The organism is Desulfofundulus australicus DSM 11792 (genome assembly GCF_900129285.1).
GTDB classification, from domain to species: Bacteria; Bacillota; Desulfotomaculia; order Desulfotomaculales; family Desulfovirgulaceae; genus Desulfofundulus; species Desulfofundulus australicus.
In genome coordinates this window covers 57,672-113,361 of the sequence record NZ_FQUW01000011.1, presented here as the reverse complement: position 1 = coordinate 113,361, position 55,690 = coordinate 57,672, and the positions used below count along the sequence as shown (strand labels likewise).

The window sequence follows — 55,690 nt, the reverse complement described above, 5'->3', positions numbered from 1 at the left end:
TGAGAGTGGTTGGGGAAAGGGAAAATCTTTGCCCAGGCGGGCGTATTCTTCCGGCGGTACAGGCGTGTAAAATATCTGCTGCATGGCGGTCACTTCCAGCAAATATTCTACCTGTTCCACAGCCGGAAGAAAAGGGGTCAGTCACTGGTTGTCATATTCTGGTGAATAGACGGACTGACTGACCTGAAATACCAGCACAATTTGCGAAGCAGTTGCAGATTATTCTGGTATCGGAAATAGTTGCAGATTGTTCAATCTGCGAAAATGGGCAGGGGTTGGGCTAAATCAAAGTGAGAATTGACACCTTCATTCCGGCGGGGGAAGCCAGGTAGTTCAAGAACTCCCGGGCAGCTTCCTTTTGCGGAGCGTTTTTCAACACTGCCGCCGGATAGACAATGGGCTTGTGCAGGTTATCGGGCACCGTCAGGTCCACCCGCACATTCTTGCCCATCAGAGCATCGGATCGGTAAACAAAGCCGGCGTCGGCATTGCCCGTTTCCACGTAGGTGAGCACCTGGCGCACGTCGTTGGCCATGACCAGTTTGGGCTGCAGCTTATCCCACAGCTTCAGGTTGGTCAGGCTTTCCCGGGTGTACTGCCCGGCCGGCACGGTGTCCGGCATCCCCAGGGCGATTCTTTTTACCCCGGATCCGGCCAGGTCGTTGAAATCCTTCAAGGGGGCAGCGTTCTTGGGTACCACCACAACCAGTTCATTGCTCAAGAGATTGGTCCGGCTGTCCGGTTCGAGCAGTCCTTTTTCTTCCAGCTGATCCATCTGGCTGACTCCGGCGGAAATGAAGAGGTCTACCGGTGCTCCCTGCTCGATCTGCTTTTGGAGCGAGCCGGATGCCCCCAGGTTGTAGGTAATCTTTACCCCCGGGTGTTCTTTCTCATAGTTCTCCTTGATTTTCCCCAAAGCGTCCTTTAAGCTGATGGCTGCCGAAACGGTAATTTCCTTTTGCAAGCCGGTATTCTGGCCGGCCTGCTCAACCTGCTTGCCACAGCCGCCGGCAACCACCCCCACCATGAATATGAACAGCACTCCCAGCAACCACTTTTTCATCGTTAACCGCTCCTTTCCAGATGGTTGTTTGCTGGCTTTTATCAGTCACCCTTATGCGGTTCCCGGGACTTCCCGGAGAACCTACAGCGTAATCACCACCACTCGCGTCTCGGTCATTTCCTGGATGGCATATTTGGGGCCTTCTCTGCCCATACCGCTGCCTTTAACTCCGCCGTAGGGCATCTCATCGGCCCGGTAAACCGAGGTATCATTAATGATCACTCCTCCCACCTCCAGTTTCCGGGCTGCCAGCATGGCCAGGTCCAGTGATCTGGTAAACACCCCAGCCTGCAAGCCGTATGGGGAATCGTTGGCCATTTCCAGCGCCTGCTCAAAGTTTTCGTAGGGTATCACTGATACCACGGGAGCAAAGATCTCTTCACAAACCACCTTCATATCCGGCCGCACTCCGGTTAACACAGTAGGGTAAAAAAGGTTGCCCTCCCGCCTGCCGCCGGTGAGCACGGTGGCGCCGCCCGCTACGGCCTCCCTTACCCATTGTTCCGCCCGGCGAGCTGCATCCTCGCTGATCATGGGTCCCACGTCGGTTTTCAGGTCGGTGGGGTCGCCCACTACAAGCTTTTCTGCCTCTTCTACCAGTAGCTGGCAGAAGGGTTCCGCGACATCCTGTTGAACCAGAATTCGCTGGACGGAAATACACACCTGTCCTGCATTAACAAAGGCCATGCGCCCGCAGGCCCGGGCTGCTTTGACCAGATCGGCGTCGCTATGCACAATGGTGGCGGAATTGGAACCCAGTTCCAGGGTCACCCGGCGCAAGCCTGCGCGCTCAGCAATACGTCTGCCCACTGCCGGGGAACCGGTAAAACTGAAATGGGCCACCCGGGGATCCCTTAAAAGCATTTCCCCTACATCATCACCGCTACCTACCAGCACATTCAAATGGCCCGGCGGCAGGCCAGCTTCTTCCAGAATGCGGCATAACGACAGGGAAGATAAGGGCGTGGCGGAAGCCGGCTTCAGGACCACCGTGTTGCCGGCGGCAATGGCCGGGGCTACCTTGTGTACCACCAGGTTCAGGGGAAAGTTGAAGGGTGTAATGGCGCAGACCACTCCCACCGGTACCCGGATGGTATAGGCAAAGCGATTTTCCGCGCCGGCCGAACCGATCGGTACCATTTCCCCGCAGATCCGGGTTGCCTCTTCAGCGGATACCCGGCAGGTGTTGGCGGCCCGGGTTACTTCCCCCAGGGCGTCCTTTAAGGCCTTACCTGCTTCCCGGGCAATGATCATCCCCAGTTCTTCCCGCCTGGCCAGGAGCAACTCCGACGCCTTGCTCAGAATCTGGTAGCGCTGCCAGGGAGTTAACGTGTTTTCCCGGAAGGCCCGTTCAGCTGCGGTAACGGCTTCTTCCACTTCTTTCCGGGAAGCCACGGCCACCCGGGCGATAACCTCGCCGGAATATTTGTTGGTAACCGGGATAAAGCTGGCTGTTGTGCGCCACTCACCGTTAATATAGAGGGGTTGAATTTCCATTGTCTTGCCTCCCTTCAAGAAATTGATTGTGAACTGTTTGAATTTGTTTTACAAGCCTTGATGGGTGAGCTATATTATTCTCCGTCTTTAAAACGGATCATCGGGCACTTCTTGCAGACGTCAAGCCCCGGCCATTCGGTACCGCTGTAAAGAAGGGAAGCCCCGTTATAAACTTCGGTGCGCAAGACCAATTGTTTTGCTACGTCCAGTATTTGGTCGCCCGGGATGAAGACGTTCACTTCACCTTTTTCCGTTTTACCGGAGGTGTAGCTGCCGGCGCACATGGTGTTCATGTTGGGCTTGTGGTTCAGGTAAGTCCACACGGTGCCCCCGCAAACAGCCGAGTTTACAGTGTGATTGAACTGCAGGGGGTGTACGGCAAAAGCTGCGATATAGTCGTTTAAAATATGGTATGCTTGCAGGGGATTACAGACGAAGATGACCACATCGGGCTCCACGGGGGTTTTGGCCAGCGGTGCTGTCATAAAACCAGTAATCAGGCCCAGGGGCAGGCGCGGTTTGGTTGCCACCACGTACTTCGCCTTTTCAAAATCCACCACATATTTCATGTGCCCCCTGGCTTCTTCATCAGAAGGTTCAGTAAAACCAAAAGTCGTCAGGCAGTTTTCACATAAAATATTTTCATTTGTCCCTTTCAACACGTAACCGGCCATGCGGGAGGCAGCCACGTACTGGCAGAAAGTGAACCTGGCCGCTATTTTCTTATCGGCCCGGACTTTTCCAGCTTCTCCGGCAGACTTAAAAAACTTAATGGCAACCGGGTGGTAATCCAGCTTGAGTAACCTTTCGAACATTTCCTGGGCTATGGCATAATTCATTTTAGCGGTACCGGTCATACTTTGCTTTGTTGCTGTTGCTTCCACGTTTATCGCTCTCCTTTCCTTTTTGGCAACTGGTCGTGTGTATTAAAGTGTTTGCAGGAAGTCGAATGCCTTTTTGGCAGTGATAATTTTACGGGCATTTAACAATAAATTTTTGGGGTCACGGGTTAATTCGTTGAACTGCTTCCAGTAAGCCAGTTTGGCCTCTTTCAACACCTCCTTTGGGGTTAAAGCCATCTTTTCTTCCGGTATTTTCAGGATTTCAAAAGCGTCCTTCTTGCCGTTAATCCTGGTGTTATGGCAGGTGTGAAATATATGATGGAGGGCGCAGAAGAGCAATTCCTCCGCCTGGGTCAGTGGCGGCTCCAGATCTGCAAGTTCCCAGAAAAACAGAGGGAGGGCTTTTCCCAGGCTGTATCCTGCCGCCAACAGTTTTATAATTACCCGGCCGATGATTCTTTGGCGGTGCCGGTCTCCGGGCAGGCTTGCCTTCAGGTACTGTTCAACTATTTCCGGGATGGGCGGGGTATCTTTCACCGGTCAGTTCTCCTTTTTCCAGCGGCAGGGGGGTGAGAAGGAGCGTGGGTACTTTTGACCCGGGCTCCAGGGGAGGGTGTCCTGCCAGAAGATCAATTAACGCATTCCAATTGATGAGAGAACGGAGCATACTGGATTTCTGGCCCGGCAGCAATTTTACTTCCCACCCGTCCTGACGGCATACCGCATGGCCCCGGAGGAAACGGCGGGGCCCTCCTTTTTTAGGGAAACGGTCGGTACATAAGGCATGGATACGGTACGGGTAGGGGTTGAGCGCCTGAAAAGCACGTAATACGGGTGCAGCAAGAAGCTGGTAACCTACCGCGCAGGCCGCCGGGTTTCCCGAAAGGGAAATAACCAGCCTGGAATCATGGATTGCCGCGCCGCTGTGGCTGCCCGGTTTTATTCGGATTCCCCAGAACAGTGGACGTGCTCCAGTCTGCCGCAGTACCGGTAGCGCCTGGTCGCATGCTCCGGAGGCAGTTCCCCCGATTGTAAGCACAAGGTCAGCATTCTGAAGCAGCCTTTGCAAACGCTTTTTTGCCCCACCAGCATTTTCGTCGCCGGCGATCTCCACGCCGACAACCTCTCCCCCGTCACGCGAGACAAGAGAAGCTAGAAGAGGGCCGTTGCTGTCCCGAACCTGGCCCGGGGCGGGGGTAACGTGACAGGGAACGATTTCATGTCCCAGGCTGAGAATTGCCACTCTGGGACGGCGGTATACCGGCACCTCACCATAACCCAGGGCGGCCAGGACACCGATCATGCCCGGGTCGAGAATGGTCCCCCGTTTTACAAGCAATTCCCCGGATCGAAAGTCCTCCCCCGCCTGCCTGATATTGCTGCCCGGGGAGATTTTGCCTGCAAAGACCACGCGGTTTTCGTCGACTATGACTGACTCCTTTGGAATGACTGCCCCCGTGCCGGCGGGCAGGGGGCTTCCGGTTAGCACCCCTACCGCCTGACCCGGGCTCAACGGGGAAACATAAAAGTTCCCCTTGCAGATGTAATTTTTGATGACAAAACTTGTACGGAGCCCCACATCATCGATATGAATGGCGTAGCCATCCACTGCCGATTGGGGATGGGAAGGTATGTCCCGGGTAACAAATATATCCCGGGAGATAACCCTCCCCAAAGCCTGCTTCAAGGAAACAAGTTCCCGGGGTAAAGGGGTAATGAAATCGAGAAGGTATTCCAGGGCCTCCTCCCAGGTTACGTTAACCAGCATTTGCCGATGCCTCCAGGCCTGAATTAAGTTGCTTTGCCGAAGGAACAGGCCGGGTAACGGCAGACCGCACACTCTTCGCAAAGGCCGCCGTGGCCCAGCGCCACAATCTCCGCGCGGCTCAGGCGTTCCCCGGCAAAAATACGTGGAATGATGAGATCAAAAATAGTGGTCCGGTTGAACATGATACATCCAGGCAGGCCGCAAACGGGAACGTGTCCCAGATAGGCCAGCATAAACATCGAACCGGGGAGTACCGGCGCTCCGTAGAAGATCTCCTGCGCCCCCGTGGCTCTGATTCCCTGAGGGGTTACGTCATCGGGGTCCACGGACATGCCGCCTGTCACCAGGACAAGTTCCGCACCTTTCTCGATCATATGCCGGATTTCCCGCGCGATAATCAGGGGGTCATCCGGAACAATGACCTGGCTTAAAAACCTGCCACCAAAGGGAGCGATTTTCTGGCGAATGACGCTGCAAAATCCGTCCCGAACCCTCCCCTCGTAAACTTCAGTCCCCGCCGTTATAACCCCTACCCAGAGCGGCTGGAAAGGCTTGACTTTCAGCAAGGGGGCGGGCTGGGAGCAGAGGCCTTCCGCTTCTTCCAGGATGCTGTGGTGAATGGCCAGGGGAATTACCCTCGTTCCGGCAACAAACTGTCCCCTGGCCACCACCCGGTTATTATGCAGTGTGGCCAGAATAACACCCTCGAGATTGTTAACCATCTTCAACCGCTCGCTATCAACCTTGAGCAGGCCGTCGCAAGTGGCTTTGAGGCTAACTTTCCCCTGATTGGGCTCGTCCCAGCTCAAGCCCGGCCCTGCAGCGTGCCGGGCCAGGCGCAGGGCTGCTTCGTCTTCGTGGATCAAATCGGGGGCAGGTTCCCAGACATAAATATGTTCTTTGCCCAGGTCCCGGAGCAGAGGGATGTCCTCTTTCCTGACGACGTGTCCTCTCCGGAAAGCCCGGCACTTTTCAACGCCGGGGACGATTTTGGTGATATCATGGCAGAGAACCATGCCCACAGCTTCTGCAACAGGTACCAATCGCATGGACGGAGCCCCCTAAATTATTTTTTCTATTTTTACGGCACAGACCTTATATTCACCGGTCTTGCTGATGGGATCCACGGCGTAGCTGGTCAGCACGTTGGTCGGGGTTTCCCGGTAGTGGAAGGACATCCAGATAACTCCCGGCGGTACACGGTCCGTGACCTGTACCCTGGTGACTACTTCGCCGCGCCGGGAAATGACCTTCACCTTGCTCCCGGTTTCCACGCCCAGCCGCGCGGCGTCGTCGGGGTTGACTTCGGCGTATTCCTGGGACCAGAGGCTGCGTATGCCTGTAGAATAGGGTGTGGTAACATTGTAATGGTACAGGATCCTGCCGGTGGAGAGCAGGAAGGGATATTCCCTGTCCGGCAGTTCCGCCGGGGGAATGTGGTCGATGGCCTGGAAAAGCCCTTTGCCGCGGGTGAAACTCCCGGCGTGCAAATACGGTGTGCCCGGGTGGTCGGGGGTGGGACAGGGCCACTGGATTCCTTCCTTGTCGATCCGGCTGTAATTGATACCGGCATAAGACGGGGTAAGGGAGGCCATTTCCGCGAAAATTTCCTCCGTGTTCCGGTAATGCATGGGGTAGCCCATTTTTGTGCTCAGGGCCATGATAATTTGCCAGTTTGTCTTGCCCGTCAGAGGTTCTATGGCCTTGCGCACCCGCTGGACACGGCGCTCTGTATTGGTGAAAGTACCATCTGTTTCGGCGAAGCTGGCGGCTGGAAGCACCACGTCGGCGTATTCCGCCGTTTCGGTCAGGAAAAGCTCATGTACCACCAGGAATTCCAGCTTTTCCAGGCCGGACCTGATATGGTTGCTGTTGGGGTCGGTTAGGACCGGGTTCTCGCCGAGTATATACATCGCTTTGATCTCCCCGGCGTTTGCTTTGTCGAACATTTCGGGGAGCATCAGCCCCACTTCGGCCGGCAGGGAAACGCCCCAGGCCTCCTGGAACCTGGCCCTTACAGCCGGGTCGGTCACCCGCTGGTAGCCGGGAAAAACGTTGGGCAGCGCTCCCATGTCGCAGGCTCCCTGTACGTTGTTCTGGCCGCGGAGCGGGTTGACCCCGGTGCTGGGACGCCCGACATGCCCGGTCAGCATGGCCAGGTTGGCGATGCTCATTACGTTGCTGGTGCCGCAGACGTGTTCCGTTATTCCCAGGGTATAGAAAATCATCGCTTTGTCCGTGGTGGCGTAGAGACGCGCTACGGCGTACAGATCTTCAACGGGTACGCCGGTCAGCCGGGACACGTAAGCGGGCGGATATTTTTCGACTGTTTTCTTCAGGGCTTCAAAGTTTTCCGTCCGCTCCGCAACAAAGGTTTTATCGTATAGCTCTTCTTTAATGATGATATGCATCAGGCCGTTGAGGAGGGGGATATCAGTACCGGGCTGAAGCCGGAGCCAGTAATCGGCTTCCTCCGCCAGTTCGATACGCCTGGGGTCCGCCACGATGAGCTTTGCACCCCGGCGGACCGCCTGCCTGATCTTGTACCCGATCACCGGGTGGGCTTCCGTGGTGTTGGTACCAATCAGGAATAACAACTCGGCCCCCGCTATCTCGGAAATGGAGTTAGTCATCGCGCCGCTCCCGAAAGAAGTGGCCAGACCGGCCACCGTAGGCGCGTGTCAGGTACGGGCGCAATGGTCTACGTTATTTGTACCCATCACCGCCCTTACGAACTTTTGGAAGAGATAATTTTCTTCGTTGGTACACCGGGCGGAGCTCAAGGCGGCGAAAGAGCCGGGCCCGTATTTTCCCTTGATTTCTCTCAGCCGGCTGGCAACAAGATCCAGGGCCTCATCCCAGGAGGCGGGTACAAATTCCCCGTTCCGCTTGATCAGCGGCGTTTTCAATCGTTTATCGCTGTAAATGAAGTCCCAGCCGAACCGGCCCTTGATGCAGAGCGCCCGGCCGTTGACAACGCTGTCCGGGTTTGAGGCTACGCCGACTATTTTCCCATCCTTTACGCATAGGTCGAAATTGCAGCCGGTGCCGCAAAAGGGGCAGGTGGTTTTAACCCGTTTTAATTCCCACCGGCGGGCCTTGTTTTGCATTTGTTTTTCCATTAAAGCTCCTGTCGGGCACACAGAAACACAATTGCCGCAGAAGACACAATCCGATTCCAAAAGAGAGCTGTTGCCGAAGGTGCTCACCCTGGTATTGAAACCCCGGTAGGCGAAATCCAGGTTATTTTTTCCGGTAATTTCTGCACAGGCCCGTACACACTTGCCGCAGAGAATACATTTGTTCTGGTCGCGGATGATAAAGGGGTTGCTGTCTTCAACAGCGTAGTTATGTTTTTCTCCCCTGAAGGGGCTTTCTTTTACACCGTATACATAGCAATATTCCGCCAGCTTGCATTCACCGTTTTTTTCGCAGGTAAGGCAGTCCAGGGGGTGGTTGGCGAGCAGCAATTCCAGGATGGCCCGTCTGGCCTCGACCACCGCCGGTGAATCGGTTCGTACCACCATGCCCGGAGCCACCCTGGTTACGCACGAGGCCGGCAGGTTGCGCATCCCTTCAATTTCCACGATGCAGAGCCGGCAGCCGCCCCAGGGGGAAAGCTCCGGATCGTGGCAGAGCCGGGGGATGTGAATTCCGGTTTGTTCCGCAGCTTCGAGCACCGTTGTCCCGGCCGGAACTTCAACTTTTTTCCCATCAATTTGCAGCTGGATCAATCCCAAAACGACCACTCCTTTCGAAAGTATTTACGGGAGCCGCAGGAAATGACAGGTCAATCGACCAATAAAAAAACCTCCGCCCATGGCTGGAGGTGCAATAGATGCTCGCCTTCAAGACCCCGGCTCTACCCATGCAGGAAACCGTCCAAAAGACGGTGGGGTCCGGTCCTTACCGACAAATCGCAGCTCCTTTCCAACCACGGGAGGCAAGCCCGTTTCCAGGCTTACCCGGCGGCCTTTTACCATGGCATACAAGCTTTAGGTAGAAAGGCTCGGAGCATATGAAGCCTGTTTTTCACAGCTGTAAACTCCGGGTTAAAGGGATGGGGGTTCCGATCCAGTGCGGCTGACTGATAGCCGGGTTGCTTCAGCCGTTTTTAAACGGATGCTTGCGTTACCACCTTCTCTCCATGGCTATAAACGTTCAAGCGGTGCCCGCGGGCAAAACCAACCAGTGCTATGCCCAGCTGTTCGGCCAGGTCCACGGCCAGCAGGGTGGGTGCCGAGCGTGACACCACCAGAGGAATACCGCTGCGGGCCGCTTTAATGAGGATTTCCGAGGAAACACGGCCGCTCAGCAACAGGCACTTGTCCGCAGGTGCAATACGTTATAGAAAAGCATGGCCTAAAACTTTATCTACGGCATTATGGCGGCCTATATCCTCGAACATGACCAGCAGGTTCCTGCCATCGGCCAGGGCGGCACAGTGCACCCCACCTGTCAGGTGGAAGGTGGCAGATTTCTCCTCCAGCAGGCCCATCAGGCGCAAAATGTGAGGGGCGGCAAACACGTGTTTGGATTGTACGGGTTTCAGCTGGTAGGCGTCGTTTACAAAATATAAGGCAGCGCGGCTCTTGCCGCAGCAACTGGCGATGTGGCGGCGCAAAAAGTTTTCCATCTGGGGTACCGGGGAATCGGTTTGGACCCACAACAGCCCGTCTTCTTCGCGGCAGGTAATTTCCCTGATGTCCGCAGGGTTTTGAACCAGGCCCTCGCTGAGCAAAAAGCCCACGGCCAGTTCCTCGCAGGCGCCGGGTGAACAGGTCAGGGTGGCCAGTTCCACATCGTTCAGGAATATTGTCAGCGGCATTTCACTTACAATCAGGGCGCTGCCGGACTGCATGCCGTTCCGGTCGAATATGGTGATATTGCGTTTCCCGTAAAGAAAAAGTAAAGTCACTCCCCGGTGCTGCTCCTTTCTTTTCACCTGAGGGCAATACCCTGGTTTTTTTTTAGAACTGTCCCTGGCCAGAGTCTCCGTGGTAAAATGAAATGCCGGGCAGCATTGCGAAAAGCAAAGCTTGCCCGGCAATCTTTACCCGGCTCAGCTCTCCTTTTCGCAATGGAAGGCACGCCGGTTTCCCAGCGCACCCTAACGGCCAAAAACCATAGCCCCAAAGCGCCTTAGGTATTTTGGCTCGGAGAGCCAGATATTCACCTGTAAAAATATACCCAACCCCTTCCGCAGCCGGGATAGCCGTCTTGCGACTGAATTCACCGGGGCGGGAGAACTACACTTCAACTTTATTCTACCTTGAGCGGTTGATTTCCTGCTGGGATAAAAAATAATAATAATAAAGTTTAGTTATTTTACTGATACAATCCCGGGAAAGATTATGAACTTGCCTTGCGACTTTTTAAACTTTGAATTATGAATTTATAGTAATATCTTCCGGGTAGAGCAATGCCGGTACGGGCAGGAACATTGGGCGTACCGGCGAATTGTTTTTTGAGAGTAGGTGCCATGCCTGTACTGGTGCAAGGGCTGGAAGGGGATAAGCCAGGGCTTTTCACCATGCAGCCGGGAGAGTGGTAATGATAATGAGTTATGTAAAGTATAACCTGCTTTTTTTTATCCTGCTGGCTGCTGCCGGGGCCGGCCTGGCGATCCTTTATAACCTGGTTGTTATACTTTATATCCTGATAACCGGGAGTACCGGCCAGGTTAGCAGGCTTGTGCATTACGCTCTGGTACTTAACGTGGCTTTCGGGGGCCTGTCCTTTTTGCTTGGTGGGGCCGGCCTGTGGCTATACCTGCGGCAGGGTCAGGTTCGGGAGAACAACGAAGCAGGGGAAGCGGGCAGGCCTTTAACAGGGGAGGTTGTCCCGCCCTGTGCCGGGCAAATAAATGAGTTAATCCGGGTCATGAGGGAAATTCTGGAGGTTATCCAGCCGCTGGTTCTGCAGCTTGCCGCCAGGCAGGAGGCAGCGGGAACATCATCCACACCCGGTTCTCCCGGTATGTTGCCGGGAAACCAGCCGGTTCCTTCCGGGGAGGATAATAGCGATCAGGAATTATGGCCGGATTTTCCCAAAGGTCTTAATAAGGCAACCTTAAAGCAGGTGCTCTCCTACCTGGAAGAACATAATGAAACGGGTGTTTCTTCGGAAGAAATAGCCACCGGGGTGGGGCTTTCCCGGGTAACTGTAAGACGTTATATGGATTACCTGGAGCAGATCGGTTATGTTAAGGTTGATTTAAGATATGGCACCGTGGGCAGGCCGTTAAAAATATATTCCCTGGTCAACCTGTTCAGTTCCTGATAGATCCTGTCATCAGACTGTTAACAAACGGGACGACTGCCGCCCGGCAGGTTCCAATTCTGCAGCGCATCTGTAATTAAACCCCGCCACGGGTTTTTTTTCTTTTTTTAAGAGTCTTATGTGTTTTATGTTGTTTATTTAGCTTTCATTGTTATAGGCGGAAAAATCATTAAAATTTGAATCAGTAAAATCTAAAGCTTTTGAAGAGTGGGAGGGGTATGTATGGAGGGAACGGGCAGAAAGTTTGAAAAGTTACAGGAAATTATCGCCCGTCACGGGGGCGAGGTCTCCCATTTAATTGCCATCCTGCAGGAAGTGCAGCAGGAATACCGCTACCTGCCCGAAGAGGTGCTGACCTGCGTGGCTACGGCCTTAAAAATTCCACCGGCGGTGGTCTACGGCGTGGCTACTTTTTATGCCCAGTTTTCCCTGGTTCCCAAGGGCAAGTATGTTATCCGGGTTTGTAACGGTACGGCCTGTCACGTGCGGGGTTCGGAACCGATCCACTTTGCCCTGCGCAGGGAACTGGGACTTGCGGAGGGCGAGCAGACAACCGCCGACCTGCAGTTTACAGTGGAGACGGTTTCCTGCCTGGGGGCCTGCGGGCTGGCCCCGGTGGTGACCATTAACGACCGGGAAGTGCATGGCCAGATGACGCCCGAAGGTATATTACAGGTTTTGCGGGCCATAAAGTCGGGGGAAAGCAAGGAAGAACGGAGGGAAGCCCATGCTTAAGTCAAGACAGGATTTGCAGGCACTTGCAGAACGGGCCGGGAAAGCCCTGAAAAAAGAAAAATTACGCATCCTGGTCTGTGCCGGCACGGGTTGTGTGGCCAACGGCTCCCTGGGGGTATATGAGGCCTTCCGGGAAGAACTGGCCAGGAGGGAATTACCTTATAAAGTGGAGCTGGTTCGGGAAGAAGAGGACGCCGGAACCGCTTTGAATATCAGCGGCTGCCACGGGTTCTGCCAGATGGGTCCCCTGGTACGCTTTGAACCGCAAGGGGTCCTTTATTTAAAAGTCAGGAAAGAAGACGTTCCTGAGATTGTCGAAGAACACATCCTGCACAACCGGCCGGTGGAAAGGCTGCTTTACCACCATCCGGTTACCGGTCAGGTGGTGGCCAGGGAGGAAGATATACCCTTCTACCAGAACCAGGTGCGCATAGCCCTGGAATTGTGCGGCCTGGTAAATCCGGAGGATATTAATGATTATATTGCCCACGGCGGCTACCGGGCCCTGGAAAAGGCCCTGTTTGAGATGACTCCCGAAGAGGTGATTACGGAAATACTGGAGTCCGGCCTGCGCGGTCGCGGTGGAGCAGGTTTCCCTACCGGCCGGAAATGGGCTTTTGCCCGTTCTGCCGCGGGGGAGAAAAAATATGTTATCTGCAACGGCGACGAAGGTGACCCCGGGGCCTTTATGGACCGCAGTGTGATGGAAGGGGCACCTCACCGGGTACTGGAAGGGATGATGATAGCGGGTTATGCCATTGGTGCCGACGAGGGCTACATATATGTACGGGCGGAATACCCCCTGGCGGTTAAACGGCTGAAGAAAGCCGTGGCCGATGCGGAGGCTGCCGGTCTTTTGGGCGACAATATTCTGGGCAGCGGCTTTTCTTTCCGTATCCACATTAAAGAAGGTGCCGGTGCCTTTGTCTGTGGCGAGGAAACAGCTCTCATTGCCTCCATCGAGGGCCAGCGCGGCATGCCCCGGCCACGTCCTCCCTTCCCCGCCCAGAGCGGTCTCTGGGGGTGCCCGACCGTCATCAATAACGTGGAAACCCTGGCCAACGTGGCCCCCATTATTTCCCGTGGAGCAGGATGGTTCAAGCAGTACGGCACTCCCGGCAGTCCGGGAACCAAGACCTTTGCCCTGGCCGGTCAGGTGGCCCACACCGGTCTGGTAGAGGTGCCCATGGGCATAACCCTGCGGGAGGTAGTGTTTTCCATCGGCGGCGGGCTGCGGGAAGGCAAAAAGTTCAAGGCGGTGCAGATCGGAGGACCATCGGGAGGCTGCCTGACGGAGCAGCACCTGGACCTGCCCCTGGATTTCGACTCCCTCCAGCAGGCGGGGGCGATGATTGGCTCCGGCGGTATGGTGGTCATCGGTCAGGACAGCTGTATGGTGGAAGTGGCCAAGTTTTTCATGACCTTCGTGCAAAACGAGTCCTGCGGTAAATGTGTTCCCTGCCGGGAAGGTACCAGGAGGATGCTGGAGCTTCTGACCAAAATCACCAGGGGCAAGGCCACGGAGGATGACCTGCACCTTCTGGAAGAGCTGGCCCTGGTGGTCAAGGACGGTGCCCTCTGCGGCCTGGGTAAGACTGCTCCCAATCCTGTGCTCACTACCCTGCGCTACTTCCGCGATGAGTACGAAGCCCATGTCCGGGACAAGAAATGCCCGGCGGGAGTTTGCAAGGAACTGCTCAGTTACTTTATTGACCGGGAAAAATGCAGGGGCTGCGGATTATGTGCCAGGAATTGTCCCGTAGAAGCTATCAGTGGCGAAAAGAAACAGCCCCACGTCATCGACCCGGTTAAGTGCATCAAGTGCGGTACCTGCATGGAGAAATGCAAGTTCGGTGCTGTTTACACTGCCTGATATTGGAAAGAAAGGAAGTGTCGACGGTTATGTCCACGGGAAAAGTTACCGTTGATGGTCGTGTGGTGGAAATAGGTGATGCCAGGAACATTCTGGAAGTGGTGCGCCGGGCCGGTATCAAACTGCCCACCTTTTGCTACCATTCGGAACTGAGCGTTTACGGGGCCTGCCGTATGTGCATGGTGGAAGTGGAAGGCCGCGGGCTGGTGGCTTCCTGCTCAACGCCTCCCGTTGACGGCATGGTTATTCACACCAGCACTCCCCGCACCCGGCGGCTGCGCCGCATGATCATTGAACTACTCCTGGCCAATCACGACCGGGAGTGTACCAGCTGCGAGCGCAGCGGCAGCTGTAAACTGCAGCAGCTGGCCCGCCAGATGGGGATTACGGAGGTACGCTTCGGGCAAAGGGATAAGAAGTTACCGGTGGACGATACTTCTCCAGCTATAGTCAAGAACCCCAATAAATGTATCCTCTGTGGCGACTGCGTGCGCATGTGCAAGGAAATCCAGGGCCTGGGGATCTGGGACTTTGCCTTCCGGGGCTCCAAAACCCGGGTAACCACCGCCTTTGGCAAGCCCCTGCAGGAGGTGGCCTGTGTTAACTGCGGCCAGTGCGTGGCCGTATGTCCTACCGGGGCCCTGACCGTAAAGCCGGAAGTGGATAGGGTTTGGGATGCCATCCATGATCCGGAAAAGCTGGTGGTGGTGCAGGTGGCTCCAGCAGTCAGGGTGGCCATCGGCGAGGAATTCGGCCTTTTACCCGGGGAAAAGGCCACCGGGCAGCTGGTAGCCGCCCTGCGGAAAATAGGCTTTGACCGTGTCTTTGATACCCTGTTTACCGCCGATATGACCACCATTGAGGAAGGGATGGAGCTGCTGGGCCGGCTGGAAAAGGGGGGCAGGCTGCCCCTGTTCACCTCCTGCTGTCCGGCCTGGGTAAAATATGCCGAGCAGTTCCACGCCGACCTCCTGGATAACCTGTCCACCTGCCGGTCGCCCCAGCAAATGTTCGGTTCCCTGGTCAAAAAATTTTATGCCCGGGAGATGGGAAGGACCCCGGAACAGGTGGTCTGCGTATCGGTGATGCCCTGTACAGCTAAAAAATTTGAAGCCAGGCGGCCCGAGTTTACCACCGGAGGGGTTCCCGACGTGGATTTCGTCCTCACCACCTTGGAACTGGCCCGGATGATCAGGGAAGCGGGTATCGTTTTCAACGAGCTGGAACCGGAAATGTTTGATAATCCCCTGGGCATGGGTTCCGGGGCGGCGGTCATATACGGTGCTTCGGGTGGGGTTATGGAGTCGGTGGTACGCTTTATTACCGCCCACCGGTCAGCCGGCGATGTGGGCCGGGTGGATTTTTACCCGGTACGGGGTATCCAGGGAATAAAAGAAGCCGAGCTGGAAATAGGCGGGCAAACCCTCAAGCTGGCGGTGGTAAACGGCCTGGCCAATGCGGAAAAACTGATCGGTCGCATCAAAGCGGGGGAAGTTTTCTATCATGCTGTGGAGGTGATGGCCTGTCCCGGCGGCTGCCTGGGCGGCGGTGGCCAGCCTTACCCGAACAATACCGCTTCACGGCTGGGGCGGATGAAAGGCCTTTATTCCCTGGACCGGGCGGAACAGCTGCACAGGCCACAGGATAACATATTTGTCACCAGGGCTCTGGAACGGTGGTTCGGCGGCCCGGCCAACGCCAACACCCATCAGGCCCTGCATACCCGCTACTACCCGCGGCGTCGCATCAGCGGCAAACCCGTAGAGTTGAACGGCCGCCGGGATGAGCGCCCGGTGGAAGTGGCGGTCTGCGTGGGCACCAATTGTTACCTCAAGGGTTCCTATGATATTTTAAACAAGTTCATGGCCCTGGCCCGGCAGATGGGTATCGCCGATTACGTGCAGCTGAAGGGAACCTTCTGCCTGGAACACTGCGACCGGGGTGTGAGCATTAAAGTCAACGATGAAATCATTACCAACGTAACCCTGGATAACGCCGAAGAAATCTTTAAGACCAGGATTGCCATCAAGGCCGAGCCACCCTGGGTGGTTTAGGACGGGGCAGGAACCCCGTCCTTTATCGTAGAATTCAACTATTTTCAAGGGGGGGCTTTCAGTGGGTGAGCGAGCAACCTTTCCCATTACCACCGTGGCCGACCGTTGCCGGGATTGTTACCGCTGCATCCGTTCCTGTCCGGTGAAGGCTATCCGCATCGAGGCGGAAAACGATAAATTGCGTGCCCGCATTGTGGAAGACCTTTGTATCCTCTGCGGGCGCTGTGTTTTAACCTGCCCCCAGGGGGCCAAAAAGGTGTCCTCAAGCCTGGAGCGGGTTAAGAAGCTGGTGGCCAGTGGCGAGCCGGTGGCGGCCAGCGTGGCTCCATCCTTTGCCGCGGTACTGCCCCCCGGGTATGTCCCTGTCCTTCCCGCCATGCTCAAGGCCCTGGGATTTGCCCTGGTGCAGGAAACTTCCTGGGGGGCCGAACTGGTCTGCCGGGCGCAAAAGCAATTACCTAAAGACAGCACGTACATTTCTACAGCCTGCCCGGTGGTGGTGAACCTGGTGGAAAAACATTACCCGGAGTTAATTCCCATGCTCGCTCCCCTGGTGTCCCCCATGGTCGCCCACGGGCGGTGGATCAAACAAAACCACCCGCAAAGCCGGGTGGTCTTCATCGGGCCCTGTATCGCCAAAAAAGAAGAAGCCAGTCAATTTCCCGATGCCATTGATGAGGTGCTGGGATTTGACGAACTCTGGCAGTGGTTCAAGGAGGAAGGGCTTTCCCCCGACCGGTTTGAAGCCGTTGACTTTGACCCTCCCCATCCACAGCGGGCGCGTCTTTTTCCTGTAGAAGGCGGTGCGCTGCATACTTTATCTTTAAGCACGGACATGCTGGATACCCGGGTGGTGGCCATCTCCGGGCTGAACAATTGTATTGATTTCCTTTCCCAGCTGCAGCGGGGGCAGATTGAAAACCCTCCGGCCTTCATGGAATTGCTGGCCTGCAGCGGCGGGTGCATTGCCGGCCCCCTCATGGAGACTGCCGGGGATATCTTCGTGCGCCGCCAGAGGATCATTGAATATTTCCGGGCCAGATCCTCCGCGGCTCCCCTCAAGGAGGACGAAGAGACCCAGCCCCTGCCCTTGAACATGCTCCGGAGGCGCTACCGGGAACGCAGGATTCACCGGCCCGACCCGCCTGAAGAAGCCATCAGGCGAATACTGGCCCAGACGGGCAAGTACAGTCCCGAGGACGAATTGAACTGCGGTGCCTGCGGCTACAACTCCTGCCGGGAAAAGGCTGCGGCGGTGTACTGGGGGATGGCCGAGGTGCAGATGTGTATTCCCTATATGCGGCGCCGGGCGGAATCCATGTCCAACCTGGTGATCGGTGCCATGCCCAACGGCTGCATTATTGTGAACCGGAACCTGGAGATCCTGGAGGCCAACCCGGCGGTCCGGGAGATGTTTGGCTGGCAGGATAAGGAAGTTCACGGCCAAAAACTGGATCAGCTGATCGACGCCACCAATTTCCGCCGGGTGCTGGCGACAGGGGAATCCCTGAACGTTTTGCATACCTATGATGAACACGACCGGATCATCCGGGAAGTGATCTTTCCCCTGGAAAAAGGGGAGGTTGTGGTAGGCATTTTGGTGGACATTACCCACGAGAAGCGCCAGCAGGAAGAGTTAAGGCAAATGAAGGACCAAACCATCAAGCGGGCTCAGGAGGTCATTAACAAGCAAATGAAGGTGGCCCAGGAAATTGCCGGCCTGCTGGGGGAAACCACGGCGGAGACCAAGGTTTTGCTCAGCCAGTTGATCCGCCTGACGCAGGAGTAGTGGCTGTAGATAAGGGGGGGTGAGCCGCTCTCTTCCCTCGAATAAAATCGGGGGTACTTCAGCGGCGAGTTTTCATGAAAATTTCCCTTGACATTGGGAGGGCTCAGCTAAGTAAGGCCGGGGAAGAGCTCTGCGGCGACAGCATCGAGGTAGTCAAAACCCGCTCTTCTACTATTGTGGTCCTCTCCGATGGCCTGGGCAGTGGGGTGAAGGCCAATATTCTCTCCTCTTTAACCACCAAAACGGCAGCCACCATGCTGCGCATGGGGGGAGAAATCGAGGAGGTCATTGAAACCCTGGCCCAGACCCTACCCACCTGCAGGGTACGTAAGCTGGCCTACAGCACCTTTTCCATCCTGCAGGTTATGGCCAGCGGCCGGGCTTATTTAGTGGAATATGATAACCCTGAAGCTTTTCTCGGCCACGGGGAACAACTGAAGGAAGTCAGCCGGAATCGCCGGATTATCAATGATAAAGATGTTTCGGAAGCTTTTTTCGAACTCCAGGAAGGGGACTGGTTGGTGCTGATCAGCGACGGGGTGGTGCACGCAGGTATCGGGGGCGTTCTGAGCCAGGGCTGGGGCTGGCAAGGGGTACGCGGCTTTCTTTTAGAACTGGCCGCCAAAAACCTGGACGCCGCTGTTTGGGCCAGAGAATTAATCGAGCGATGCCGTCAGCTTTATGCCGGGCGACCCGGCGACGATGCCAGTGTGGTGGTGGTAAGAGCCCTTTGCCCCCGGCAGGTGACGGTGTTGATTGGCCCTCCTGCGGACCGGTCCCTTGATGCCCTGGTGGTGGGAAAACTGGTCCACTCGCCCGGGACGAAGGTGGTCTGCGGGGGTACCACGGCCAGCATTGTGGCCCGCGTTCTGGGCAGGAAAATAGAGGTGGACCTTTCCACCCGCAGCGACCGGGTGCCGCCGGTGGGGTTTATTTCCGGCATTGACCTGGTTACCGAGGGTACCCTGACGGTCCTCTATGCCCTGGAACACCTGCGCCAGGATGTGCCCCTCGAAACTTTACAAAAAGCCAGAGATGGGGCCAGCCGCCTGGCGGCCACCCTGCTCAGGGCGGACTGGGTACATTTTATCGTGGGGCTGGCCGTCAACCCGGCAGCCGCTGGTGGTTATAAACGGCAGACCATCGAAAGACTGATCGACCTGCTCCGGCATATGGGAAAAGAAGTCACGGCTGAATATCACTGATCGGTGTAACCATCTCCTCATTCTTTTCTGTTTATTAATAAAAAATTAAATACCTGGAGGATTTCATAAAATTAAAATAGAATAGTGAAGTATAGGTATGGAGGTGGCTGCGAGTAGCCGTCTCTTTTATTTCTTTTTCGTATGGCGGGTGAGGTGAGGGGTCACCTATGCGCTCTTTGAAGCAACAAATCACCTTACTCGTGGTTGGGGCAATAATTGTCATGACCGCGGGTTTCATGCTGGCGGTTTTTTTTCAAACCAGGGCTACCGCACTTCTGGCTGCGGAGACCAAGGCCATGAGCGACCTGGCTACGGTGGAAGCATTGATTAATTTGCAGTATCCCGGTTCCTGGAAGGTTAAAGACGGTGTGCTGTTTAAGGGTAATGTGAAAATTAACGGTAATTATGCCCTTGTCGATTATGTGGAAAGGTTGACCGGTGATTCATGTACCATTTTTTTAAATGATGTGCGCGTAACCACTACCGTGCGTGATAAACACGGCAACAGGGCTGTTGGTACCCGTGCTTCCAGTGAAGTGGTTCAAAAGGTGCTGGGGGCCGGGCAGGAGTATGTCGGTGAAGCTTACGTGGTCGGCAGGAAATATCAGACCGCGTATAAACCAATAACAGATGATAGCGGAAAAATTATTGGTATGCTTTATGTAGGAGCGCCCAGGGCCATTTATGATACCATACTGTACAGTTCACTTAAAATAATGGGTCTGGTAGCAGTGGTCTTGACCTTGGCAATAGGATTGGGGGTCTGGGTTTTTACCCAGCGCACCATTATCGATCCCCTGCAGGAGATCATTGCGGGTACGAGGCAGGTGGTCCTGGGCAGCCCGGGGTTACCTGTGGCCGTTCACAGCAAGAACGAGATTGGTGAACTGGCCCGGGCTTTTAACCAGATGGTGGAAGGAATGCAGGCCCTGGCCAACGAACTGGGCAAGGTGGTCAGTTTTGCTCAAAGCGAAGGGCATCCCTCCGCAGGGAATGCGGTTACTCCAACTAAGAGGAAAGAAATGGAAAGGTTTCCTGAGGAACTTCCCAAGGGCTTGAACAGGATTACACTGGAACAGGTGGTCAGGTTTCTAGAGCGTAATAAAGAAAATGGCGTATCCTCCGATGAGGTAGCCGGGGGAGTGAATCTTTCCAAGGTTACCGTCCGGCGTTACCTTGATTATCTGGAACAATGTGGCCTCCTGGATATTGATCAAAAGTATGGTTCGGTGGGCAGGCCGTTGAAAATTTACAGGATAAAAACGTAAAATATACCTGGCCCGGCGGGCTCACTGCAGGTTGCTCCTGCTGTAAAACCGGGGCACATAAAGAGTATATCAATATCCTGATACCCCGCTTAAAAGGGGTTTTATTTTTTCTTGTTTTGGATCTTGGGTTTTTAATTATTTAATTTAATTTTTTGTTATTTATTTAAATTTATTTTATTAAAATCCGATTTTAATTTAACATTCTTTTCTAAAATTGCCGGGGCCCAATGGCGCCAATATAATAGCTATTGATTGAATTCAAAAAATTATAAAAGGAAGGTGATGCAAGAAAAAGTCAGGTTCTAGCAGAGACTTATTTCTGTATGACCAGATATTGCTGGTAACATCAAGTTTTAAGGAGGGAATTAACCGATGGCCGTTCTAAAACCGGCGGAAGTTTTGGAATCCTGCGGCAATGTAGGGGCCATGCGAGCCAGGACGGGGTTTTTGAAGACTTTAATGCTTGCCTTCCTGGCCGGTGCATACATTGCTTTTGGAGCTTTATTAATGGTTACCGTGGTGGCTGGTCTTCCCCAGGAAAGCTTTGGCACACTGACCAAATTCATTGGTGGTGCGCTCTTCCCCATCGGCCTGATTTTGGTTATACTTGGCGGTGCGGATCTGTTTACCGGTGATGTAATGTACAATACTGTAGGTCTGCTGGAGAGTAAAATGAGTGTTAACGAACTTTGGAGAAACTGGTTTTTAGCTTACGCGGGAAATTTCCTGGGGGCAATATTTGTAGTTTATCTGGCTATGTCTTCCGGCTTTCTTTCCACCGAACCCTGGCTGAGCTGGATCCAGAAAACTGCCGTAACGAAAACTTCCCTTACTTTTGAGCAGGCCTTCTGGCGCGGTGTCGGCTGCAACTGGCTGGTTTGCCTGGCTTGCTGGCTGGCCATGGCTTCGGATCATGCAGCCGGTAAAGTTTTGGGGATCTGGCTGCCCATCATGGCTTTTGTCACCATGGGGTTTGAACATAGCATTGCCAACATGTTTTTTATCCCTGCCGGGATCTGGGCCGGTGCACCGGTAACCTGGAATCAGTTCTGGCTTGATAACCAGTTACCTGTTGTCCTTGGCAATATCGTAGGCGGCGGGTTGTTCGTAGGGGCAATTTACGCTTTTTGTTATGGCAACCTTTCCAGATTGTTTCTTAAGGATCGCTTTTCCTATAAAATAAATGAACATACCGTTAAAAGATAGACATCCTTTCCGCTTTATTTTTTCAGCATGGTCTGTCCGGGCTTTAACAGCCGGTGGTAATTATATGCAGGTAAATATTAAATGTCGGCACGGGAAGGAACTGCGGAAGTGCCGGCGAATTTGTTTCTGCAGGGAGTAATTAAAAATTTTTATTGAAATCTGACATCTGGAGGATTTCCGGTGAATAAAAGCGAATTAAGAAAGGATGTCTTAAAAGCACGGGGCAGCCTTTCTCCAGGGGAAGTAGCCGAAAAAAGTAAGCGGATTTTGCGCCGCGTGCTGTCCCTGGAGGAGTTTCAACGGGCCCGGACCCTCATGGCCTATGTGGATTTTCGCAACGAGGTGCAGACCGGCGCCCTGATCATGGAATCCATGGCCCGGGGCAAAAGGGTGGCTGTGCCTTTGACTGACGTAGCCAGTAAACGCCTGGTGCCGTCCCTGCTGCTGGATTTTCCCGGGGACCTGGCGCCGGGAACGTGGGATATTCTGGAACCGCGTCCCGAATGCCTGCGACCCCTGGAACCGGAAGAGCTGGATCTGGTGATCGTACCGGGGGTAGCCTTTGACCTCCAGGGCAACCGGCTGGGCTACGGGGGAGGCTTTTACGACCGCTTTCTGCCCCGCACCAGACCGGATACCGTCTGGCTGGCCCTGGCTTTTGAGGTGCAGATCCGCCCGCACATTTTAACCGGGCCCCATGATTGCCCGGTGCACATTCTGGTTACTGAGGAGAGGGTAGTTTATACCCGCTAGTCAGTCCGGGCGCCTGCGGCGCACGGGCCTCTGGGGAAAGTAATGGGAGGAGGGAAATTCTGGTGAGCTGTCAGTGTGGATGCGGTCAGGATGATGCGGCTAAAAAAGAAGCCCTGGAGAAGGTTTTTGAGCAGTACCGGGGCACCAAGGGGGCACTCATCCCGCTGTTGCAGGAAGCTCAGGAAATTTACGGGTACCTGCCCGGGGAAGTGATGCAGAGGATTGCCACCGAGCTGAAAGTTCCCTTCAGCAAGGTTTTTGGGGTGGCCACTTTTTACGCCCAGTTCCATTTGAAACCCCGGGGGCGGAATATTGTCAGGATCTGCCAGGGGACGGCCTGCCATGTGCGGGGAGCGGCCAGGGTATTTCAATCGGTGTCGGAGAAACTCGGTGTGGGTAAAAATGAAACCACCGCCGACCTGCGCTACACCCTGGAAACGGTGGCCTGCCTGGGGGCCTGCGGTCTCGCTCCGGTGATGATGGTTAATGACGATACTCATGGCCGGCTGACTCCAGAGCGGGCGGCTGAGGTTCTTGAACAGTACAAGTAATGAGGGGGCGGTGCCAGAGATGAAGTCATTAATGGATAAATGCTGTGAAAAGTGCTTCCATTCTCCATCCAGCCCCTGCCAGGATTATATTAAATGTCGCCAGCAGGGGCCCCTGTGTCACGATGATGAAAACTGCCGGGCCAGGTTCAAGGAATTTCTGGAGAATATTCACCTGCCTGCGGACAGCTTCAGACGGCAGGTTCTCATATGTGCCGGTACAGGCTGTACATCTTCCGGTTCCCGCAAACTGGTGGATGCTCTGCGGGAAGAGCTGGCCAGGCACGGCCTGCAGGACAAGGTGACGGTAAAAATTACCGGCTGCCACGGTTTTTGCGAACAGGGTCCGCTGATGATTGTAGAGCCCCAGAAAGTTTTCTACACCCGTGTCCAGCTGGAGGACATCCCCGAAATTGTGGCCAGCCACCTGGTTGGTGGGCAGGTGGTTGAGCGCCTGCTCTACGTTGATCCCGCCACCGGTGAAAAATCCCTCACCTACGAGACCGTTCCCTTCTACGCCAAGCAAAAGCGTCTGGTGCTTGCCAATTGCGGGCACATCAATCCCGAAGAAATTGCCGACTATGTGGCCAATGATGGTTATCTGGCCCTGACCAGGGCGTTGTTTGAAATGACCCCCGAGCAGGTAATTGAAGAAGTCAAGACTTCCGGTTTGCGGGGCAGGGGCGGCGCCGGTTTCCCCACGGGGATGAAATGGAGCTTTGTCCGTGCCGCAGAAGGGGACAAGAAGTATGTGGTCTGCAACGCCGACGAAGGCGACCCGGGAGCCTTTATGGACCGCAGCGTGCTGGAGGGCGACCCCCATGCGGTGCTGGAAGGGATGCTGATTTGCGGTTATGCCGTGGGTGCCGACGAGGGTTACATTTACGTGCGGGCCGAGTATCCCCTGGCCATTCACCGGTTGAAAATAGCCATTGCCCAGGCCGAGGAGTGCGGTCTTCTGGGAGACAACATCCTGAATTCCGGATTTAATTTCCGCATTAAGATAAAAGCCGGTGCAGGGGCTTTCGTTTGTGGCGAGGAGACAGCCCTGTTAACCTCCATTGAGGGCAACCGGGGTATGCCGCGGCCCAGGCCACCTTTCCCGGCACAGAAAGGTTTGTGGGGTAAACCTACCAACATCAACAACGTGGAGACATTTGCCAATGTACCCCTGATTATCCGCAACGGCGGTGCCTGGTATGCCGCCATGGGTACGGAAAAGAGCAAGGGCACCAAGATTTTCGCCCTGACCGGCAAGGTAAACAATACGGGTCTGGTGGAAGTGCCCATGGGCATCACCATGCGGGAAATTATCTTTGGTGTGGGCGGCGGGATCAGGGATGGCAAGAAGTTCAAGGCAGTGCAGATTGGCGGACCTTCCGGGGGCTGCCTGCCCGAGGAACAGCTGGACCTGCCCATCGACTACGAGTCCCTCACCTCCGCGGGGGCCATCATGGGTTCCGGCGGCCTGGTGGTTATGGACGAGACTACCTGTATGGTGGATGTGGCCCGGTTTTTCCTGAATTTCACCCAGGCTGAATCCTGCGGCAAGTGCACTCCCTGCCGTGAAGGTACCAAACGCATGCTGGAAATCCTCACCCGCATCTGCGAAGGCCAGGGTAAAGAAGAAGATATTGAAACCCTGGAGAGGTTGGCCCGGGTGGTTAAAAACACGGCTCTGTGCGGCCTGGGGCAGACTTGTCCCAACCCCATCCTGTCCACGCTGCGTTATTTCCGCCATGAATATGAGGCCCATATTAAGGACAAGCGCTGCCCGGCCCATGTTTGCCAGGCTCTTCTGGTATACACCATTAATCCTGAGAAATGTACCGGCTGTGGAGCCTGTGCGCGGGCCTGCCCGGCTGGAGCCATCAGCGGTGAAAAGAAACAGCCCCATGTTATCGATGCCTCCCGGTGTATCAAGTGCGGCAACTGCATGCAGAAGTGCAAGTTCGGTGCCGTGGAAAAGGCGTGAGCGGCCGCAGACCAATGCCGCATTTGCAGCGCCGCCAGTCCGGTCCGAAGCGAGTATGGCAGCGGCATCGGTTTATTGCAACTAATTAAGGCTTTTTCTGATGCCGCTGCGGCGAGAATTTTTAGCTTATACGATAGAAACCATTTTGTCAGCGCGGAGCACTGGAGTGAGTGTGAACAACGCGGCACCATAGCGGGATCACTGAACATTTACGCCGGAAGGACGCAGTGATATATCCGTTGTAGTGAGGGATAAGGGGGAATAAAAGTGCCCAATGTTACTTTGACCATAGATGGGAAGCAGGTGACCGTACCGGCCGGCACCAACGTGCTGGAGGCGGCCCGGTCGGCAGGGATTTTTATCCCCACCCTGTGCCACGACCCCGCCATACCGGGGTTCGGGGCCTGCCGCCTTTGTGTGGTGGAGATTCCGGGGATGCGTAACCTGCCGGCCTCCTGCGTGACCACCGTGGCTGAGGGAATGGTGGTCTATACTGCTTCGGAGGCGGTAATTGAAGCCAGACGGACCATCATCGACCTGCTGCTGGCCAATCACCCCCAGGATTGCCTGACCTGCGAGAAAAACGGGGATTGCCGCCTGCAGGATTACGCCTTTATGTACGGGGTCCGGCAGACCAGCTTTCACGGTGAGAGGAAAAATTACCCCCTGGATGATTCCAACCCTTATATCATCAGGGATCAGAACAAGTGCATTCTTTGCGGTAAATGCGTGCGCACCTGCCAGGCCGTTCCCGGGCGCAGTGTGATTGACTTCGGCTACCGGGGCTTTAACACCAGGGTGGTTACAGCTATGGATGTGCCCCTGGGTGAGTCGGAATGTGTTTATTGCGCGCGCTGTGTGGCCGTCTGCCCGGTGGGGGCATTGACCTATAAGCCCATGGCCGGCAAGGGGCGGACCTGGGAAATTGAAAAGAAAACCGTCACCTGTACTTTTTGTGAAAACGGTTGCACATTTGATTTGAACATTAAAAACGGCAAGGTAATTGGTATAACGGCCAAAGAGCCCGGTCCCGGCCGGCCCCTGTGCCTCAAGGGCCGCCTGGGCCTGGAGCTGCTCTACGTTGATGAACCGTTGACCCCGATGCTGAAAAAGGACGGGCAGTTTGTTCCCGTATCCTGGGCTGAGGCCCTGGGTCTGGAAGGGGTTTTATCCAGGATAAAGGAACTGGAAGGGAAAAAGCAAGCGTGATAGTTACCCGGCATCTTTGTTAGATGCCGATGCCGAAGCCGGGAAAGGAAGGGCAGCGGTCGTCCCCGGGAGCGGTCCAGGGGGACGACCGCTGGCCCGGGTAGTTTAGGCGACAGTATCTTTCCGGAAGGAGGTAGAATTAAGTGGCGGAAGTCACCTTGACCATAGACGGGAAGCAGGTGACCGTACCGGTCGGAACCACCGTGCTGGAGGCAGCCCGGCAGGCGGGAATCTTCATCCCCACCCTTTGCCACGACCCGGATCTCACCCCGTGGGGCGGCTGCCGGCTGTGCGTGGTGGAAATCGAGGGCATGCGCAACTTGCCGGCCTCCTGCGTCACCACCGCCACCAGCGGCATGGTGGTTCATACCGCTTCACCGGCTGTGGTGGAAGCCCGGAAAACCATCATCGAACTTTTACTGGCCAACCACCCCATGGACTGCCTGACCTGCGGTAAGAACGGCGACTGCCGCCTGCAGGATTACGCCTACATGTACGGCGTCCGGCAGGCCGGTTTTGCCGGGGAGCGCCACAGTTACCCCATTGAAGATGATAACCCCTTCATAGTGCGGGACTTGAATAAATGTATCCTGTGCGGCAAGTGCGTGCGGGCCTGCGCCGAAATCCAGGGCAAAAACGTAGTGGATTTTGCCTACCGGGGTTTCAACACCAGGGTCACCCCGGCCATGGACAGTACCCTGGCCGGTTCCGACTGCGTTTTTTGCGGCAACTGTGTGGCCGTCTGCCCGGTGGGGGCCCTCCAGGAAAAGGGCCTGCGCTCAAGTGCCCGCACCTGGGAAGTCAAGAAAGTGCGCACCACCTGTCCCTACTGCGGCACCGGTTGCACCTTTGATCTCAATGTCAAGGACGGCCGGGTGGTAGGGGTTACCTCCTGTGACGGGGAGGTCAACGGGCGGGCCCTGTGCGTGAAAGGCCGTTTTGGTTACGGTTTTATCCACCATCCCGACCGGCTGACCAGACCCCTGATCAAGCGCAACGGTATCTTTGAGGAAGCCACCTGGGAGGAGGCCATCGGCCTGGTGGCCGAAAGGCTGGGCGCCATCAAGAAGGAATATGGTTCCGGCGCCCTGGGGGTCTTGAGTTCGGCCCGGTGTACCAACGAAGAAAACTACTTGATGAGCAAGTTCGCCAGGGCCGTGCTGGGAACCAATAATATCGACCACTGTGCCCGTCTCTGACATGCGCCTACTGTCGCCGGTCTGGCGGCAGCGTTTGGCAGCGGGGCCATGACCAACCCCATTGGTGACATTGGAGGGGCCGATTTTATCCTGGCCATTGGAACCAACACCACCGAGTCACACCCGATCATCGGCCTGCAGGTTAAAAAGGCCGTACGCAACGGAGCCACCCTGGTGGTGGTGGACCCCCGCAGGACGGAGGTAGCCGGCCTGGCCCACTATCACCTGCGGTTGAAATCAGGTACGGACATCGCTTTACTGAACGGTCTGGCCAATGTGATTATCTCCGAAGACCTGGTGAATAAGGAATTTGTGGACACCCGCACCGAAGGGTTTGAAGCCCTTAAAGAAACGGTAGCCAGGTACACTCCCGAATATGTGGAACAAATTACCGGTATCAGTGCGGACATCATCCGGGAAGTGGCCCGGGGCTACGCCACAGCTAAAAACGCCACCATTCTTTATACCATGGGCCTCACCCAGCATGTCTGCGGTACCCATAACGTTTTTGCCGTAGCCAACCTGGCCATGCTCTGCGGGCACATCGGCAAGCCCCACAGCGGCGTGAACCCCCTGCGGGGGCAGAACAACGTACAGGGGGCCTGCGACATGGGGGCCCTGCCCAACGTTCTCACGGGTTACCAGAGTGTTACCCTTGAGGAAGTAAGGTCAAAATTTGCGGAGGCCTGGGGAGTGGGTGAACTACCGGCCACTCCCGGGCTTACCGTGGGTGAAATGCTCGAAGCCGCTGCCCGGGGAGAAATCAAGGGAATGTACATCATGGGCGAAAATCCCGTGCTTTCCGACCCCGATGCGGACCATGTGATTCACGCCCTGGAAAAACTGGATTTCCTGGTGGTGCAGGATATTTTCCTCACCGAAACGGCCAGGCTGGCCGATGTGGTTTTGCCCGCTGCCAGCTTTGCCGAAAAGGACGGTACCTTTACCAATACCGAGCGCCGGGTGCAGCGGGTGCGCAAGGCCATTGAACCGGTTGGGGAAGCCAAACCTGACTGGCAGATCATCTGCCTGGTGGCCACTGCTATGGGCTATCCCATGCAGTACGGTTCACCGGCGGAAATTATGGAAGAGATTGCTCGCCTCACCCCTTCCTACGGCGGCATTTCCTACCAGCGTCTGGAGAACGGCAGCCTGGTCTGGCCCTGTCCCGCTCCCGATCACCCGGGAACGCCCATCCTGCACGCGGGCAAATTTGCCCGGGGGCTGGGCAAGTTCCATCCGGTGGAATACGTACCCCCGGCCGAGCAGCCCGACGAAGAATACCCGCTCATACTTAATACCGGCCGGCGGCACTTCCACTATCATACCGGGACCATGACTCTGCGCACCGGTGCCCTGGAAGAATACTACGGCCGGGAGCACCTGGAGATAAATCCCGCCGACGCCCGGGCTCTGGGCATTGCCGACGGCGAACGGGTGCGGGTTGTTTCCCGCCGGGGTCAGGTGGAAGTAACCGCCCGGGTTGTGGATACCGTACCGCCGGGTGTGGTCTTTACCTCCTTCCACTTCCCGGACGTGGCCATCAACAGGCTGACCAACCCGGCCCGCGATCCGGTGGCCAGGATACCCGAATTAAAAGTCTGCGCCGTACGGGTGGAGAAGATCGCCTGAGAGCATTTAAATAGGGGACCCAGCTTTCGCCAGAGGCTGGGTCCTGTTTATCACGGACTTGTGTGCGCCGGTCACAAGTCACTGGCTTACGGCCGGCGCACTGCTTAGTTCGTCCAGGGGAGGGATTCATCTGAGGGAGGTATTTGCATTGCTTGATCCCGTACCCGTGGGGTTGTTGCTGGTTGATGCCGGGGGAAGGGTGGAGTTTTTGAACCGGGCCGCCGAAGACCTCCTGGGTGTAGAAAGAAGTGCGGTTGCGGGGAGGCAACTTGGCGACGTATTACCCGCCGTCCTGGTGGAGCAGTTATGGCCGCAGGACGGTTCGCCTTTGAGCAGGAAGATGGAAATAAACGGCCGGAAGGTGGCCGTGCAGGTCAACCCGCTGGTGGGGGAAGAGGGCGCCGGCGGGGCGATGCTGGTTTTACAGGACATTTCCCTGTGCGAATCCTTGAGGGAAGCCAAGGAAGAGCTGGAAGCCATCTTTAACTCTTCTTACGATGAAATTTACGTTGTCGACGGCGAGGGATACACCCGCAGGGTGAACAAGATTGGAGAAAGCTACTACGGGGTGGAAGTGGAAAAGATAATAGGTGAACATTACAGCGAAATGGAGGAGGAGGGTTATTTCAACCCTTCCGTATCCCGCCGGGTTTTTGAGGAAAGACGGCGGGTGACCATGGTCCAGCGCACGAAAACGGGCAAGACCCTCATTGTCACAGGAAACCCGGTTTTTGATGAATCGGGCCGGATCACCCGGATTGTGGTTAACTCCAGGGATGTCTCCGAGCTGATAAATTTAAGACAGCGCCTGGAAGATACCGAGCAGCTGGTGGACAACTACCGCCGGCTGGTGATGTACCTGCGGCAGGAAAAGCTGGAGAACACGGAAATTATCGCGGTCAGCCCGCAAATGAAACAGGTCCTCGATCTGGTCGACCGGGTGGCTCAGGTGGATTCCACCATCCTGATTACCGGCGAATCCGGTGTGGGCAAAGGCGTTATTGCTTCCCGCATTCACAAGTTGAGCAAAAGGTGCAAAGGACCGTTTATCATCATAAACTGTGGAGCCATACCCGAGAACCTTCTGGAATCGGAGCTGTTCGGTTATGAGCCCGGGGCCTTCACCGGGGCCAGGCGGGAAGGGAAAAAGGGCCTGATTGAAATGGGTGATGGGGGAACCGTTTTTCTGGACGAGGTGGCGGACCTGCCGCTGAACCTGCAGGTCAAACTGTTGCAGGTAATTCAGGAAAAAAAGTTAATGCGTGTCGGGGGCAGCCAGCAAATCGTGGTAAATGTAAGGTTTATTGCCGCCACCAACCGCGATATTCAAAAGATGGTCAGGGAAGGGTTGTTCCGGGAGGATCTTTACTACCGGTTGAATGTAGTTCCGGTTACCATTCCCCCCCTGCGCTACCGCAAAGAAGATATTGTGCCCTTGATTGAGCATTTCGTCAACAAGTTTAATCTGAAATATGACATGAATAAACATTTCTCACCGGAAGTTCTGGACTTACTGGTAAAATACCACTGGCCGGGTAATGTTAGGGAAGTGGAAAACCTGGTGGAACGGTTAATGGTTACCACCGACAGCAACCTTATTGAGACAGTGCATATTCCCGATTATATTATCAATTCCAACGGGGAACTTCCCGGCAGGGTATACGTGCTGGGGATATGCCCCCTGAAACAGGCCGTCGATGAGGTGGAAAGGCAGTTAATTATGCTGGCGTCACAGCGTTGCAAAACCACCTATGAAATGGCCAGCGTCCTGCAGGTCAACCAGTCTACCATTGTCAGGAAGATCCAGAAGTACCGCCTGCACCCTGCGGGGGCAAACAGAAGAAAAAATTAAAAGAAGCTGAATAATGCGATTGTGCAATAAGTATAATCCCATTTTGCATTACCAAAAGGGGACAAAGTTTTTGGAAGGTACATTTATTTTGGATTTGTGTAGGTATTTATTAATGATTTTCTGCATCTACCCGGTTATTTAAAATTACAGAAGTCTTGTCAATGTTGCGTCAATTAAGATAATTAAAACTGGCATGCTTCTTGCGCCCTTTAAGGGTAAAACCTCCCGGAGGGAAATCCGGGGCAAAACCTTAAGGGGAGTGATTTGATGAACGGGCAGGTTAACAGTTTTGAGCTGGCCTGTAACCACGTACTTTCAGCGGTGAGAAGGCTTAACCTCAATCCGGCGGTTTACGAAATTTTGCGCAACCCGGAGCGGGTGCTGACGGCGGCTATACCGGTAAAAATGGACGACGGCAGCATTAAAGTTTTCACCGGCTACCGGGTACAGCACTGCAGTGTACTGGGCCCTTTTAAGGGGGGGATAAGGTTCCACCCGGATGTAAACATGGACGAGGTGAAAGCCCTCGCCCTGTGGATGACCATGAAGTGCGCCGTACTGGGGCTGCCCTACGGTGGCGCCAAGGGTGGAGTGACCTGCGACCCCAGGAAATGTCCCTTGATGAACTGGAGAGACTGAGCCGGGGTTATATCAAGGCCATGTACCCGCTGCTGGGACAGGAAAAGGATATCCCCGCCCCGGACGTTTACACCAACGCCCGGGTCATGACCTGGATGATGGACGAGTTTTCCGGGATCAAAGGGTATAACGAGTTTGGGGTTATTACCGGCAAGCCGCCGGTGGTAGGCGGATCCCTCGGGCGGGAAGAGGCCACGGCCAGGGGTTGTGTCATTGCCGTGCGGGAAGCGGCCGCGGCGCTGGGAATCAGCTTAAACGGCGCCACCGCTGCCGTACAGGGCTATGGCAACGTGGGGAGCACTGCCGCCAGGCTGTTGCACGAAATGGGCTGCCGCATTATTGCCGTATCCGACTCCTCTGGCGGCATCTACAACCCCGGGGGGCTCGACCCGGTGGCGGTGCTTCAGTTCAAGAAAAATACGGGTACCGTCAAAGGGTATCCGGGCAGCCGTTCCATCAGCAACGAGGAGGTGCTGTCCTTGAACTGTGATATTCTTATCCCGGCGGCCCTGGAAAACCAGATTACCGAACAAAACGCCCGGAACATAAAAGCCCGGATTATCGGTGAGGGAGCCAACGGCCCCACCACTCCCGGCGCAGACCGGATCCTGAATGAGAAAAAAGTATTTGTGATTCCCGATATTCTGGCCAATGCCGGCGGTGTAACCGTTTCCTACTTCGAGTGGGTGCAGAACAATACCGGTTACTACTGGTCTGAAGAAGAAGTGAACCGCCGTCTGGAGGAAAAAATGGTGGCCGCCTTTAAAGAAGTGTATCAAATGTACAGGGCCCATAAGGATCTGAATATGAGGGATTGTGCGTACCTGGTGGCCGTGCAGCGCCTGAGCGAAGCCATGTGGCTGCGGGGATGGCTGGGCAAGGGGGCCGAATATCAACATAAGCAGGAAGCTGTGCTGGCGTAGGAATATTGAAAAGCCTGCGGAAGCAGGTTGCCGCTACTGCTCGTTATGTTCATAATATCCCGGGTCTTTGCTGGCCCGGGTTTTAAATTAAACTGTTAATGCGCTATGACAACAAGTAATGTTAATATGCATTGGACGAACTGATGCCTAATTATCTTAATAAAACGAAAATATTATCGATTTATTAATGCAAGTATGCATTGAAATCACTTTTGAAACTTCACAAAAAGACAAAATATTATCCTTTTTCGATAATTCAAAACTGGGAATAAGGTTTGCATTTCTTGTAGATTGAGGGTTAAGGCTTCGCTGGGCGGCGAAAGGTGGTGAAAAACGCGGAAAATTTGTAATATTAACGGCTTATTCATATATCTGACAAAATTCAAAAAGCAGGAGGCTATATTATGGAGCAACAAAAAAGCTTTGCGCGGGTATTAACACGCAAAGACGTGCTTGCTCTGGCCTTTGGAGCTATGATTGGCTGGAGCTGGGTAGTCCTGGCGGGAACATGGATTGAATCAGCGGGTTCCATAGGAGCAATGCTGGCCTTTCTCATTGGTAGCATAGTAGTTATCTTTGTGGGCTTGACTTATGCCGAATTAACACCGGCCATGCCCAAGGCGGGCGGTGAATTTGTTTTTAGTTACCGCGCCATGGGGATTACCCCTTCCTTTATTTGCGGCTGGATTCTGGCTTTAGGTTATACTTCAGTAGTTGCCTTTGAGGCTGTAGCCCTGCCCACTGTGGTGGAGTATCTGGTGCCGGATTACAAACACGGTTATCTCTGGACGGTTGCCGGGTGGGATGTATATGCTTCCTGGGCGTTGATTGGTATCATTGGTTCCATTATTCTTACCATAGTTAATTATATTGGTATAAAGCCGGCAGCGTTTTTGCAAGGAGTTCTTACATTATTGATTGTTGCTGTAGGTATTTTGCTTATGACCGGTGCCCTGTTTAACGGCAATTCCGGCTATATGGAGCCCCTGTTTGTAGGCGGTATAAAAGGGATTTTGGTCGTTTTGATCATGACTCCTTTCATGTTTGTGGGTTTTGATGTCATTCCCCAGGCAGCGGAAGAAATGAACATACCCCTTAAGTCCATAGGTATAATTCTCCTTGTGTCCATTTTCCTGGCAGCTTTATGGTATATCATGGTCGTTTTCAGTGTCTCCGTGGCTCTTACCGAGCAGCAGATGCACGCTTCCAGTTTGCCGACCGCCGATGCCATGGCCGCCCTTTTTAATAGCGGATGGGCCGCCAAGCTGCTGATCCTGGGCGGCATCGGGGGCATTATTACCAGCTGGAACAGCTTTTTCGTGGGTGCCAGCCGGGTTATTTTCGCCATGGCCCGGGCCAGGTTGCTTCCCGATTTTCTGGGCCAGCTGCACCCCCGGTTCAAAACACCGGGCAATGCCATCTTGCTTGTGGGTGTATTATCAACCCTGGCTCCCCTTTTGGGTCGCAAGATGCTGGTCTGGCTGGTGGATGCGGGCAGCCTGGCTACTATTGTGGCCTGGACCATGGTGGCCCTGTCATTTTTGATCCTGCGGTACCGTGAACCGGAAATGGAACGGCCTTTCAAGGTCAGTTACGGCAAGCCGGTGGGGTTCCTGGCCGTAATTTTCAGCCTGGGGCTGATTGCCCTGTACCTCCCCGGCAGTCCCTCTGCTCTGGTATGGCCCTATGAGTGGCTGATTTTCCTGGGCTGGTGCGCTCTGGGCCTGATATTCTATTTCTGGACGCGGTCTTCCCATGCAGGGACCAGGGCTGCCATGCAGGAAGTGTTGCAGATTGAAGAATAGCGCAACCCGCAGGCGCTCTGGAGGTGTATTGCTGTTTCTAGATTAAGCAATCTTAACCGACCGGGGGAAACTTTCTGTTTCCTCCGGTTCGGAATTAAAAATAGCAGGGGGTTTGGTGTAATGCTTCAAAAAGTTATGGCCGTTCCCGGTCCTAAATCAAGCAGTCTGCTGAAAAGGAAAAGCAGGTACGTTGCCAGGGGTATATCCAATACCACTCCTGTTTTCGTGGCTGAAGCCAAAGGGGCATTGATCAAAGATGTGGATGGGAATGAGTACATTGACTTTTACGGAGGCATCGGTACCCTGAATGCCGGCCACTGCCCCGAGCCGGTGGTGGCCGCCATTAAAAGCCAGGCCGACAAGCTCCTGCATTCCTGCTTTATGGTGACCATGTACGAGAACTACGTGGACCTGGCTGAAAGGCTGGCCGGCCTGTGCCCCGTTAAAGGCGAGAATAAAAAGGTCATGTTTGCCAACAGCGGGGCGGAGGCGGTGGAAAACGCCGTCAAGATAGCCCGCTTTTATGCCAAAAAGCCGGGCATTATCGCCTTCGAGTGCGCCTTCCACGGCCGGACCCTGATGGCCATGAGTCTAACCAGCAAGGTGAAACCCTACAAGTTCGGCTTCGGCCCCTTTGCCCCGGAAGTCTACAAGGTTCCTTCCGCCTATTGCTACCGCTGTTACTACAACTCCACTTACCCTGGGTGCGGGCTGCACTGCCTGGAGAACTTCACCCGTTTCTTTGCCGCCGAAGTTGCGCCGGAAAATATTGCGGCCATGATTATCGAGCCGGTACAGGGTGAGGGCGGGTTTATTGTGCCCCCGCCGGAGTTCCTGCCGGGCCTGCAGAAAATTTGTGAAAAGCACGGCATTATCTTAATTGTCGATGAAGTGCAGACCGGTTTCTGCCGGACGGGCAGGATGTTTGCAGTGGAACACTGGGGCGTGCAGCCCGACCTGATGACCGTAGCCAAATCTATTGCCTCCGGATTACCCTTGAGCGGGGTGATCGGCCGGGCGGATGTTATGGATGCGCCCGATCCGGGACACATCGGCGGTACTTACGGCGGCAATCCCATTTCCTGTGCCGCGGCCCTGGCCACCATTGATTACATGCAGGAGCAAAAACTGGCGGACCGGGCTGCTAAAATTGGAGAGACGGCTCTGGGGCGCCTGCGGGCCATGCAGGAAAAATATCCTCTCATCGGTGACGTACGCGGCCTGGGGGCCATGGTGGCCATGGAGCTGGTCAGGGACAGGAAGACCAAGGAACCGGCAAAGGAGGAGGCCGGCCGCATTATCCAGGAATGCTACAAGCGCGGCCTGATCATTATCGGGGCGGGCATATTCGGCAACGTGGTGCGCATGCTCATGCCCCTGACCATCACGGATGAACAGCTGGAACAAGGTTTCTCCATTCTGGAAGAAGTGGTGGCCGAAGTGGCCGGTTGATATGGCCCGGCAGTTAAGGAGGGGTTTGTAATGTACGGCTTTTACGGCAGGCTGTTGCGCCTGAACCTTTCTGATCGATCCTTTGCGGTGGAGGAACTGCCGGAAAGCGTGTACCGGGATTACCTGGGCGGGAAAGGGCTGGGCACTTACCTGTTGCTGCGCGAGCTGGAGCCGGGGATAGATCCCCTCTCCCCGGCCAATAAACTGATTATTGCCATCGGTCCCGCTACAGGTACCGTGCTGCCCGGCTCCAGCCGCTACGGGGTGTTCAGCAAATCTCCCCTGACCGGGCTGTACGCCGAATCCTATGCCGGCGGGCGGGTGGCCCCGGCCATCCGCCGCACCGGCTACGACGCGGTGATCATCGAAGGTGCGGCTGATGCGCCGTTGTACGTGGAAATTAGCGACAAAAATGTGCTTTTCCACGATGCATCCCACCTGTGGGGAAAGGATACTTACGCTACGGAAGACGCCGTGCTGGCGGAGGTGGGGCAAAAGGGAGCCGGGGCCATGGTTATAGGTCCGGCGGGAGAAAACCTGGTGCGTTTTGCCTGTATTGAAAATAATTACTGGCGCTCGGCGGGGCGCACTGGCATGGGGGCAGTAATGGGTTCCAAAAAGCTAAAAGCCCTGGTTTTCCACGGGGAAGCCCGCTGTGAGATGGCCGACCCGGCCCTTTTGCAGGAGGCTGCCCGCCGGATCAGGGAAAAGGGCAGGGACAACCCGGGGGTTAAGGCTTACCAGACCTATGGGACCACTGTCATGGTAGGCAGCATGAATGCCGCCAGGGCATTTCCGGCCCGCTACTGGACCATGGCCGTTGATCCCGGTTGGGAAAATATAAGCGGGGATACGTTACGCAAAAAATTTGAGGTACAGCCCAGGGCCTGCCCCAACTGTTTTATGGCCTGCGGCAAGTTAACTACGATTAAGGAAGGAAAACGTGCCGGCCTTACACTGGAGGGCCCCGAGTACGAAACCATCTATTCCTTTGGCGGGTTATGCGGCATTAACAGCCTGGAAGAGATCATTTACCTCAACGACCTCTGTGACCGGCTGGGTATGGATACCATTACCACCGGCAACCTGGTGGCTCTAATGATGGAGGCCGGGAAAAGGGGCCGGGTTAAGGGGTATCCCGGTTACGGTGATGCCGAAGGGGCTGCCCGGCTGGTTGAGGATATGGCTTACTCCCGCGGCTCCGGGGAATTGCTGGCCCGGGGAATAAAACACGTTGCCGCTGAACTGGGCCTGGAAGACCTGGCTGTTCACGTTAAAGGGCTGGAGCCGGCCGGTTACGACCCCCGGGTGCTGAAGGGGATGGGCCTGGCCTATGCAACTTCGCCCAGGGGGGCCTGTCACCTGCGGGCCACCTTTTACAAGCCGGAACTCAGCGGCATGATTGATCCCTCCACCACCGAAGGGAAAGCTGCTCTGTTTATTGAATTTGAAAACAGGCTTACGGTTTTTAACACCATGATATTCTGCGTCTTTTTCCGCGATCTGATCCAGTGGGACGACCTGGTGGCCATGATTAGGGGTAGCACCGGCTGGGAGTACACCCGGGAGGAGCTGGCCTGCCTGGCCGGCCGTATTGTCACCGCCACGCGTCTATTCAACACCAGGGAAGGTGCTACGCGAGCGGATGATATGCTGCCGCCCAGGTTTTTCGATGAGCCGGTCAATGACGGGCGGAACGTTATCACCAGGCAGGAGCTGGATGTTATGCTGGATGACTACTACCGCCTGCGCGGCTGGGATCAAAACGGCGTTCCGCCGGGGAATTGAGAGTGATGCCCGTTGACGGGGTAACCGTTCCGCAGGCTGGTTTATGGGATAGTAGCTACAAAACCTGTCCTGTTTGAATGGGAAATGTTCCATCCTCCACTACACCCCCGCCAGGGGGTATTTTTTTAAATGGTTCTACCAGTAAGCATTACCGGTTCCAAAAAGCATTTCCGGCGGCCCTTTTTCAAAGGAAATATACTGCCAGTGAAGGTATTTTTTCCCCGGCGGAGAATGGAATAAGTATCTGGGAGATCTTATCAAGAAATTGTATCCCGCCGGGGAAGGTATTTTTTCCCTGGCGGCTATCTTACCTTACCGGTTGGTTAGATTGAGTAAAGGATTTAGCTACTACGAGCGAGTGTAAAGTTGTAGCGAATCATTCGTTCGAAAGGGAAAAGAATGAAAGAAAGGGTAGAAGGTTGGAAAATTATAAAAGAGCGGTTTACCAATTATCGGGCAACCAAAAACGACAAAGGAGGAACCATTTTTGGCTTACCCACGACAAGAAGCAAACGGTGGCTATACCTACAGTGACTATTTAACCTGGCCTGCTGGGGAAAGGTGGGAGATCATCGAAGGGTTTGCCCATCGCCTTGGCCCGGCGCCTTCACGGAGGCACCAGAAAGTGCTCACCGCCCTCCTGGGCGAATTTTACAATTACCTCAAGGGGAAAGATTGCGAGGTATACGCAGCTCCCTTTGACGTCCGCCTGCCCGCGGGGGAAGAAAAAGACGAAGAAATTAAAACCGTGGTGCAGCCGGACATCGTGGTGGTCTGCGATAAGACCAAATTAGACGACCGCGGCTGCAAAGGAAGCCCCGACCTGATCGTTGAGGTGACCTCCCCTGGGACGGCTTCTCTTGATTACATTAAAAAGCTTGCCCTTTACGAAAAGCACGGCGTGAAGGAATACTGGCTGGTTCACCCGGTAGACGGGATCGTTATGGTGTACAGGCTGGGTACTGACGGCAGGTACGGAAGGCCCGAGATATATGCTCGCGACGACGTGGTAAAAGTAAGTTTTTTTGAAGACTTTAATCTTTCCCTGAAGGAGATATTCGGGGATTCGTAAGTGGAACTTATTACCGGTTGTTAAGAAAGACCTGCACATCACCGGCGACGAATTGCGCCAGCGGTTCTGTGAAGTACGGGATGAAAAAGCCTGCGCGGGGGATTCGGCCGGGTTTTCCAGCGCATTACCTGTACATCACGGCAAAAAGATTGCCGGAACTGCCTTCTAAACCAGCACTGCCCCTATGCCTACATCTTTGGATTTTTACTACACCATCGCGGTCAGTTGCACCCGTTGACCCGACGACAAAGGGAGCTGAAAGGTAAGGGAGCTGAACATATCACAGGCTGTGAGTACAGGTACATATCCATGGGAACATATGTTAGGAGAAGCATTAATTTGCCCTTCTCGGGTCAAGCCCCGCTTAATCCATAGCACAAAGGCTTTGGGTTTTCAGGGGCGTTTTTAGGCTTCATGGAGGAAAAATAGGCCCTGCACGAACACCTCCTTTCCCAGGAGGTGTTTTTTCCCGACAGGAAGTTTCCCGGTAATACAGAATTAAAACAATTAGAAAAAATTTTATGGAGAGAAAGCCCATGCGGATGATCAGTAAATTTGTGGCTCCCGAAATTATTTTCGGCCTGGGGGCCTTGAGCCAGGTGGGTGAAAGCGCCTTACGCCTGGGAGCGACCAGGCTGTTCGTCATCAGTGATCCGGGGGTAATGGCCAACAGGTGGGTGGAAAAGGCCATCGACAGGCTCAAGGAGGCCGGTCTCTCCTATGAAGTATGGTTTGAGGTTACCAGCAACCCGAAGGATTATGAGGTGATCGAGGGGGTCAAGCGCTACCTGGATGCAGGTTGCGATGCCATTCTGGCCGTGGGAGGGGGCAGCCCCATTGACGTGGCCAAGGCCGTGGCCATCCTGGCTACCAACGGGGGAGTCATCCAGGATTATGAAGGGGTCAACAAGATCACCCGCCCCCTCCCTCCGCTGCTGGTTGTGCCCACCACGGCCGGCTCGGGGTCCGAGGTCACCCAGTTTGCCATAATTGTTGACACCCGGCGCAGGGTCAAAATGACCATTATTTCCAAATCCCTGGTGCCCGACATAGCCATTATTGACCCGGTGGTGCTCCAGACCAAGGACGCCAGGTTGACGGCCGCCACCGGGCTGGATGCTTTGTGTCACGCCATCGAATCCTTCGTGTCCCTGGCTGCAACGCCCTTAACCGACGTTAATGCTTTGAATGCCATCTGCCTGGTGGCCAGGTACCTGCGCCCCTCGGTTGCCAGCCGTTCCAACCTGGAGGCCAAATCGGCCATGGCCATGGCTGCCCTGCAGGCCGGCCTGGCCTTTTCCAACGCCATCCTGGGAGCTTCCCATGCCATGGCCCACCAGCTGGACGCCCAGCTTGATTTGCATCATGGAGAAACCAATGCCATCCTTTTGCCATATGTGATGGAATTTAACATGATTGCCTGTGTGGAAAAGTTTGCCCGGATAGCCGAAGCTATGGGGGAAAATGTTGCAGGTTTGAGCGCATGGGAGGCGGCGGAAAGGGCCATCCGGGCGGTGCGCAGGCTGGCCCGGGATCTTGATATGCCCGATAAAATTGGCGTGGGTAATCTCTCGGAGGAGCAGTTGAAAAGCCTTGCCCGGAACGCCTTGAAAGACGCCTGCATTATTACCAACCCGCGGGATGTGACCGAAAAGGACTTGTATAAACTTTTTGCCCAGGCGTTGAAGAGAGGGATTCAGGTTGATTGACGACAAAGCCAGGTTAATTGAGAATTTAACGGGGGTCAGGTCATCCAAGCTGAATTATTACGTGGAGCTGAAAAAACGCAACCGGGAAATGGCAATCCAGAACCGCCGTTTGGAGATCATTCACCAGCTGAGCCGGGACATCAATATTGATATGTCCCTGGAAATGATTGTCCAGAGGGTTTATGAAAACCTTCCCCCGGTTATCCCCTGCGATTTTCTGGGTCTGATCACGCTTGAGGAAAGTGAACTGCGCCTGGTGGCCACGCAGCCCCCTTTGCCCTGTAAAGGCCTGGTGGTACCCAGGAATTCCGTGCTGTGGGAGACCATTAGAAAACAGCGGGAACAGGTATATCTCTGTATTGCCGGTGATGGGAAGCTCCTGGAGGAGCTTCCCGTGCAGGAGCTGGAACTCAAATGCCTGATCCTGGACCCCCTGAAAGTAAAACAAAATATTATCGGTATGCTGATAATCGGTACCCGGGAGAAAAATGTATACTCACAAAATGATCTGGCCTTTTCCCGGCAGCTGGCAGACCAGCTGGCCATCTGTGTTCAAAACCGCCGGCTCTACGAGGAAGTGGTCCAGGCCAAGCGGGAGTGGGAGGAGGCTTTCCGGGCGCGGGTGCAGATGCAGGCCCAGCTGGTCCAGTCGGCCAAGCTGGCAGCCATAGGGGAAATGGCCGCGGGGGTGGCCCACGAGCTTAACAGCCCCATGACTGTGATTATCGGCAACGCCCAGATGCTGCAGCGCGAACTGGGGCCCGAACATCCGTCTTCCCAGCTGCTCAAAGATATCGTCACCTGCGGCCTGCGCTGTAAAAAAATAATTCAGAATCTGCTCACCTTTGCCCGCCAGGAACCCCCGGTGGTGACTCCCACCGACCTCAATGAGGTGGTGGAAAGGGTGCTGAGCCTGGTCAAATATCAGATAAACCGGAACGGGATTGTCATTTGTACGGATCTGGCCCGGGATCTCCCCATGGTGGCTGCCAACGGGCAGCAGCTCGATCAGGTCCTGATCAACCTTTTGCTCAATGCCCGGGACGCCCTGGATGGGGTAGAAAGGGAGGAAAAACATATTCATATCAGCACCGGCGTGCGCAGGGGGGAAGACGGCCGGCAGCAAGTGGTTGTGGCAGTTAAGGATAACGGTCAGGGAATCCCCCCTGAAAATTTAGACCGGCTTTTTGATCCCTTTTTTACGACCAAGGAAGCTTCCCGGGGTACCGGGCTGGGTTTGAGTGTAAGCCTTGGTATCGCCCGGGCTCACGGGGGGACCATCGAGGTTGAGAGCCGGCCGGGTGAGGGGAGCACCTTTACCCTGGTTCTCCCCCTGGAGGAAGGCCGTTCCTGAATTCCAGGTTTGAAATTCTTAAATTGAGCTCTTTCCCGGAGGGATAATTTTGTCTTTACAGGCACGTATCCTGGTAATAGATGATGAGGTAGAGGTAGGCACATTTTTTCGTTGCCTGCTGGAAAGGAAAGGCTATCGCGTAGTTGTAGCTACAAATGGCCGGGAAGCCTGCAGGGCCATCAACGCGCAGAAGTTTAATGTGGCCGTAGTTGATTTAAAGCTGCCCGATAGCGACGGCCTGTCCCTGCTTCAGGAGATAAAAAAAGTGCAGCCCGATTGTGAAGTCATTATCATGACAGGTTACAGCACCACCAGGACAGCCGTGAGGGCCATTCAACTGGGGGCTTACGATTATATTGAGAAGCCCTTCGAGGACATATCGGAAGTTGAATCCCTGATCGACAAAGCCCTCGATTTTGCCGGTGGTGCTGAAGAAAGGAAGAAAAAGCTTTCTTCCGCCGAATGGAGTCATATTGCCACCCGGGCGGGAATTATTGTCGGGAACAGTCAGGCCATGAACCAGCTTCTTTCCGTGGCTTATAAAATTGCCCGTAAAGATGTTAACGTGCTCATTCAGGGGGAAACCGGTACGGGTAAGGAAGTGCTGGCTCGTTTCATCCATGCGGCCAGCCACCGGAGCGACCATCCTTTTATTCCCGTTAACTGCGGTGCCCTGCCGGAAAATCTGCTGGAAAGCGAGTTATTTGGTCATGAAAAGGGTGCGTTTACCGGTGCTACCGGCCAGCGCAGGGGTATTTTTGAACTGGCCAACCACGGCACGCTGTTCCTGGATGAAATTGGTGAGGCCAGCCTGTCCATCCAGGTAAAGCTCCTCCGGGTGCTGGAGACCGGGGAGTTTATGCGGGTGGGGGGAGAAAAACCCATTAAAACCGATGTTCGCATAATTGCCGCTACCAATGTGGATCTGGAGCAGGCCGTCAGGGAAAAGAGTTTCCGGGAAGATTTGTTTTACCGCCTTGACGTGGTGCGGCTGTATCTCCCCCCTTTAAGGGAGCGCAGGGAAGATATACCAGAACTGGTAAATCATTTTTTAAAAGAGCTTTCCGGACAGGGAACGGGTCAGGAGATAAGAATATCCCCCGAAGCGATGAAAATTATGATGCAGTATTCCTGGCCGGGCAACGTGCGGGAACTGCTCAATGCCATTCAGCAGGCCGCGGTTCTGTGCGATGGGACGGTAATTCTACCCGGGCACCTCTCCAGCCGCATAACCGGTAGCCTGAACCAGTTCCCCAGAGCCGGGCCAGCGCTTCTGGAAAATCAGCCGCAGGGTTCACCTTTCCTGGCTCAGCTGCAGAATATGGCGCAAGCAAAGGATTACCTGTCCGGCCTGGAGGACGGGGAACTGTCGCGGGTTTTTCATTTGTTGAAGGTGCTGGAAAAAAATGTGCTCGAGGTAATGTCCCGCAGGGGTCTCTCCTGCCCGCCTCCCGCCACCATTGAGGAAATGGAAAGGGAGGCTATCAACCAGGCTCTGGTTTATTCCCGCGGCAACATTTCCCTGGCTGCCCGTGTTCTGGGCATCGGCCGGAATACCCTTTACAGGAAATTAAAAGAAATGCAGGGTGGGGCCAGAAACGGTTGATCTTATTTTTCAAAATTGAGACTCCCTGCTCCAAACTGGTCAGGGTGCTTGTGTCATAATGTAACACCAGAAATGATGAACCGCCTCCAATTTAGCGAATATCAAGATTTTTATATCTGGCATGAATATTGCCTTGCTTTAAATAAACAAAAACATAAAAACTCTTCAAAGGAGAGGGAAAATATGATTGTTTACCTTCTCCAGAACATTAATTACGGGAGGCGGTTTTGATGGCATTAGGTGAACAGGTTTACGGGTACTACATTCCCACAGTCAACCTCATGGGTATTGGTGCTCACAAGAAGGTCGGCGAGCAGGTGAAAATACTCGGCGGCAAAAGGGCGCTCATTGTTACGGACGCCTACCTGGCCAGGTCCGGTATGGCCGACCAGATCAAGGCCCAGGTGGAAGAGGCAGGTGCCCAGGCTATAATCTATGCCGGGGCCGAACCCAATCCCACCGATAAAAACGTTCATGATGGCTTGAAAGTATTCCAGGAAAATCAGTGTGACATGATTATTTCCCTGGGCGGCGGCAGCTCCCACGATTGCGCCAAGGGTATCGGCATTGTGGCCACCAACGGGGGTAACATCAGGGATTATGAAGGCGTGGACAAGTCCAGCAAGCCCATGCCACCCTTTATTGCCGTGAATACCACTGCGGGAACGGCCAGCGAAATGACCCGTTTCTGCATCATTACCGATACCGACCGGAAGGTTAAAATGGCCATCGTGGACTGGCGGGTTACCCCCAACGTGGCCATAAACGACCCCCTGCTCATGGTAGGCATGCCTCCTGCCCTGACGGCGGCGACGGGGATGGATGCTTTAACCCACGCCGTGGAAGCTTATGTATCGACCATGGCCACTCCGGTCACCGATTCAGCTGCACTGATGGCCATGAAGTTAATTGCCGGCAACCTGCGCCAGGCTGTGGCCAACGGGCAGAACATGGAAGCCCGGGATAAGATGGCCTATGCCGAATTCCTGGCCGGCATGGCATTCAATAACGCCAGCCTGGGTTACGTCCACGCCATGGCCCATCAGCTGGGCGGCTTTTACAACCTTCCCCATGGCGTATGCAACGCCATTCTGCTGCCCCATGTCTGCCGCTTCAACTTGATTGCCTGCCCGCAGCGCTTTGCCGACATTGCAGTCGCCCTGGGCGAAAACATTGAGGGGCTTTCCGTGCGTGAGGCTGCAGAAAAGGCTATTTCCGCCATTCAAAAACTGTCGGAGGATGTGGGTATTCCTTCCGGCCTTGCCGGGCTGGGAGTCAAGGAGGAAGACCTGGCCATCATGGCTGAAAACGCCATGAAGGATGCCTGCAGCCTGACCAACCCGCGCCTGGCCACCCTGGACGATATAATTGACATCTACCGGCAGGCAATGTAGAATATAGACACTAGCTTACTGATAGGAGAGTCAAAATCTCTCCTATCAGCATTTTTAGTAAAAGTTTTAGTAAAAGTGTCCTTTTGTGATGCTGTTGCCCTGTTATGGAGCAGGCGGAGTGTATCAAAATGGTGCGTTGTTTGTGTATACGAGGGTAATACAGCACGGATTTGCAGATGGCATGGAAATTGTACAATAGTAGGTTAAATAGCCTGATAATGATGAAAGATTGCCAGGTAAAAAGGCCAATCTATGATTAAATCTAAAAAATAAAAGGGGGAGAAAGCGGTGTCCAGGTTCCTGCGGGTGAATATGACCACCGGGGAAGTCAAGTTTGAGGAAGTGCCGGAAAAGTATATGCCCCTTGGCGGCAGGGCACTTACCTCCCAGCTGGTTTACGACGAAGTGCCGCCCACCTGTGATCCTCTTGGTCCCTACAACAAGCTGGTTATTGCTCCGGGATTGCTCTCGGGTACCAGCGCACCATCTTCAGGACGCCTGTCCGTAGGAGGGAAGAGCCCCCTCACCGGAGGGATTAAGGAAGCCAATGCCGGCGGTATTGCCTCTCAGAAGCTGGCCAACCTGGGTATCAAGGCCATCATACTCGAAGGTAAGCCCGCCGGCAGCGACTGGTATCTGCTCAAGGTTACTCCCGAGGGGGCAGAGTTGCTGCCTGCCGGCGATCTGGCCGGCAAGGGTACTTACGAGGTAACGGCCATCTGCCGGGAGCGTTACGGTAAAAAGGTTGCCGTGATTACCATTGGCCCTGCCGGCGAGATGCTCATGCCGGCCGCGGGGGTAACAAACAACGATAGTGACGGCAACAGCAGCCGCTATGCCGGCCGGGGTGGCCTGGGGGCGGTAATGGGTTCCAAGAGAATTAAGGCCATCGTCGTGGACAGCCCTGCTACCTTTGATGTCCCGGTTCAGGATCCCGAGCGTTTCAAAGCGGCAGCCAGGAAATTTGCGAAAATTTTGCAGGATCACCCGGTCACGGGGCAGGGACTGCCCAGCTACGGCACCAATGTGTTGATGAACATTATCAATGAAGCGGGCGCCCTTCCCACCAGAAACTTCCGCTTCGGCCGTTTCGACAAAGCTGCCGAGGTCAGCGGGGAGAAACTGGCCGAGGTGGCCGTAGCCCGGGGAGGGAAAGCCACCCATGCCTGCCATCCCGGCTGCGTCATGCGGTGTTCCAATGTATACCCCATGCCCGACGGGAAGGTCTGCGCTCCCATTGAATATGAAACCGCCTGGTGTTTCGGTCCGAACCTGGAAATTGGCGACCTGGATGTAATCGCCAAACTGAACTACATTTGCAATGATGTGGGTCTGGACACCATTGAGGTGGGGTGCACCCTGGGTGTGCTCGCGGAGGCTGGAGTGATACCCTTTGGTGATGGTGAGGCTGCCATCAGGGCTCTGGAAGAAGTGGCCAAAGGCACGCCCCTGGGCAGGATTCTCGGCGGCGGTTCGGCCAATGCCGGTAAAATTTACGGGGTTACCCGTGTGCCCGCAGTGAAAGGTCAGGGTATTCCCGCTTACGACCCGCGGGGCTGCAAGGGCAACGGTGTTACCTATGCCACCACGCCCATGGGTGCCGACCATACCGCCGGGTATGCCGTAACGGCCAACATCCTTAAAGTGGGCGGTTTTGTGGATCCTTTGAAAGCCGAAAGCCAGGTGGAGCTTTCCCGGAACCTGCAAATTGCCACTGCGTTCATAGACAGCAGCGGGTTGTGTCTCTTCGTGGCCTTTGCCGTTCTGGACAATCCCGAGGGAATGCCCGCCATTGTTGAAATGCTAAACGCCATGTACGGCCTCAATTTAACTGCAGATGACGTGCTCAACATGGGCAAGCAGGTATTGAAGGTCGAAAGGGAGTTCAACCGCAAGGCCGGGTTCACCAGCGCCGACGACCGGCTGCCTGAATTCTTCAGCCAGGAGGAACTGCCGCCTCACAACACTGTATTTGATGTCAGGGCGGAGGAACTGGATCAGGTGTTTAATTTCTAAACTAATCCCGTGGCAGGGCTCCCATAGAGGTGCCCTGCCACCCTGAATTTTAACGGGGGTAGATGATGTGCGGCTGGAAGTACGCGTTTTCAGCGGGCTGGAAAAATTCATGCCCGGGGCCCGCTTCGGCCAGGCTATTGAGGTAGAGCGCCCGGAGGGAACTACCGTGGCCGGACTTGTGGACAGCCTGGGTATTCCCCGGAGCCAGGTCTTTACGGTTCTGGTCAACGGGCGGCACGCAGCCATGGATGCCGTCCTGCAGCCCGGTGACCGGGTATCCTTGTTCCCGCCGGTTGGCGGAGGTTAAGGAGGCAGGTGAATATGCAGGGGTTGACCCGGGAACAACGGGAGCGTTACCAGAGGAATATACTCCTTCCCGGTGTGGGCAGCGAGGGCCAGGAAAAATTGCTGCGCAGCAGAGTACTGGTGGTGGGAACAGGGGGGCTGGGCTCACCGGTAGCCTATTACCTTGCTGCGGCCGGTGTAGGCTACCTGGGTCTGGTGGATGCCGATGTGGTGGATTTGTCCAACCTGCAGCGGCAAATCCTGCACCGCACCGGTGATGTGGGCCGGCCCAAGGTGGAATCGGCCAGGGATAAGCTGGTGGCTCTGAACCCGGACGTGCAGGTGGAGGTTTTCCTTGAACGCCTGAGCGCTGCCGGTGCCCTGTCCCTGATCGAGGGATATGACATTGTTGTTGACTGCACCGATAATTTTGCCACCCGTTTCCTGCTCAACGAAACCTGCCTGCGCCTGGGGAAGCCCTTCATCTACGGCGGCGTGCTGGCCTTTGCCGGGCAGGTGATGACCGTGGTGCCCGGTGCCGGTCCCTGCCTGCGCTGTATTTTCCCGCACGAACCGGATCCGCACGTCCCCGGCTGTGCGGAACTGGGGGTCCTGGGGGCCGTGCCCGGTGTTATCGGTACCATCCAGGCCACGGAAGCCATCAAGTACCTCCTGGGCCTTGGCGATTTGCTGGTTGGCCGGTTGCTCACTTATGACGCCCTGTCCATGACTTTTTTGGAGGTATCTGTGGGCCGGGATCCCGGATGTCCGGCCTGCAGCCAGGAAATGAGGTGACGGTGTTTGGCCAGAATAGAACTGCGGGCTTTCGGCCCGTTGATGAAGATATTTTCCCACCGCGGCTGGCCCTTTCCCCTGCCTGTGGAAATTGCTCCCGGTGATACTCCCGGCACCCTGTTAAAGCGCCTGGAGATACCGGAAGAACAGGTGGAAGTGGTTTTTGTCAACGGCCGGGTGGAAAAAATGAGTCACCCTCTGCAGGACGGCGATCGGGTGGCTTTTGTCCCGCCGGGGGTGCCGTCCATTCACAGGGTAATGCTGGGGTTTTACAGCAGAAAATCATAGTTCGGGTTCTTTTTATACAACACCTTCACGGTGTTTTTTATTTATTGCCGGCAGGTTTCCGGGAGCCGGCTGTAGAAATTTTCGTTGACATTATTTTCAGGGGGTACTTTCATGGCCAGAGAACTGGCGGTCAACCCCGGCAGGTGTACCGGTTGCTGCACCTGCGCCCTTACCTGTGCCATTACCCACCAGGGGGAGTTTAAGCTTACCGGAGCTTTTATCAGTATTGCCAGGGATGAGTTTGAGGGAACGTTTACCATTACCTTTTCCTCCCTTTGCCGCGGCTGCAAAAAGTGTGCCCTGGCCTGTCCTTCGGGAGCCCTGCGGGTGGTCGATGTAGAGGAAATGGCGGAACAGGAGGGGTAGTGCGTGTACGGTTACAGCGGTAAAATCCTGGATATCGACCTTACTGCCGGCAGGATAAAGGAGCGACCCGTGGAACGGGATTGGGCCAGGGAATATTTGAGCGGCCTGGGATTTAACGCCCGCCTGCTCTACGAGGAAATTCCCGCCGGCGCCGACCCCCTCGGCCCGGAAAATATCCTGGTCTTTAATGTGGGGGTGCTGGTGGGAACGACGGTGCCCACCGCGTCCCGCACCGAAGCTTCCGCCCTCTCACCCGCCACCGGCCTGTTTGGCACGGCCAACTCCGGCAACTTCTGGGGAAGCGAGCTCAAGTTTGCCGGTTTTGACGGGGTGGTTATCCGGGGAAAGGCTGCCGCACCGGTTTATGTATGGATCTGTGACGGCCAGGCAACAATTTTACCGGCGGACCACCTCTGGGGGCGGGATGCCTGGGAGACGGTGCGCCGGATCCGCCGGGAACTGGGCGACGGGGCCATTCAGGTGGCGGCCATTGGCCAGGCCGGTGAAAATCTGGTCCGCTTTGCCAGCGTAGAAAACGGCCCCTTTGATGCCTGGGCGCGCACGGGGCTGGGCGCGGTAATGGGCAGCAAGAACTTGAAAGCCGTGGCGGTACGCGGCCGGGGTGCGGTACGGGTGGCGGACAGGAAAGAGTTTTTGCAGGCTGTGGAGGATACCCGTAAAGCCATTTTTTCCTCCCCCTTTTACGGTTCTTTTTCCCGCTTCGGCACCATGCTGGCCAGCCTGCCCTACCAGGAGTTCGGGGCCCTGCCGGGGCGCAATTACCGGCTTGGTGCCATAGAAAACTGGGTGGAAACCCGCAGCCGCAAGGTCCTGCCCAGGTACAGCAATCGTGGTGTGGCCTGCGTGGCCTGCCCCATTGCCTGCGCCCACTGGGTGGATATTAAGGAAGGCCCCTACGCCGGGCTCAGGCTTAAAGATATGGAGGTTACACCGGTCATCGGGTTCGGAGCCGGGTGTGATATCAACAACCTGCCGGCTGTGGCCATGGTTACCGAAACCTGCCAGCGCCTGGGTCTGGATATGGTTTCCGCGGCGGCGGTGGTAGCCTTTGCCATGGAGCTGTATGAAAAAGGGCTGATCGGCGAAAAGGATCTGGGCTTCCCCCTCAACTGGGGCGATGAACGGGCTACCATTTCCCTGCTCGATATAATCGCCCACCGTCGCGGCCTGGGAGATGTGCTGGCTGAAGGTGTCAGAAAGGCAGCGGAGCATTTCCCGGGTGCTTCAAAATATGCTGTAGAAGTCAAGGGGCTGGAATGTTTTCTTTTAGATCCCCGGGCCCGCTGGTCTACCTGGACTCTGGGTTATATTACCAATGTGCGGGGCGGAGATCACCTGCGCACCCGCAACCCGGTGGAAAATCTCCGTTACAACGAAAACCCCGTCCCCTACCTTACGGAGAAGTTTGGTTTCCCGGAGGAGATGTACGAGCGCCTGGATATGCCCGACGAGCTGAAAAAGGATATTTTCGATCCCGTTACCAGGGATGTAAACATACCCAAAATGTCCCGGTGGGCGGAAGATCTCATTGCCGTCTATAACGCCCTGGGCATGTGCATCCGCCCGCCCGTGCTGCATACTGTGGGGCCCACCCTTTTTGCCCGCCTTTATACCAGCTTGACCGGTATTGCTCTAACACCGGAAGAGGTGATCAGGGCGGGAGAACGTATCTGGAACCTCCAGAAACTGTTCAATCTCCGCCACGGTGAGAAACACGCTGATTCTGACTACCCATCCCGCTTTTACGAAGAGCCCGTAACGGCCGGCCCCGCCGCCGGGCGCAGGCTGGAGCGGGAGAAGGTGCGGGAGGTTTTGCGGGAATATTACCTGGCCCGGGGATGGGATCCGGATACGGGGGTGCCCGGCGCGGCAAAACTGGCCGAGCTGAATTTACAATCCTACACCCATCAAAGGAGTTGAGGAGTTTGGAAATTTTCTGGCAGGGTCTTGTGGAAGCCGTTCGCTTGCTGGCAGCAGGAGATCCCGAAGTTCTGGAAATTACCCTGCGCACCTTAAAAATCTCCGGTCTGGCCACGCTGATCAGTGTCCTCATTGGCGTGCCCCTGGGGACGCTCCTGGCCCTGGCCAATTTCCCCGGCCGCCGCTTCCTGGTCAGTGTGGTTAATTTTGGCATGGGCTTACCGCCGGTGGTGGTGGGGCTGGCGGTCTGGCTTACCTTTACCCGGTACGGGCCCCTGGGTTTCCTCGGCCTCCTTTACACCCCGGCGGCCATGGTGGTGGCCCAGGCCATTATTGCCTCTCCTATTGTGGCTGGGTTTACCGTGGCTGCCATGCAGTCTTTAAACCCGAAGATTCCACTGCAGATCCTGGCCCTGGGGGCTTCCCGGTTGCAGTTGCTGTGGCTTCTGGTGCGCGAAGCCCGGCTGGGCCTGCTGGCGGCGGTGATGGCCGGGTTTGGCGGCGTCATCTCCGAGGTGGGTGCCTCCATGATGGTCGGCGGCAACATTGCCGGCAGTACCCGGGTACTGACGACGGCCACGGTGCTGGCGGTGGGGCAGGGCAAGTATGAGCTGGCCACTGCCTTAAGCATCATCTTGCTGTTCCTGGCCTACGGCATTACCGCCTTTTTAACCGTGGCCCAGCAGCGCAGCAGCCACGCTTAAAAATGTTAAAAATGTCAAAACTACGGCTGCATGCCTTAATGTGGTTATATTTTTAAGGAGAGAATAAGAATGAAGGAACTATTCCAGGCAGTTACCATTCAAGAGGCGCGGGAATTGATTTTAAAACATGTGTCCTTCCCCCTGGAAGGGGAGAAGGTTCCGTTGTTATCCGCCCTCACCCGCTGTCTCCTGCACGATGTTGTGGCCGCTGATGATGTACCCGGCTTTGACCGCTCCACCATGGACGGTTTTGCCGTGCGGGCAAAGGATACCTTTGGCGCTTCCGAGGGCCTGCCCGCCTACCTGGAAGTGGCGGGGGAGGTTCTGATGGGCGTGGCGCCGGAAGGGGAGTTAAAGCCGGGCCAGGCCTGGCGCATTGCCACCGGCGGCATGCTGCCTGCGGGCGCTGACGCGGTGGTGATGGTGGAGCATACCGAGGAGCTGGATGAAAAAACCATTGGCGTTACCAGGCCGGTGGCGCCCGGGGAGAACGTCGTCCGCCGGGGGGAGGATGTACCGGCCGGGAGCGTGGTACTGCCGGCCGGACACCGCCTGCGGCCGCAGGACCTGGGAATACTGGCCGCAGCCGGGGTTGTGGCGGTGGAAGTAAGGCGCCCCTTGAAGGTGGGGATCATTTCCACCGGTGACGAGGTGGTCTCCCCGGAAGAGAAGCCGGCTCCGGGGCAGGTGCGGGATATAAACTCCTATACCCTTTACGGTGCGGTGGCCGGCTGTGGCGGCGAGCCCCGCCTGTACGGCATTGTCCGGGATGATTTCCAGCGGCTGCAGGAACGGCTGGCCCGGGCCCTTGCGGAAAACGACATGGTCCTGCTCTCGGGGGGCAGCTCGGTGGGTACCCGGGACGTGGCGGCCCGGGTGATTGATTCCCTGGGCCGGCCGGGGGTTTTATTTCACGGAATTTCTCTGAAACCCGGCAAGCCTTCCGTGGGGGCAGTGGTGAACGGTAAACCGGTCTTCGGACTGCCCGGGCATCCCGCCTCGGCCCTGGTAATCTTTGAGCTGCTGGTGGCTCCTTTGATCAGTTCATACACTTACCCCCGGGAAAAATTCCGGGAATTTCCCCTGAAGGCGCGGATAAGCCGCAATTTGCGTTCCGCGGCCGGGCGGGAGGATTTCGTGCGGGTGAAGCTGCACCTGCAGGATGGGGAACTGCATGCAGAGCCCGTGCTGGGCAAATCGGGCCTGATTACTACCATGGTCCGTGCCGACGGGCTGGCCCGCATCCCGGCGGGCAAAGAAGGGGTAGAAGCAGGCGAATGGGTGGAGGTCAAACTTTTTTGAGGAGTGATGGCTTTGTCTAAATTCACGGGCCAACGGGACGTTTACCTGGAAGACCGGCCCTGGGAAGAAGCCCAGGAAGAATACATGGCTTACCTGGAGCAAAAAGGAGCGCTCAATCCCGGGCCGCCCGAGGTGGTGGCGGTGGAGGAAGCCCTGGGCCGGGTGACGGCGGCTCCCGTTTATGCGCGGGTGTCTTCGCCCCATTACCACGCGGCGGCCATGGACGGCTATGCGGTGAAGGCTGCCCTGACCTTTGGTGCTTCCGAAACTGCCCCCAGGCAGCTGGCAGTTGGCAGCGAGGCCATCATGGTCGACACAGGTGATCCCCTCCCCGAAGGGTGCGACGCGGTGATCATGGTGGAGGATGTACATTTTGTCTCCCCGGATGTCCTGGAGATCACCCAGCCGGTCTATCCCTGGCAGCACGTACGGCCCATTGGGGAAGATATTGTGGCTACGGAAATGATCGTCCCCGCCAATCACCGGGTGCGCCCGGTGGATATCGGCGGGCTCCTGGCCGGTGGGGTAACGGAAATTTCCGTCCATCCCCGGCCCCGGGTGGCCATCCTGCCCACCGGTACCGAGCTGGTGGAACCGGGGCAGGATCTGCAGCCCGGGGATATTATCGACTATAACAGCCGGATGCTCTCCGGCCTGGTCAGCGAGTGGGGGGGCATTCCGCTTCGTAAAAAGATTACCGTCGATGACTTTGAGGCCCTGCGCCAGTCCCTGCTGGAAGCCCTGCAGGAAGCCGATGTGGTCCTGATCAATGCCGGTTCTTCGGCCGGCAGCGAGGATTATACGGCGGAAGTAATCAGGAGCCTGGGCCGGGTGCTGGTGCACGGTGTGGCCACCAGGCCGGGGAAACCGGTGATCCTGGGAGAAGTTAACGGGCGGCCGGTAATAGGGGTGCCCGGTTATCCCGTATCGGCCTACCTGTGTGCCGATTTATTTGTCAAGCCAATCATCTACAAAAAACTTGGCTCCGTTCCACCCGCCCGCCGGAAAATTGAGGCCACCGTTTCCCGCAAGCTGGTCTCTTCCCTGGGCGTGGAGGAGTTTGTCCGGGTCAAGCTGGGACAGGTGGGGGACAAGATCATTGCCACCCCCATCTCCCGGGGAGCGGGCATTATCATGTCCCTGATCCGGGCTGACGGCATCGTGCGCGTACCCCGGCTTTCCGAAGGTTACGGCGCGGGCCAGGCGGTGCCGGTGGAACTCCTGCGCCCCCTGGAGGAGATCAAGGAAACCACCGTCATCATCGGCAGCCACGACATTGCCCTGGACGTGCTGGCCAACTACCTGCGGCGGCTCTATCCCCAGGCCAGCCTGTCCAGCGCCCATGTGGGGAGCCTGGCAGGTTTGAACGCCCTGAAAAGAGGGGAGGCCCACTGTACCGGCACGCACCTGCTGGACGAGGAAACGGGGGAGTACAACATTTCCTATATCCGGCGGCTGCTGCCGGGCAGGGAAGTGGTGCTGGTCAACCTGGTCTACCGGGAGCAGGGGCTGATTGTGGCTAAAGGCAACCCCAAAGGCATCAGGGGGCTGGAAGACCTGGCCCGGCCCGACGTTACCTTTGTGAACCGGCAGCGGGGGGCGGGTACCCGGGTTCTGCTGGATTATCACCTGAAACAGCTGGGTATTAAACCGGAACAGATAAACGGTTACGAGCGGGAGGAATATACCCACATGGCCGTGGCGGCAGCTGTGGCCGGGGGAGTGGATGCGGGACTGGGCATCCGGGCCGCCGCGGTGGCCCTGGGTCTCGACTTTATCCCCCTGGCCGAGGAGCGTTACGACCTCTGCATCCCCCGGGAATACTGGGATACACCTTACATCCAGCGTCTGCTGGCCGTGATGGACCTGCCGGAGTTCCGGAAAGAGGTGCAGGCCCTGGGCGGCTACGACCTGCGGGACTGCGGTAAAGTCATGTGGGAATCTCAGGGATAATATGGTAAGAAATGCGGTGCTCATTGTGAAGTGAAGCACCGCATTTCCCGGTTTTCAGGGAAAGGGACCGATGACTGATGACCAGGGAAGAATTGCGCCTGCTGCTCGAAGATGTGCGCCAGGGGCGCCTGGAAGTGGATGCGGCCATAGAAAAGCTCAGAACCCTGCCCTACGAGGACCTGGGGTTTGCCAAGGTGGATCACCACCGGGCCCTGCGCAAGGGCTTCCCGGAAGTGGTTTTCTGCCAGGGCAAGACCACCGGGCAGGTGGTGGAGATTGTGCGCAGGCTTTGCGGGAACAACCGGACGGTCCTGGCCACCCGGGCCGGCCGGGAGGTGTATGAAGCGGTGCGGGCCGTTTTCCCCGACGCCGTTTACTCGGAGCTGGCGCGCACCATTGTGGTGTACCGCGGGGAGCGCCCACAGCCCAAAGGTAACGTGCTGGTGATGTCGGCGGGAACCGCCGATCTCCCGGTGGCCGAGGAAGCGGCCGTGACTGCCGAAGTAATGGGCAACCACGTGCGCCGCTGTTACGATGTGGGGGTGGCCGGCATCCACCGCCTGCTGGATAAGCTGGACCTGATCCGGTGGGCGCACGTGATCATCGTGGTGGCGGGGATGGAGGGAGCGCTGGCCAGCGTGGTGGCCGGGCTGGCGGAGCAGCCGGTGATTGCCGTACCCACCAGCATCGGCTACGGGGCCAGTTTTCACGGCCTGGCCGCCCTGCTCACCATGTTGAACAGCTGCGCTTCCGGTATTGGCGTGGTTAATATCGACAACGGTTTTGGTGCCGCCGCCCTGGCCACTGCCATCACCCGCCTGATGGCGAGGCCGGAATGATGATGGGAATATCGTATATTCAGCAGGGTTATATCTCCCTCTGGATGTAGTGACTTTTCTGGTCAATCGGATAGTACACCTGAAAAGGTAGCGAGTGGTGATGAAAAAATTTTTTGTTAGCCTGAAATTATTGGCAGGGTTAGCCAATTTATATAGGTGAAAGGATTTTAAGGCAAGCGTTGGGGAGATATGGGAAAAAATCGCCTCAAAATAAGCTTGCCTTAAAATCTATAAAGTATACCCCGGGATAGACCGGATGGCTACCCCGGCGAGGAGGAGGAAAAGAAAAATGGCAACGCAAATGCAAAAGGATCCAATGGTGGCTGAACTGATTTTGCGTAAAAGTAGATGTGTTGAAGAACAACATGATTTTAGAGAAGTAGTTTTTCCTTCATTGGATGAAGCAGATCACGTTAACATTGAGGTTCGGGATTTTCTGAATCACCCTTCATTATCCAAAAACGACCGGGAAATTTTATTTTATCTTATGGAAGGTAGAAATGCTCGAGAAATTGCCATGATGAAAGGAATTTCAGTAAACCTGGTACGTGTTCATATATCCAGGGCACGGGCAAGGGCCAGAAAACTGTGGGGGCGGCTTGAGAGAAACTACATTTAATTATCAGATAATTTAAGCAAGTGGTAGCCGGGAAGATCAAGCATTAATGGTGCTGCCGGTTGTTTTTTCTGCTACCAGTTTTTTTGGTTT

At 55.7% G+C, this 55,690-nt stretch carries 40 protein-coding genes, 2 pseudogenes and 2 riboswitches; of the genes and pseudogenes, 34 read left to right on the top strand and 8 right to left on the bottom strand.

Going from position 1 to position 55,690, the window contains the following annotated elements:
- Positions 1-280 precede the first annotated feature (280 nt).
- From modA to fdhD, 8 genes and pseudogenes are all read right to left on the bottom strand, one after another.
- Positions 281-1,063: a molybdate ABC transporter substrate-binding protein gene (modA, locus tag BUB44_RS05505; protein ID WP_073163892.1), complete on the bottom strand. Its 783-nt coding sequence runs from the start codon at positions 1,061-1,063 to the stop codon at positions 281-283.
- Between the two features lie 81 nt (positions 1,064-1,144).
- Positions 1,145-2,560, bottom strand: a complete 1,416-nt coding sequence (locus tag BUB44_RS05500) for an aldehyde dehydrogenase family protein (RefSeq protein WP_073163889.1) — start codon at positions 2,558-2,560, stop codon at positions 1,145-1,147.
- Positions 2,561-2,634: 74 nt separating this feature from the next.
- The gene (locus BUB44_RS05495) at positions 2,635-3,444 is read right to left on the bottom strand and encodes a DUF169 domain-containing protein (protein ID WP_242655861.1); all 810 of its coding nucleotides are present in this window, start codon (positions 3,442-3,444) and stop codon (positions 2,635-2,637) included.
- Between the two features lie 42 nt (positions 3,445-3,486).
- Entirely contained in the window at positions 3,487-3,939 is a 453-nt protein-coding gene (locus BUB44_RS05490; protein ID WP_073163887.1) for a hypothetical protein, read from the bottom strand.
- Positions 3,905-5,170: a molybdopterin molybdotransferase MoeA gene (locus BUB44_RS05485; protein WP_073163884.1), complete on the bottom strand. Its 1,266-nt coding sequence runs from the start codon at positions 5,168-5,170 to the stop codon at positions 3,905-3,907. Before BUB44_RS05485 ends, BUB44_RS05490 begins: the two co-directional genes overlap by 35 nt.
- Positions 5,171-5,193: 23 nt before the next feature.
- On the bottom strand, positions 5,194-6,219 hold the full coding sequence (locus BUB44_RS05480; protein ID WP_073163881.1) for a molybdopterin-binding protein: 1,026 nt from the start codon (positions 6,217-6,219) through the stop codon (positions 5,194-5,196).
- A 12-nt stretch (positions 6,220-6,231) separates the two neighbouring features.
- The gene (gene fdhF / locus BUB44_RS14975; protein ID WP_083543108.1) at positions 6,232-8,910 is read right to left on the bottom strand and encodes a formate dehydrogenase subunit alpha; all 2,679 of its coding nucleotides are present in this window, start codon (positions 8,908-8,910) and stop codon (positions 6,232-6,234) included.
- Positions 8,911-9,076: 166 nt separating this feature from the next.
- Positions 9,077-9,197, bottom strand: a riboswitch (molybdenum cofactor riboswitch).
- A gap of 87 nt (positions 9,198-9,284) precedes the next feature.
- Positions 9,285-9,998, bottom strand: a pseudogene (fdhD, locus tag BUB44_RS05465) (formate dehydrogenase accessory sulfurtransferase FdhD).
- Positions 9,999-10,222: 224 nt separating this feature from the next.
- Positions 10,223-10,344: riboswitch (molybdenum cofactor riboswitch) on the bottom strand.
- A gap of 385 nt (positions 10,345-10,729) precedes the next feature.
- Here fdhD and BUB44_RS05460 point away from each other — a divergent pair.
- From BUB44_RS05460 to BUB44_RS05295, 34 genes and pseudogenes are all read left to right on the top strand, one after another.
- Complete coding sequence (locus tag BUB44_RS05460) at positions 10,730-11,452, top strand: HTH domain-containing protein (RefSeq protein WP_165611014.1); 723 nt, start codon at positions 10,730-10,732, stop codon at positions 11,450-11,452.
- Positions 11,453-11,674: 222 nt separating this feature from the next.
- Positions 11,675-12,187 (top strand): NADH-quinone oxidoreductase subunit NuoE family protein, encoded by a 513-nt coding sequence (locus BUB44_RS05455; RefSeq protein WP_027356648.1) that lies wholly within the window; start codon positions 11,675-11,677, stop codon positions 12,185-12,187.
- Positions 12,180-14,060 carry an NADH-quinone oxidoreductase subunit NuoF gene (gene nuoF, locus BUB44_RS05450; protein WP_073163869.1) on the top strand — a complete coding sequence of 627 codons (1,881 nt, stop codon included), beginning with the start codon at positions 12,180-12,182 and terminating at the stop codon, positions 14,058-14,060. Before BUB44_RS05455 ends, nuoF (BUB44_RS05450) begins: the two co-directional genes overlap by 8 nt.
- A 29-nt stretch (positions 14,061-14,089) precedes the next feature.
- A complete protein-coding gene (locus BUB44_RS05445; RefSeq protein ID WP_073163866.1) occupies positions 14,090-16,114 on the top strand; it encodes a [FeFe] hydrogenase, group A in 2,025 nt (674 codons plus the stop codon).
- 61 nt (positions 16,115-16,175) lie between these two features.
- On the top strand, positions 16,176-17,903 hold the full coding sequence (locus BUB44_RS05440; protein WP_083543107.1) for a [Fe-Fe] hydrogenase large subunit C-terminal domain-containing protein: 1,728 nt from the start codon (positions 16,176-16,178) through the stop codon (positions 17,901-17,903).
- A gap of 74 nt (positions 17,904-17,977) precedes the next feature.
- On the top strand, positions 17,978-19,108 hold the full coding sequence (locus BUB44_RS05435; protein WP_073163863.1) for a SpoIIE family protein phosphatase: 1,131 nt from the start codon (positions 17,978-17,980) through the stop codon (positions 19,106-19,108).
- Between the two features lie 167 nt (positions 19,109-19,275).
- Positions 19,276-20,376, top strand: coding sequence for a cache domain-containing protein (locus tag BUB44_RS05430; protein WP_073163861.1), 1,101 nt, complete (start codon positions 19,276-19,278; stop codon positions 20,374-20,376).
- Between the two features lie 372 nt (positions 20,377-20,748).
- Positions 20,749-21,582 carry a formate/nitrite transporter family protein gene (locus tag BUB44_RS05425; RefSeq protein ID WP_073163858.1) on the top strand — a complete coding sequence of 278 codons (834 nt, stop codon included), beginning with the start codon at positions 20,749-20,751 and terminating at the stop codon, positions 21,580-21,582.
- Positions 21,583-21,762: 180 nt separating this feature from the next.
- Positions 21,763-22,335 (top strand): 5-formyltetrahydrofolate cyclo-ligase, encoded by a 573-nt coding sequence (locus BUB44_RS05420; RefSeq protein WP_073163855.1) that lies wholly within the window; start codon positions 21,763-21,765, stop codon positions 22,333-22,335.
- A gap of 62 nt (positions 22,336-22,397) precedes the next feature.
- Entirely contained in the window at positions 22,398-22,886 is a 489-nt protein-coding gene (nuoE, locus tag BUB44_RS05415) for an NADH-quinone oxidoreductase subunit NuoE (protein WP_073163852.1), read from the top strand.
- Between the two features lie 19 nt (positions 22,887-22,905).
- Positions 22,906-24,858, top strand: a complete 1,953-nt coding sequence (gene nuoF, locus BUB44_RS05410) for an NADH-quinone oxidoreductase subunit NuoF (RefSeq protein WP_073163850.1) — start codon at positions 22,906-22,908, stop codon at positions 24,856-24,858.
- Between the two features lie 267 nt (positions 24,859-25,125).
- Entirely contained in the window at positions 25,126-26,067 is a 942-nt protein-coding gene (locus BUB44_RS05405; protein WP_073163847.1) for an NADH-quinone oxidoreductase subunit G, read from the top strand.
- A gap of 143 nt (positions 26,068-26,210) precedes the next feature.
- The gene (gene fdhF, locus BUB44_RS05400) at positions 26,211-28,898 is read left to right on the top strand and encodes a formate dehydrogenase subunit alpha (protein ID WP_083543106.1); all 2,688 of its coding nucleotides are present in this window, start codon (positions 26,211-26,213) and stop codon (positions 28,896-28,898) included.
- A 148-nt stretch (positions 28,899-29,046) separates the two neighbouring features.
- Complete coding sequence (locus BUB44_RS05395; RefSeq protein ID WP_073163845.1) at positions 29,047-30,750, top strand: sigma 54-interacting transcriptional regulator; 1,704 nt, start codon at positions 29,047-29,049, stop codon at positions 30,748-30,750.
- Between the two features lie 267 nt (positions 30,751-31,017).
- Positions 31,018-32,312, top strand: a pseudogene (locus BUB44_RS05390) (Glu/Leu/Phe/Val family dehydrogenase).
- Positions 32,313-32,716: 404 nt separating this feature from the next.
- Positions 32,717-34,117 carry an APC family permease gene (locus BUB44_RS05385; protein WP_073163842.1) on the top strand — a complete coding sequence of 467 codons (1,401 nt, stop codon included), beginning with the start codon at positions 32,717-32,719 and terminating at the stop codon, positions 34,115-34,117.
- A gap of 120 nt (positions 34,118-34,237) precedes the next feature.
- Entirely contained in the window at positions 34,238-35,569 is a 1,332-nt protein-coding gene (gene gabT, locus BUB44_RS05380; protein ID WP_207545621.1) for a 4-aminobutyrate--2-oxoglutarate transaminase, read from the top strand.
- Between the two features lie 30 nt (positions 35,570-35,599).
- Entirely contained in the window at positions 35,600-37,357 is a 1,758-nt protein-coding gene (locus BUB44_RS05375; RefSeq protein ID WP_073163839.1) for an aldehyde ferredoxin oxidoreductase family protein, read from the top strand.
- A 487-nt stretch (positions 37,358-37,844) separates the two neighbouring features.
- Positions 37,845-38,429, top strand: a complete 585-nt coding sequence (locus BUB44_RS05370; protein ID WP_073163836.1) for a Uma2 family endonuclease — start codon at positions 37,845-37,847, stop codon at positions 38,427-38,429.
- A gap of 536 nt (positions 38,430-38,965) precedes the next feature.
- Positions 38,966-40,138, top strand: coding sequence for an iron-containing alcohol dehydrogenase (locus tag BUB44_RS05365; RefSeq protein WP_114362093.1), 1,173 nt, complete (start codon positions 38,966-38,968; stop codon positions 40,136-40,138).
- Positions 40,131-41,492 (top strand): sensor histidine kinase, encoded by a 1,362-nt coding sequence (locus BUB44_RS05360; protein WP_073163830.1) that lies wholly within the window; start codon positions 40,131-40,133, stop codon positions 41,490-41,492. Before BUB44_RS05365 ends, BUB44_RS05360 begins: the two co-directional genes overlap by 8 nt.
- 49 nt (positions 41,493-41,541) lie before the next feature.
- On the top strand, positions 41,542-43,098 hold the full coding sequence (locus BUB44_RS05355; protein WP_073163827.1) for a sigma-54-dependent transcriptional regulator: 1,557 nt from the start codon (positions 41,542-41,544) through the stop codon (positions 43,096-43,098).
- Positions 43,099-43,328: 230 nt separating this feature from the next.
- Entirely contained in the window at positions 43,329-44,492 is a 1,164-nt protein-coding gene (locus BUB44_RS05350; protein WP_073163824.1) for an iron-containing alcohol dehydrogenase, read from the top strand.
- Between the two features lie 288 nt (positions 44,493-44,780).
- Positions 44,781-46,508 (top strand): aldehyde ferredoxin oxidoreductase family protein, encoded by a 1,728-nt coding sequence (locus BUB44_RS05345; protein ID WP_073163822.1) that lies wholly within the window; start codon positions 44,781-44,783, stop codon positions 46,506-46,508.
- Between the two features lie 67 nt (positions 46,509-46,575).
- A complete protein-coding gene (locus BUB44_RS05340) occupies positions 46,576-46,815 on the top strand; it encodes a MoaD/ThiS family protein (protein ID WP_073163819.1) in 240 nt (79 codons plus the stop codon).
- A 14-nt stretch (positions 46,816-46,829) separates the two neighbouring features.
- Complete coding sequence (locus tag BUB44_RS05335) at positions 46,830-47,588, top strand: HesA/MoeB/ThiF family protein (RefSeq protein ID WP_073163816.1); 759 nt, start codon at positions 46,830-46,832, stop codon at positions 47,586-47,588.
- Between the two features lie 6 nt (positions 47,589-47,594).
- Positions 47,595-47,876, top strand: coding sequence for a MoaD/ThiS family protein (locus BUB44_RS05330; protein ID WP_027356618.1), 282 nt, complete (start codon positions 47,595-47,597; stop codon positions 47,874-47,876).
- A 111-nt stretch (positions 47,877-47,987) separates the two neighbouring features.
- Positions 47,988-48,242: a 4Fe-4S binding protein gene (locus tag BUB44_RS05325; protein ID WP_073163813.1), complete on the top strand. Its 255-nt coding sequence runs from the start codon at positions 47,988-47,990 to the stop codon at positions 48,240-48,242.
- 3 nt (positions 48,243-48,245) lie between these two features.
- Positions 48,246-50,183 (top strand): aldehyde ferredoxin oxidoreductase family protein, encoded by a 1,938-nt coding sequence (locus tag BUB44_RS05320; RefSeq protein WP_073163811.1) that lies wholly within the window; start codon positions 48,246-48,248, stop codon positions 50,181-50,183.
- Between the two features lie 5 nt (positions 50,184-50,188).
- On the top strand, positions 50,189-50,887 hold the full coding sequence (locus tag BUB44_RS05315; RefSeq protein ID WP_073163808.1) for an ABC transporter permease: 699 nt from the start codon (positions 50,189-50,191) through the stop codon (positions 50,885-50,887).
- A gap of 69 nt (positions 50,888-50,956) precedes the next feature.
- Positions 50,957-52,189, top strand: a complete 1,233-nt coding sequence (locus tag BUB44_RS05310) for a molybdopterin molybdotransferase MoeA (protein WP_073163806.1) — start codon at positions 50,957-50,959, stop codon at positions 52,187-52,189.
- Positions 52,190-52,201: 12 nt separating this feature from the next.
- Entirely contained in the window at positions 52,202-54,142 is a 1,941-nt protein-coding gene (locus BUB44_RS05305; protein ID WP_278247935.1) for a molybdopterin biosynthesis protein, read from the top strand.
- A gap of 77 nt (positions 54,143-54,219) precedes the next feature.
- The gene (gene larB / locus BUB44_RS05300) at positions 54,220-54,981 is read left to right on the top strand and encodes a nickel pincer cofactor biosynthesis protein LarB (protein WP_073163801.1); all 762 of its coding nucleotides are present in this window, start codon (positions 54,220-54,222) and stop codon (positions 54,979-54,981) included.
- A gap of 289 nt (positions 54,982-55,270) precedes the next feature.
- On the top strand, positions 55,271-55,600 hold the full coding sequence (locus BUB44_RS05295) for a helix-turn-helix transcriptional regulator (RefSeq protein ID WP_073163798.1): 330 nt from the start codon (positions 55,271-55,273) through the stop codon (positions 55,598-55,600).
- Positions 55,601-55,690: the final 90 nt, after the last annotated feature.

What these genes read in the sequence shown, in the direction of transcription:
- BUB44_RS05485 (WP_073163884.1), bottom strand. Translation starts at nt 5,170, where the DNA reads ATGCTGGTTAACGTAACCTGGGAGGAGGCCCTGGAATACCTTCTCGAT.
- BUB44_RS05385 (WP_073163842.1), top strand. Translation starts at nt 32,717, where the DNA reads ATGGAGCAACAAAAAAGCTTTGCGCGGGTATTAACACGCAAAGACGTG.
- BUB44_RS05455 (WP_027356648.1), top strand. Translation starts at nt 11,675, where the DNA reads ATGGAGGGAACGGGCAGAAAGTTTGAAAAGTTACAGGAAATTATCGCC.
- BUB44_RS05335 (WP_073163816.1), top strand. Translation starts at nt 46,830, where the DNA reads ATGCAGGGGTTGACCCGGGAACAACGGGAGCGTTACCAGAGGAATATA.
- modA (WP_073163892.1), bottom strand. Translation starts at nt 1,063, where the DNA reads ATGAAAAAGTGGTTGCTGGGAGTGCTGTTCATATTCATGGTGGGGGTG.
- larB (WP_073163801.1), top strand. Translation starts at nt 54,220, where the DNA reads ATGACCAGGGAAGAATTGCGCCTGCTGCTCGAAGATGTGCGCCAGGGG.
- BUB44_RS05375 (WP_073163839.1), top strand. Translation starts at nt 35,600, where the DNA reads ATGTACGGCTTTTACGGCAGGCTGTTGCGCCTGAACCTTTCTGATCGA.
- BUB44_RS05435 (WP_073163863.1), top strand. Translation starts at nt 17,978, where the DNA reads ATGAAAATTTCCCTTGACATTGGGAGGGCTCAGCTAAGTAAGGCCGGG.
- BUB44_RS05295 (WP_073163798.1), top strand. Translation starts at nt 55,271, where the DNA reads ATGGCAACGCAAATGCAAAAGGATCCAATGGTGGCTGAACTGATTTTG.
- nuoF (WP_073163869.1), top strand. Translation starts at nt 12,180, where the DNA reads ATGCTTAAGTCAAGACAGGATTTGCAGGCACTTGCAGAACGGGCCGGG.
- BUB44_RS05430 (WP_073163861.1), top strand. Translation starts at nt 19,276, where the DNA reads ATGCGCTCTTTGAAGCAACAAATCACCTTACTCGTGGTTGGGGCAATA.
- BUB44_RS05460 (WP_165611014.1), top strand. Translation starts at nt 10,730, where the DNA reads ATGAGTTATGTAAAGTATAACCTGCTTTTTTTTATCCTGCTGGCTGCT.
- BUB44_RS05365 (WP_114362093.1), top strand. Translation starts at nt 38,966, where the DNA reads ATGCGGATGATCAGTAAATTTGTGGCTCCCGAAATTATTTTCGGCCTG.
- BUB44_RS05480 (WP_073163881.1), bottom strand. Translation starts at nt 6,219, where the DNA reads ATGCGATTGGTACCTGTTGCAGAAGCTGTGGGCATGGTTCTCTGCCAT.
- BUB44_RS05445 (WP_073163866.1), top strand. Translation starts at nt 14,090, where the DNA reads ATGTCCACGGGAAAAGTTACCGTTGATGGTCGTGTGGTGGAAATAGGT.
- BUB44_RS05425 (WP_073163858.1), top strand. Translation starts at nt 20,749, where the DNA reads ATGGCCGTTCTAAAACCGGCGGAAGTTTTGGAATCCTGCGGCAATGTA.
- BUB44_RS05325 (WP_073163813.1), top strand. Translation starts at nt 47,988, where the DNA reads ATGGCCAGAGAACTGGCGGTCAACCCCGGCAGGTGTACCGGTTGCTGC.
- BUB44_RS05500 (WP_073163889.1), bottom strand. Translation starts at nt 2,560, where the DNA reads ATGGAAATTCAACCCCTCTATATTAACGGTGAGTGGCGCACAACAGCC.
- gabT (WP_207545621.1), top strand. Translation starts at nt 34,238, where the DNA reads ATGCTTCAAAAAGTTATGGCCGTTCCCGGTCCTAAATCAAGCAGTCTG.
- nuoF (WP_073163850.1), top strand. Translation starts at nt 22,906, where the DNA reads ATGAAGTCATTAATGGATAAATGCTGTGAAAAGTGCTTCCATTCTCCA.
- BUB44_RS05350 (WP_073163824.1), top strand. Translation starts at nt 43,329, where the DNA reads ATGGCATTAGGTGAACAGGTTTACGGGTACTACATTCCCACAGTCAAC.
- BUB44_RS05310 (WP_073163806.1), top strand. Translation starts at nt 50,957, where the DNA reads ATGAAGGAACTATTCCAGGCAGTTACCATTCAAGAGGCGCGGGAATTG.